This window comes from Segatella copri, assembly GCF_009495355.1.
In the GTDB taxonomy this organism is placed as follows: domain Bacteria; phylum Bacteroidota; class Bacteroidia; order Bacteroidales; family Bacteroidaceae; genus Prevotella.
In genome coordinates, this window is the sequence record NZ_VZAD01000076.1 from 57,672 (window position 1) to 115,342 (window position 57,671).

45 protein-coding genes and 2 tRNA genes (2 of these 47 cut by a window edge) are annotated in these 57,671 nt (G+C 47.1%); 23 read left to right on the top strand and 24 right to left on the bottom strand.

Translation table 11 applies throughout. The features are described 5' to 3' along the window. The 11 genes from F7D20_RS10215 to F7D20_RS10265 form a co-directional block, all read left to right on the top strand. Nucleotides 1-1,190 carry the 3' portion of a hypothetical protein gene (locus F7D20_RS10215; protein WP_158463950.1) on the top strand. Its footprint begins 10 nt before the window's first position, so 1,190 of the gene's 1,200 nt are visible here — the last part of the coding sequence; its start codon lies beyond the left edge, outside the window; its stop codon occupies nucleotides 1,188-1,190. A 179-nt stretch (nucleotides 1,191-1,369) separates the two neighbouring features. Then, nucleotides 1,370-4,981 carry an isoleucine--tRNA ligase gene (gene ileS / locus F7D20_RS10220; protein WP_158463951.1) on the top strand — a complete coding sequence of 1,204 codons (3,612 nt, stop codon included), beginning with the start codon at nucleotides 1,370-1,372 and terminating at the stop codon, nucleotides 4,979-4,981. A 34-nt stretch (nucleotides 4,982-5,015) separates the two neighbouring features. Further along, nucleotides 5,016-5,399 carry a TraR/DksA family transcriptional regulator gene (locus F7D20_RS10225; RefSeq protein ID WP_022251627.1) on the top strand — a complete coding sequence of 128 codons (384 nt, stop codon included), beginning with the start codon at nucleotides 5,016-5,018 and terminating at the stop codon, nucleotides 5,397-5,399. 172 nt (nucleotides 5,400-5,571) lie between these two features. After that, a complete protein-coding gene (locus tag F7D20_RS10230) occupies nucleotides 5,572-6,276 on the top strand; it encodes a lipoprotein signal peptidase (RefSeq protein ID WP_158463952.1) in 705 nt (234 codons plus the stop codon). After that, complete coding sequence (locus F7D20_RS10235; protein ID WP_158463953.1) at nucleotides 6,273-7,307, top strand: DUF4296 domain-containing protein; 1,035 nt, start codon at nucleotides 6,273-6,275, stop codon at nucleotides 7,305-7,307. The genes F7D20_RS10230 and F7D20_RS10235 overlap by 4 nt, the downstream gene beginning before the upstream one ends. A gap of 41 nt (nucleotides 7,308-7,348) precedes the next feature. Next, the gene (locus F7D20_RS10240; RefSeq protein WP_158463954.1) at nucleotides 7,349-7,564 is read left to right on the top strand and encodes a hypothetical protein; all 216 of its coding nucleotides are present in this window, start codon (nucleotides 7,349-7,351) and stop codon (nucleotides 7,562-7,564) included. Between the two features lie 79 nt (nucleotides 7,565-7,643). Continuing rightward, a complete protein-coding gene (gene nadC / locus F7D20_RS10245; RefSeq protein WP_022251630.1) occupies nucleotides 7,644-8,495 on the top strand; it encodes a carboxylating nicotinate-nucleotide diphosphorylase in 852 nt (283 codons plus the stop codon). 135 nt (nucleotides 8,496-8,630) lie between these two features. Then, nucleotides 8,631-10,283, top strand: a complete 1,653-nt coding sequence (locus tag F7D20_RS10250; protein WP_158463955.1) for a dipeptidase — start codon at nucleotides 8,631-8,633, stop codon at nucleotides 10,281-10,283. A gap of 154 nt (nucleotides 10,284-10,437) precedes the next feature. Then, nucleotides 10,438-11,727, top strand: coding sequence for a serpin family protein (locus F7D20_RS10255; protein ID WP_228114170.1), 1,290 nt, complete (start codon nucleotides 10,438-10,440; stop codon nucleotides 11,725-11,727). Between the two features lie 108 nt (nucleotides 11,728-11,835). Then, nucleotides 11,836-11,923: transfer RNA gene (locus F7D20_RS10260), tRNA-Ser, on the top strand. A gap of 27 nt (nucleotides 11,924-11,950) precedes the next feature. Continuing rightward, a tRNA-Glu gene (locus F7D20_RS10265) sits at nucleotides 11,951-12,022 on the top strand. Nucleotides 12,023-12,070: 48 nt separating this feature from the next. On the opposite strand, the gene F7D20_RS10270 is transcribed toward F7D20_RS10265, so the two are convergent. The 18 genes from F7D20_RS10270 to F7D20_RS10355 form a co-directional block, all read right to left on the bottom strand. Next, on the bottom strand, nucleotides 12,071-14,059 hold the full coding sequence (locus F7D20_RS10270; RefSeq protein WP_158463956.1) for a fructose-1,6-bisphosphatase: 1,989 nt from the start codon (nucleotides 14,057-14,059) through the stop codon (nucleotides 12,071-12,073). A gap of 228 nt (nucleotides 14,060-14,287) precedes the next feature. After that, entirely contained in the window at nucleotides 14,288-15,091 is an 804-nt protein-coding gene (locus F7D20_RS10275) for a hypothetical protein (RefSeq protein WP_158463957.1), read from the bottom strand. 18 nt (nucleotides 15,092-15,109) lie between these two features. Next, complete coding sequence (locus F7D20_RS10280) at nucleotides 15,110-15,889, bottom strand: porin family protein (RefSeq protein ID WP_158463958.1); 780 nt, start codon at nucleotides 15,887-15,889, stop codon at nucleotides 15,110-15,112. A gap of 4 nt (nucleotides 15,890-15,893) precedes the next feature. Continuing rightward, entirely contained in the window at nucleotides 15,894-17,051 is a 1,158-nt protein-coding gene (locus F7D20_RS10285) for a PCMD domain-containing protein (RefSeq protein ID WP_158463959.1), read from the bottom strand. 180 nt (nucleotides 17,052-17,231) lie between these two features. Then, entirely contained in the window at nucleotides 17,232-18,713 is a 1,482-nt protein-coding gene (locus F7D20_RS10290; RefSeq protein ID WP_158463960.1) for a hypothetical protein, read from the bottom strand. 615 nt (nucleotides 18,714-19,328) lie between these two features. Next, complete coding sequence (rpsA, locus tag F7D20_RS10295) at nucleotides 19,329-21,113, bottom strand: 30S ribosomal protein S1 (protein WP_022252750.1); 1,785 nt, start codon at nucleotides 21,111-21,113, stop codon at nucleotides 19,329-19,331. Nucleotides 21,114-21,329: 216 nt separating this feature from the next. Beyond that, nucleotides 21,330-22,898, bottom strand: a complete 1,569-nt coding sequence (locus tag F7D20_RS10300) for an endonuclease (RefSeq protein ID WP_158463961.1) — start codon at nucleotides 22,896-22,898, stop codon at nucleotides 21,330-21,332. 246 nt (nucleotides 22,899-23,144) lie between these two features. After that, a complete protein-coding gene (gene rpiB, locus F7D20_RS10305) occupies nucleotides 23,145-23,588 on the bottom strand; it encodes a ribose 5-phosphate isomerase B (protein ID WP_022252752.1) in 444 nt (147 codons plus the stop codon). 21 nt (nucleotides 23,589-23,609) lie between these two features. After that, nucleotides 23,610-25,628, bottom strand: a complete 2,019-nt coding sequence (locus F7D20_RS10310) for a transketolase family protein (protein WP_158463962.1) — start codon at nucleotides 25,626-25,628, stop codon at nucleotides 23,610-23,612. A gap of 301 nt (nucleotides 25,629-25,929) precedes the next feature. Then, complete coding sequence (locus F7D20_RS10315; protein WP_158463963.1) at nucleotides 25,930-26,631, bottom strand: L-ribulose-5-phosphate 4-epimerase; 702 nt, start codon at nucleotides 26,629-26,631, stop codon at nucleotides 25,930-25,932. 100 nt (nucleotides 26,632-26,731) lie between these two features. Beyond that, nucleotides 26,732-27,412, bottom strand: coding sequence for an NUDIX hydrolase (locus F7D20_RS10320; RefSeq protein WP_158463964.1), 681 nt, complete (start codon nucleotides 27,410-27,412; stop codon nucleotides 26,732-26,734). 316 nt (nucleotides 27,413-27,728) lie between these two features. Then, entirely contained in the window at nucleotides 27,729-28,889 is a 1,161-nt protein-coding gene (gene galK, locus F7D20_RS10325) for a galactokinase (RefSeq protein ID WP_022252757.1), read from the bottom strand. Nucleotides 28,890-28,986: 97 nt separating this feature from the next. Beyond that, entirely contained in the window at nucleotides 28,987-30,312 is a 1,326-nt protein-coding gene (locus tag F7D20_RS10330; protein ID WP_022252758.1) for an MFS transporter, read from the bottom strand. Nucleotides 30,313-30,519: 207 nt separating this feature from the next. Next, a complete protein-coding gene (locus F7D20_RS10335; protein ID WP_158463965.1) occupies nucleotides 30,520-31,605 on the bottom strand; it encodes an aldose epimerase family protein in 1,086 nt (361 codons plus the stop codon). Nucleotides 31,606-31,724: 119 nt separating this feature from the next. Continuing rightward, on the bottom strand, nucleotides 31,725-33,005 hold the full coding sequence (locus F7D20_RS10340; protein ID WP_158463966.1) for a bifunctional folylpolyglutamate synthase/dihydrofolate synthase: 1,281 nt from the start codon (nucleotides 33,003-33,005) through the stop codon (nucleotides 31,725-31,727). Between the two features lie 103 nt (nucleotides 33,006-33,108). After that, complete coding sequence (dnaJ, locus tag F7D20_RS10345; RefSeq protein WP_158463967.1) at nucleotides 33,109-34,257, bottom strand: molecular chaperone DnaJ; 1,149 nt, start codon at nucleotides 34,255-34,257, stop codon at nucleotides 33,109-33,111. Between the two features lie 39 nt (nucleotides 34,258-34,296). Continuing rightward, nucleotides 34,297-34,884 carry a nucleotide exchange factor GrpE gene (locus F7D20_RS10350; protein ID WP_158463968.1) on the bottom strand — a complete coding sequence of 196 codons (588 nt, stop codon included), beginning with the start codon at nucleotides 34,882-34,884 and terminating at the stop codon, nucleotides 34,297-34,299. 104 nt (nucleotides 34,885-34,988) lie between these two features. Next, entirely contained in the window at nucleotides 34,989-36,605 is a 1,617-nt protein-coding gene (locus F7D20_RS10355; protein ID WP_158463969.1) for an ABC-F family ATP-binding cassette domain-containing protein, read from the bottom strand. 177 nt (nucleotides 36,606-36,782) lie between these two features. Between F7D20_RS10355 and F7D20_RS10360 the strand changes: the two genes are divergently transcribed. Both F7D20_RS10360 and F7D20_RS10365 read left to right on the top strand, forming a co-directional pair. Next, the gene (locus F7D20_RS10360; protein ID WP_022252764.1) at nucleotides 36,783-37,715 is read left to right on the top strand and encodes an RluA family pseudouridine synthase; all 933 of its coding nucleotides are present in this window, start codon (nucleotides 36,783-36,785) and stop codon (nucleotides 37,713-37,715) included. Between the two features lie 16 nt (nucleotides 37,716-37,731). Beyond that, nucleotides 37,732-37,881: a sulfate transporter gene (locus tag F7D20_RS10365; protein ID WP_158463970.1), complete on the top strand. Its 150-nt coding sequence runs from the start codon at nucleotides 37,732-37,734 to the stop codon at nucleotides 37,879-37,881. Between the two features lie 104 nt (nucleotides 37,882-37,985). On the opposite strand, the gene F7D20_RS10370 is transcribed toward F7D20_RS10365, so the two are convergent. Both F7D20_RS10370 and truA read right to left on the bottom strand, forming a co-directional pair. After that, nucleotides 37,986-38,903: a DMT family transporter gene (locus F7D20_RS10370; protein ID WP_158463971.1), complete on the bottom strand. Its 918-nt coding sequence runs from the start codon at nucleotides 38,901-38,903 to the stop codon at nucleotides 37,986-37,988. A gap of 33 nt (nucleotides 38,904-38,936) precedes the next feature. After that, nucleotides 38,937-39,674, bottom strand: a complete 738-nt coding sequence (gene truA, locus F7D20_RS10375; RefSeq protein WP_158463972.1) for a tRNA pseudouridine(38-40) synthase TruA — start codon at nucleotides 39,672-39,674, stop codon at nucleotides 38,937-38,939. Between the two features lie 191 nt (nucleotides 39,675-39,865). Between truA and dapA the strand changes: the two genes are divergently transcribed. Both dapA and F7D20_RS10385 read left to right on the top strand, forming a co-directional pair. Next, nucleotides 39,866-40,753: a 4-hydroxy-tetrahydrodipicolinate synthase gene (gene dapA, locus F7D20_RS10380; RefSeq protein ID WP_158463973.1), complete on the top strand. Its 888-nt coding sequence runs from the start codon at nucleotides 39,866-39,868 to the stop codon at nucleotides 40,751-40,753. Between the two features lie 126 nt (nucleotides 40,754-40,879). Beyond that, a complete protein-coding gene (locus tag F7D20_RS10385; RefSeq protein ID WP_158463974.1) occupies nucleotides 40,880-41,767 on the top strand; it encodes an AraC family transcriptional regulator in 888 nt (295 codons plus the stop codon). A gap of 248 nt (nucleotides 41,768-42,015) precedes the next feature. Here the strand turns inward: F7D20_RS10385 and uxaC are convergent, their stop codons facing one another. Together uxaC and F7D20_RS10395 are read right to left on the bottom strand one after the other, a co-directional pair. Then, nucleotides 42,016-43,419: a glucuronate isomerase gene (gene uxaC, locus F7D20_RS10390; RefSeq protein ID WP_022252770.1), complete on the bottom strand. Its 1,404-nt coding sequence runs from the start codon at nucleotides 43,417-43,419 to the stop codon at nucleotides 42,016-42,018. Nucleotides 43,420-43,984: 565 nt separating this feature from the next. Then, on the bottom strand, nucleotides 43,985-45,097 hold the full coding sequence (locus tag F7D20_RS10395) for a DegT/DnrJ/EryC1/StrS family aminotransferase (protein WP_158463975.1): 1,113 nt from the start codon (nucleotides 45,095-45,097) through the stop codon (nucleotides 43,985-43,987). Between the two features lie 139 nt (nucleotides 45,098-45,236). Between F7D20_RS10395 and F7D20_RS10400 the strand changes: the two genes are divergently transcribed. Next, nucleotides 45,237-46,505 (top strand): DUF5103 domain-containing protein, encoded by a 1,269-nt coding sequence (locus F7D20_RS10400; RefSeq protein WP_158463976.1) that lies wholly within the window; start codon nucleotides 45,237-45,239, stop codon nucleotides 46,503-46,505. A gap of 66 nt (nucleotides 46,506-46,571) precedes the next feature. Here the strand turns inward: F7D20_RS10400 and F7D20_RS10405 are convergent, their stop codons facing one another. Both F7D20_RS10405 and F7D20_RS10410 read right to left on the bottom strand, forming a co-directional pair. Beyond that, nucleotides 46,572-47,936 (bottom strand): PFL family protein, encoded by a 1,365-nt coding sequence (locus tag F7D20_RS10405; RefSeq protein WP_158463977.1) that lies wholly within the window; start codon nucleotides 47,934-47,936, stop codon nucleotides 46,572-46,574. A 119-nt stretch (nucleotides 47,937-48,055) separates the two neighbouring features. After that, the gene (locus F7D20_RS10410; RefSeq protein WP_022252774.1) at nucleotides 48,056-48,328 is read right to left on the bottom strand and encodes an ACT domain-containing protein; all 273 of its coding nucleotides are present in this window, start codon (nucleotides 48,326-48,328) and stop codon (nucleotides 48,056-48,058) included. A 180-nt stretch (nucleotides 48,329-48,508) separates the two neighbouring features. Between F7D20_RS10410 and F7D20_RS10415 the strand changes: the two genes are divergently transcribed. From F7D20_RS10415 to F7D20_RS10445, 7 genes are all read left to right on the top strand, one after another. Then, entirely contained in the window at nucleotides 48,509-48,913 is a 405-nt protein-coding gene (locus F7D20_RS10415; protein WP_158463978.1) for a hypothetical protein, read from the top strand. A gap of 132 nt (nucleotides 48,914-49,045) precedes the next feature. Beyond that, nucleotides 49,046-50,233: an efflux RND transporter periplasmic adaptor subunit gene (locus F7D20_RS10420; RefSeq protein ID WP_158463979.1), complete on the top strand. Its 1,188-nt coding sequence runs from the start codon at nucleotides 49,046-49,048 to the stop codon at nucleotides 50,231-50,233. Between the two features lie 26 nt (nucleotides 50,234-50,259). Then, nucleotides 50,260-53,445, top strand: a complete 3,186-nt coding sequence (locus tag F7D20_RS10425) for an efflux RND transporter permease subunit (protein WP_158463980.1) — start codon at nucleotides 50,260-50,262, stop codon at nucleotides 53,443-53,445. A 48-nt stretch (nucleotides 53,446-53,493) separates the two neighbouring features. Then, the gene (locus tag F7D20_RS10430; protein ID WP_158463981.1) at nucleotides 53,494-54,735 is read left to right on the top strand and encodes a TolC family protein; all 1,242 of its coding nucleotides are present in this window, start codon (nucleotides 53,494-53,496) and stop codon (nucleotides 54,733-54,735) included. A gap of 188 nt (nucleotides 54,736-54,923) precedes the next feature. Continuing rightward, on the top strand, nucleotides 54,924-55,961 hold the full coding sequence (gene galE / locus F7D20_RS10435) for a UDP-glucose 4-epimerase GalE (RefSeq protein WP_158463982.1): 1,038 nt from the start codon (nucleotides 54,924-54,926) through the stop codon (nucleotides 55,959-55,961). Nucleotides 55,962-56,073: 112 nt separating this feature from the next. Next, nucleotides 56,074-56,388: a T9SS type A sorting domain-containing protein gene (locus F7D20_RS10440; protein WP_158463983.1), complete on the top strand. Its 315-nt coding sequence runs from the start codon at nucleotides 56,074-56,076 to the stop codon at nucleotides 56,386-56,388. Next, nucleotides 56,357-57,671: the 5' portion of a L,D-transpeptidase family protein gene (locus F7D20_RS10445; protein ID WP_228114171.1), read on the top strand. It continues 245 nt past the right edge of the window; the window shows 1,315 of its 1,560 coding nt (coding positions 1-1,315); it begins with the start codon at nucleotides 56,357-56,359; its stop codon lies beyond the right edge, outside the window. The genes F7D20_RS10440 and F7D20_RS10445 overlap by 32 nt, the downstream gene beginning before the upstream one ends.

The following is a 57,671-nucleotide window of genomic DNA, read 5'->3' on the forward strand; positions in this document are numbered from 1 at the left end:
TTATTGTTGCTGCTATGTTGGTACTAGGTGCCACATCAGCTTTTGCTGGCGACAGCGATGCTCTCAAGGCTGTGCTCAGTGCCAAGAAGTATTCTGAGGCCAAGGAATTGGTAAAGCAGAATCTTGCTTCTATGGCAAGCGACGCCGAGAGAGCCAAGGCTTACAACTACCTGGTAAAACTCAGTATGGATGCCTTCAACAAGGAGTCTGCCAAGGAATTGGAAGACCAGATTAAGAAGACAACTACAGCCGACAAGGAGTCGATGTACAAGAATGCCTACAATGCGCTTACCTCTGCCATTGAGTGCTACAAGTACGACCAGCTCCCTGATGCCAAGGGTAAGGTGAAGCCTAAGTATAATGGCAACAAGGATCTCGTTTGGTCAGCCCGTATCCAGCTCGTTAATGCTGGTCAGGATGCTGCCCAGAAGAATCAGCCAGAGAACGTGCTCAAGTACTGGGGTCAGTTCCTCGATACAGAGAATGCTCCTCTCTTCGATTCTAAGGTAAAGGAGAAAGAGGCAGAGAAGGATTACCTGGGTCAGGTGGCTCTCTTCGCCGCTCGTTATGCTTACCAGGCTAAGGACATCAAGCGCTGCGAGAAGTATTGCGACATCGCTATGAAGGATCCGGAGCAGGCTAAGGATGCTCTCAACCTGAAACTCTACGTGATGAAAGACGCCTTGAAGAATCATGCTGACTCTCTGGCTTACGTCGAGAAGTTGAAGGCTCTCTATGTCAACGACGAGAATAATGATGTGATTCTGGACGGTCTGAACAGCATGTACTCTTCATTGAAGATGGAGAAGGAGCAGGTCGAGTTGCTCGACGGTGCTATTGCCAAGAATCCAAACAACTTCGTAGCTTTGGCCGACAAAGGTATGTATTATATCAGCAAGAACGATGCCGACAAGGCTATCGAATGCCTGAACAAGGCGCTTGCTGTACAGCCTGACAACGTGGTTGTGATGACTTATCTCGGTGCCTGCCTCAATGTGAAGGCTTCTAACCTTAGCAAGGAAGAGGGTAAGGCTGTTTACGAGGAGTCTATCAAGCACCTCGATAAGGCTAAGGAACTCGATCCAAACAAGGAGAAGGCCAACTGGGGCTATAACCGCTTCCAGGCTTATTATGGTCTCTACGGTCCTAACGACGCCAAGACAAAGGCTGCCGAGGAGGAGAGCCACTAAAAAATGACGAAAAAGCGATAAAATCGCTCTGAAACCGTGATATTTACCTCGCGTTATATCTTTTTGGGATATGGCGCGAGGTTTTGTTTTGTAAAAAAATCATATTAGATTTGGGAGGAACATATTTTTTTTGTAACTTTGCGCGCAAAAGAAAATAAACAATATAATATAAAGGTAATATGGCTAAGAAATTTGCCGAACACAATGGTCTCAACTTGACAAAGACCAACAATGACGTACTTGCAGAGTGGGAGAAGAATGATATCTTCCACAAGTCTATTGACGAGCGTGAAGGCTGCCCTCAGTTTATCTTCTTCGAGGGACCTCCATCTGCTAATGGCCACCCTGGTATTCACCACGTGCTGGCGCGTAGTATCAAGGATACGTTCAACAGATACAAGACGATGAAGGGATTCCAGGTTCACCGCAAGGCTGGATGGGATACTCACGGACTTCCTGTTGAGCTTGGTGTCGAGAAGGAACTCGGCATCACCAAGAAGGATATCGACAACAAGGCTTCTGAGAAGTATATCTCTACAGAGGACTATAACCATAAGTGTCGTGAGAATGTGATGAAGTTTACTGCCGAATGGCGCGAGCTGACCGAGAAAATGGGTTACTTCGTGGATCTCGATCATCCTTACATCACTTACGATAACAAGTATATCGAGACACTCTGGTGGCTCCTCAAGCAGCTCTACAACAAGGGTCTGCTCTACAAGGGTTACACCATCCAGCCATACTCTCCAGGCGCAGGTACAGGTTTGAGTTCTCACGAGTTGAACCAGCCTGGTTGCTACCGCGATGTAAAGGACCTCACCACCACAGCCCAGTTCCTCATCAAGGATCCTAAGGCTGAGTGGACCAAGTGGGGCAAGCCATACTTCATCGCATGGACCACTACACCTTGGACTTTGCCATCAAACGTGGCTCTCTGTGTAGGTCCTAAGATCGACTATGTAGCTATCGAGACCTACAACCTCTACAATGGCGAGCCTATGACACTCGTGATGGCTGAGGCGCTGGTAGGTTCATATCTGAAGGCTGACCAGGAGTGCAAGGAGGGCGATCTCCTTCCATTCGACAAGGAGAAGAAGCAGTGCCCATGGCGTGTTATCGACCACATGAAGGGTACCGACCTCGAAGGCATGCACTATGAGCAGCTCCTGCCATGGGTAAAGCCATGCGAGAAGGTAGATGCTTTCGCTCCAGCTTTCGTTACAGAATATGCAGCAGCTCATCCTGAGAAGGTATTCGCTTCTGAGGATGGTCGCGATAAGTTCGTAGAGATGGATAGCGAGGCTTTCCGCGTGATCCTCGGCGACTATGTTACTATCGATGACGGTACTGGTATCGTTCACATCGCTCCTACATTTGGTGCTGATGATGCCAAGGTGGCTAAGGATGCCAACATCCCTGCGCTTTACCTTATTAATAAGAAGGGCGAGACTCGTCCAATGGTTGACCTGCAGGGTAAGTTCTATCTCATCGAGGACCTCGATGCCAACTTCGTGAATGCTTGCGTCAACAAGGAGGCATACGCTCATCACGCAGGCGACTACGTGAAGAATGCCTACGACCCACAGTTTAATGTGGATGGTGTCTGGGATAAGAAGGCTTCTGATAAGGCTGAAGACCTGAATATCGTACTCTGCTACGAGTTGAAACAGGAGGGCAAGGCATTCAAGAGCGAGAAGCACGTGCACAACTATCCTCACTGCTGGCGTACCGACAAGCCTATCCTCTACTACCCATTGGATAGCTGGTTTATCAAGGATACCGCCCGCAAGGAGCGCATGGTGGAACTCAACAAGACCATCAACTGGCAGCCAGAGAGCACCGGTACTGGCCGTTTCGGCAACTGGCTCGAGAATCTGAACGACTGGAACCTTTCACGTTCCCGCTTCTGGGGTACTCCATTGCCTATCTGGCGTGACGAGAACCGTGGCGAGAAGTGCATCGGCAGCCTTGAGGAGCTCTATGCTGAAATCGAGAAGTCTGTGGCTGCCGGCATCATGCAGAGCAACCCATTGAAGGAGAATGGTTTCGTGCCTGGCGACTACAGTCAGGAGAACTATGATAAGATTGACCTCCACCGTCCATACGTTGACAAGATTGTATTGGTTAACGAGGAGGGCAAGCCAATGTATCGTGAGAGCGACCTGATCGATGTTTGGTTCGATTCTGGTTCAATGCCTTACGCCCAGCTACACTACCCATTCGAGGGCGAAATGGCCCGTGGTACAGAGGCTGATCGCGATGCACTCATCCACAGCACCTACGAGGGATATGCTATTCCTCCTAAGTTCTATCCTGCCGACTTCATCAACGAGGGCGTGGATCAGACCCGTGGATGGTTCTTCACCCTGCATGCCATTGCTACCATGGTATTCGATAGTGTAGCCTTCAAGAACGTCATCTCTTCTGGTCTCGTTCTCGATGCCAAGGGCAACAAGATGAGTAAGCACGTGGGCAACGTGACCAACCCATTCGAGATGATCGACAAGTATGGTGCCGACCCTGTTCGTTTCTATATGATGACCAACAGCGAGCCTTGGGATAACCTCAAGTTCGATCCTAACGGTGTGGACGAGACCCGTCGCAAGTTCTTCGGTACCTTATATAATACCTACAGCTTCTTCGCCCTCTATGCTAATGTAGATGGTTTCGATGCTGAGGCTGCTCAGGTGCCATTCGAGAAGCGCCCAGAGATTGACCGCTGGATTCTCTCTTCACTCAATACCCTCATCAAGGGCGTTGACAGAGAGTTGGCTGGTTACGATCCAACCCGCGCAGGACGTCTTATCGATGCTTTCGTCAACGATGACCTCTCCAACTGGTACGTTCGTCTGAACCGTAAACGTTTCTGGGGTAAGGAGATGAGCGAGGATAAGCTCAGCGCTTACCAGACTCTCTATACCTGTCTGATGACAGTGGCTAAGCTCTTGGCACCATTCGCTCCATTCTATGCTGACGAGTTGTATCACGACTTGGGCGGCGAGTTGGAGAGTGTACATCTCGATAAGTACCCTGTAGCCGATGAGGCTGCTATCGATGCCGATCTGGAGGAGCGTATGGCCATCGCACAGAAGATTACTTCTATGGTATTAGCATTGCGCCGTAAGGTGAACATCAAGGTTCGTCAGCCACTGCAGCAGATCATGATTCCTGCCGTAGATGATGTACAGAAGGCACACATCGAGGCAGTAGCCGGACTGTTGAAGAACGAGGTGAACGTGAAGGAGGTTAACTTCATAGAGGGGCAGGGTATTCTCGTGAAGAAGGTGAAGTGTAACTTCAGAGTGATGGGTAAGAAGTTCGGCAAGCTGATGAAGGGTGTTGCTGCCCAGATGTCTGCGCTCGACCAGGACCAGATTGCAGCCTTCGAAAAGGCAGGCAACATCACACTGAACGTTGACGGACAGGAAGCCGTGGTAGAGGTAGCCGACGTGGAGATTATCTCAGAGGATATCCCAGGATGGCTCGTATCTAACGAGGGTAATCTGACCGTAGCGCTTGAGGTAGAGTTGACTCCTGAATTGAAGAAGGAGGGTATGGCCCGTGAGCTGATCAACCGTATCCAGAACCTCCGCAAGGAGACAGGTCTTGAGATTACCGACCGCATCAAGGTGACTGTGGCTCCTAACGAGGAGACCAATGCTGCCATAGAGGCTTTCGGCGACTACATCAAGACACAGGTGTTGGCTGACTCTATCCTGATAGCAGAAAACAATGGATCAGAAACTGAGTTCGACGAGTTCAAGCTCAATATTCTGGTAGAGAAAAATTAATCATACATTTTTATTAACTTAATACTTAATATCTATGGCAAGCGAAAAGAAAAGATACAGTGATGAGGAGCTCGAGGAGTTCCGCGACATCATAAACGAGAAACTGAAAGTGGCACGAGCCAATTATGAGGAAATGATGGCACAGCTCAATCATTCAAACAGTAATGACATCATTGATACATCACCCACCTACAAGGCTTTGGAGGAGGGTAGTGAGGCTCAGAGCAAAGAGGAGATTATCCAGATGGCACAGCGCCAGCAGAAATTCATCTTGGGGTTGGAGGCCGCTCTCATTCGCATCAAGAACAAAACTTACGGTATCGACCGTGAGACAGGAGAGTTGATTCCTAAAGAGCGTCTCCGGGCTGTTCCGCATGCTACGTTGAGTGTCGCTTCTAAGCAAGCCAGAAAGCATTAACTCAACTTTCGCAAACAGGGAAGTAAAAAAAGTTAAAGGAGTTAGACAAATGCTTTAGAGCACTTGAAATAAAACATCAAGGCTATTGGCTATAACTTCTAACGACTGAAGGGAGTGATAACTTCTTTAACTTTTATAACTTCTGAACTTGCCAAAGTTCAATTATTAATAAATGAAGCAATGTAAAATTCATACAGGATGGCTCGTCACGGCAATGGTGGTGATATTGCTGGTTATTGACCAGATAATCAAGCTATATATCAAAACCCACTTTTACCTTGGTGAGTCTGTTCGTGTTACAGACTGGTTCTTTATAGATTTCGTGGAGAACAATGGTATGGCATGGGGCATGTCGTTTATCAACAAGCTCACGCTGAGTTTGGTTCGTACTGTTGCCATCATTGTCCTGCTGTGCTATCTGCGCAACATCATCAAGGCCGGAACCCATCGCCTGCTGTATATCTATATGGTGGCGCTGGTTACCACGGGTGCCATTGGCAATATGATAGACTCTATGTTCTATGGTCTCATATTCACTTCTTCCGAACCTTTCTATGTAGCCAAATTTGTACCTTTTGGTCAAGGTTACTCAGCATTTATGATGGGTAAGGTGGTCGATATGTTCCGTTTTCCTTTCTTCACCTTTACATGGCCTTCGTGGTTCCCGTTTTGGGGAGGAAGCGAGTTTACGTTCTTCGATCCGGTATTCAACTTTGCCGACTCTTGTGTCACGGTAGGTATCATCTCTCTCTTGCTCTTCTGTCGTAAGGAGTTGGAGGCTTTAGGTAAGAAGGAGGAGGTTTTGGACAAGAAAGAAGAAACTTCGGATAAGAATAAGGAGAATTTAGACACGAAGAATGAGGAGGAAAAGGCATGATGAAAATGAAGCAGACTCTGTGGGTATTGGCTCTCTTGATGTCGGCATGCTGTATGTCGCTTACGGGGTGTAAGCCCAGCCTGCCCGATGACGTATTGTCGCAGGGCAAGATGGAGGATATTCTTTATGACTATCATCTCGCCTTGGCTATGGTTCAGAATGAGGGTGGCGATGAGACGCAGCGCTTTATCTACAAGGATGCCGTGCTGCGAAAGCATGATGTGACATCGGCAGAGTTCGACTCTTCTATGGTTTACTACATGCGCCATACCGACAAGATGTACACCATCTACAAGAACCTTAGTGACCGGCTCAACGATGAGGCTGTGTCGTTGGGTGCAGATGCCAGCGACCAGAGCCGCTTTGGCGATTTGGCTTCTTCGGGTGACACTACCAACATCTGGCGTGGTGCGCAATCATTGGTGTTCATGACAGCCAAGCCACTCAACTATTATAATTTCGAGGTGAAGGCAGACACGTCCTTCCATAAGGGTGACTGTATCATGCTCGATTTTGAGTCGCATTTCATTTATCAGGATGGTATACGCGACGGACTGGCTGTTTTGGCGGTTCAGTTCAGTAACGACAGTATCGCCTCGCAGGTAGTTCATGTACAGAGTTCTCAGCATTACTCCATGCAGGTGGAGGACCGTGATACGCTTGGTATCAAGAGTGTCAAGGGATTCTTCTTGCTCAACAGTGGTGACTTCTCCAACGACTTCAGTTCGGCAACAACGCTCAAACTGATGTTTCTGGATCATATCCGCATGATCAAGATGCACAAGAAGCCAGTACAGCCCGTTAATGTATCATCGGGTGATGCTGACAGGTTTGACAAGGACAGTATGGGTAAGCCCGGCGTCAATACACCGGCAGAAGTTGTGAAACCGGCTGATGAGTCGGTCTCTCCAAAGACAGTTTCCCGCAAGGCCGACATGCCTCTGAAGCCAACTCCTGCTGTCAACAGAAAGCTTATCGCTCCTCGAGAACTAAAGAAAATAGAGAAGGTGGATGTCAAGGCTATCAAATAGGTAGCCGTTCAAATGTCAGCCAATCAAACGGAAGTGAGAGAATGAAGAGATATGCAGCTCATCAGATCGTCCTGGAAGATGGAACGGCTATAGAACAAGGAATCGTTGAGTTGTCCGACGGGGGTGTTGTGACAAGGACTTTTCCCTTTTTGCACGAACAGCCCATGACTGAATGGCTTGGAGGCGTGATAGAAGTCAAGGCTGACGAAGCCGGACGCCTCAGAGCTTATCATCATGGACATCGGTTGGGAGTATAGAGATTTCACTCCTTCACTCCTCTTATCCGGTAGTTCAATTATAAACAAAGAGTAATCAATAAAACTAAAACGATAGATTATGTTAAGCGTAGATCAGTTAGAAGACAAATTGATAGACTTGGCTTTCGCTGAGGATATTGGTGACGGTGACCATACCACTCTCTGCTGTATTCCAGAGGATGCTATGGGTAAGAGCCATCTGCTCATCAAGGAAGATGGCATCTTGGCAGGTGTGGAAGTAGCCAAGAAAGTGTTTGCACGTTTCGACCCAACCATGAAGGTGGAGGTGCTCATGCAGGACGGTACTCCTGTCAAGAAGGGTGATATCGCCATGGTGGTAGAGGGAAAGATCCGTTCTTTGCTTCAGACAGAGCGACTGATGCTCAACATCATGCAGCGCATGAGTGGTATTGCTACTATGACAGCCAAGTATGTGAAGCGTCTGGAGGGAACAAAGACACATGTTCTCGATACCCGTAAGACCACACCAGGTTTGCGTATGCTTGAGAAGCAGGCTGTGAAGATAGGTGGAGGAATGAATCATCGTATCGGTCTCTTCGATATGATACTTCTCAAGGATAATCATATCGACTTCGCTGGTGGTATCGACAACGCCATCGACCGTTGTCATGCTTACCTGAAGGAGAAGGGACTCAACCTGAAGATAGAGATTGAGGTTCGCAGCTTCGACGAACTCGACCAGGTGTTGAAGCATGGTGGCGTCAACCGTATCATGCTCGACAACTTCTCTGTGCCTGATACCAAGAAGGCTGTGGACATCATCGCCGGCAAGTACGAGACGGAGTCATCTGGCGGCATTACTTACGACACCATCCGCGACTATGCCGAGCAGGGAGTTGACTTTATCTCTGTGGGTGCGCTTACCCATAGCGTGAAGGGATTGGACATGAGTTTCAAGGCCTGCGAGTAAGTAATTGAAGATTTAGAGTGAAGAAGAACGAAGAGGGAGGACTCTTTATGCTTTTCTTTTTGTTCTACAGTACAATATTCTTGAGGAGTTGGGAGTTTTTCCTAACTCCTTATATATATAATAAGGTGTAATTTTATGAATAAAATTTTTGCTTCGGCCTTGATGGCTGCAGCTTTGGTGGGCGGTGTCTCAGAGGCAGATGCCTGCACCAATTTCATTGTGGGCAAGAAGGCATCTGCAGATGGTTCTGTGCTCTGTTCTTACAGTGCTGACGATTATGGTATGTTCCAGAACCTTTGTCTTTATCCAGCTGCCAAGCATGCTAAGGGAACCATGCGTAAGGTGTTCGACTGGGATACCAACAAGTATCATGGCGAAATACCAGAGGCGCCAGAGACCTATAATGTAATAGGTAATATCAATGAGTGGCAGGTTACCATTGGCGAGACTACCTATGGCGGTCGCGAGGAGATGGTCGACTCTACAGGTGTTCTCGATTATGGATCGCTTATCTATATTGCCTTGCAGCGTTCCAAGACAGCCCGCGAGGCTATCAAGGTGATGACTACATTGGCCAATACCTATGGTTACAACTCAGAGGGTGAGACCTTCACTATCTGCGATCCCAACGAAGCTTGGATCATGGAGATGATGGGCAAGGGAGCCGGCAGTAAGGGAGTAGTATGGGTGGCTCAGCGTATTCCTGATGATGCCATCTGTGCTCATGCCAACCAGAGTCGTATCGATAAGTTCAACATGAAGGATAAGCACAATGTGATGTATGCCAAGGATGTGGTGGCTTTTGCACGCAGCAAGGGCTGGTATAAAGGCAAGGATGCCGACTTCTCTTGGAAGATGGCTTATGCCAAGCCCGATTTCTCGGGTCGTCGCTTCTGTGATGCGCGTGCCTGGGCTTTCTTCAATCATTTCAAGGACATGAGCCGTTACCTGCCTTGGGCGCTTGGCAAGGATCCTCAGGCAGAGGACATGCCTCTCTGGATAGTACCCGACCGCAAGGTGAGTGTACAGGATATGGAGGCTTGCATGCGCGATCATTATGAGGGCACTCCGCTTTCGGTAGCCGATGGTGACGACTTGGGTGGCGGTATCTGGCAGATGCCTTATCGTCCTACACCACTTTCATTCAAGGTGGATGGCAAGCAGTGCTTCAACGAGCGTCCTACAAGCACACAGCAGAGTGGCTTCGTCTATGTAAGTCAGATGCGCTCTTGGTTGCCTCGCGAGATTGGCGGTGTGCTCTGGTTTGGCAACGATGATGCCAACATGGTGGCTTTCACACCTGTTTACTGCAGCTCTACCATTCAGCCAGAGTGCTACAACACACCTGGTGCCGACGCTGTTACCTTCAGTGACAAGAACGCCTATTGGGTTTGCAATATGACAAGCAATATGGTTTATCCTCGTTACAGCCAGCTGTTCCCTTCATTGAAGGAGGTGCGCGACAGTCTCGACAATAGTTATTTTGCCGCCCAGAAAGAGGTGGAGGCAAAGGCACAGGAACTCTATGCGCAGAATCCTCAGCAGGCAGTCAAGTATCTCAACGATTATGGCATCGAGAAGGCTCAGCAGATGCTGACACGTTGGAAGCAGCTCTTCCAATTCATGGTGGTGAAATACAACGACATGATCATCAAGCCTACCGACAAGGATGGTAACTTCGTACGTACCAAGGAGGGGCTGGGTGCTCGTCCTGTACGCACAGGCTATCCTGAGAAATATGCCAAGGAGCTCATCAAGCAGACTGGAGATAAGTTTGTTGAAAGGTAAAAAGGTAAAAAGGTAAAAAAGTAAAAAAGAGTAGGAGGGTGGTGCTCATTCTTCTACTCTTTTTTGTTAATGTCGGTTAAAAGCCACAGGTGGCGTGCAATGATTGTGTCATAGTGGTGTTTAATCAGGTAAAAACAACAAATAAGAGATTATAATGATGAACAAGAAAATGACAACAGTGGCTCTCGCAGCTATGGCAATGGCGCTGACCACATCTTGCAGTACAAGCAAGAAAGCACAAAACCAGGTGCATGAAGGCACCACCAGTTTGGAAGTTTCTAAAGGTAACGCGGAGAATATGGATCCTGAATATCTCGTTCTTTCTGATGCTCAGGAGGCATTCGTCAAGAAGAACAATCAGTTTGCACTCAATTTCTTCTCGCAGGTGGCTGGTTTCGACTCCAAGGTCATCTCGCCGCTGAGTCTCACCTACCTCATGGGCATGCTTGCCAATGGTGCCGACGGACAGACACAGCAGGAGATACTGAAGGCTTTGGGATGTGAGGGTGATATGACTCTCGACGAGTTGAACGCTTTCAGTCGCAGCATGATGCAGTATGCTGCTAAGGCTGACCCTTCTACCACAGTCAATATTGCCAACTATATCGCGCTCAACAAGCATTATGCTTTGAAGAATGAGTTCGCCAAGGCGGTGTCTGCCAACTATCAGGCTGGCATAGAGTCGCTTGACTTCAGTAGTAGCAAGACTACAGCCCATATCAACGACTGGTGTAAGAAGCATACCGACGGCATGATTCCTACTATTATCGATCAGGTGGACGCCAATGCCATCTCGTACATCATGAACGCCATCTACTTTAATGGCAGCTGGGAGAAGAAGTTCAAGAAGAGCGAAACCAAGCTGGAGAACTTCAGGGGCTATACTCGCGACATCAAGCGCGTGAACATGATGCACCGTGCGGGCAAGTATTTCTTTGCCGACAATCAACTGTTCTCGGCCATCAACCTTCCTTATGGCAATGGTGCCTATGCGATGACCGTCTTGCTGCCACATGAGGGCAAGTCTGTCGACGAGATGATGAAATCGCTTGATGCAGAGAAACTGGCTGCTGTCAGCGGACAGATGGAAGAGTGTGTGGTAGACCTTAAGTTGCCACGTTTCACCACCGAACTGGAACTCCCGCTCAATGAGATCGTCAGCAACTTGGGTGCTCCAAGCATGTTTGATTCTGGTAAGGCCAACTTCAGTAAACTGGCAGAGGGCAATGTCTTTGTATCCAAGATGCTCCAGAAGGCAAAGATTGAGGTGAGCGAAGAGGGAACCAAAGCTGCAGCCGTAACTGCTGCCACCGTCATGATGACTTCCTTGCAGCCCGAACCACGTAGGGTAGTGTTCCATGCTGACCATCCTTTCGTCTATATGATAACCGATGTTCGCAGCGGCTCTATCTACTTCATAGGCCAGTTTACAGGCGAAAATTAGAATATTTGAAAAATAATTGCCGAAAAATTTGGTGGAATGAAATAAAAGCGTTACCTTTGCACTCGCATTTGAGAAATGATGCTTGAGTTCGGTTAACGAGTCCGACAAGGAAGGTTGGGTGAGTGGCTGAAACCACCAGTTTGCTAAACTGACGTGCGGGATTACCGTACCGGGGGTTCGAATCCCCCACCTTCCGCAAGCTGATTTTCGTGAGTGCAATTTTGGTCGATTCATCTAATGGTTAGGATACAAGATTCTCAATCTTGGCATAGGGGTTCGATTCCCCTATCGACTACATAACAACAATCCGCTGCAAATCATCGATTTGCAGCGGATTTCTTTATTATTTCTTTCTTTCCGATTCTTTCACGAAGCCATGTCTATAGGCATACAGCAGTTCTTCCAGGTCGGCAATTTGCTTGCGCAACTCCCTGCCTATGTCGGTATCTGCCACGAGCATGCGTCGGTTCGACATTTCCACAATCTGTGTGGTGCTCTTGATGTCGGTGCCTCGCAGGATGGCATCCTCTGTACTGGTGAAGGGTTCGTGCTGTACCAACTGGAAACCGCGGGAGTGATAAACCAAGGTGTAGCCGGCAATACCCGTCTCGTTGTGGTATGCTTTCGAGAAACCTCCGTCTATCACCATCAGCTTGCCATTGGCCTTGATGGGGTTCTCGCCCTTGGTGGTGCGTACGGGCACGTGTCCGTTGATGATATGGCGGTTAGGACCAGTCACTCCAAAGGCATCCATGATATGGTCGATGACTTGCTCGTCGTCACGCAAGAGGAAGTAATAGCCTTTTTCTTCCTTGTGGGTTTCTTTGTCGGTGATGAAGTATCGCTCAAAGGTAGCCATCTTGCTCTTGTCGAAGAGAGGACTGTCAGGACCGCACCATAGGTAGATGAAGTAGTCGATGGCGTATTCGCGCTCTTTAGGGTCGGAGTCAGACTGGAAGGCTGTGCGTATCTGCATGCCAGTCTGGTGCATGAGGTCGCGGCCTGCGAACTTCTTGCCAGGGAATATCTCAACCTCTTTCAGCGAACCGTCCTCATTGAGTGGGCACGATGCGTGGAAGAGCAGGTTGTTGTTGATGATGGTGTACATGCAGCCGTGCTGCAGCATTACCTTGATGTGCTTGTGCAGTTTTTCGCATACCATGAACGAATGGTGCAACTTTGCCATCAGCACCATTTCCTCTGGCGACAACTCGTAGGGTGAGGCGGGATTGATGGTAGGGAAGTGGCACGATGTCATGGGGTAGATCTTACCGTCTATCTCAATCTCCTTTTTCTCATAGTTGATGTGTTCGAAGAGTCGGCGCTTGTCCATCTTCCATTCGGGATGCTTGGCGATGAGTTGTCCCTCTATCTTAAACTGGATGATGGCAATGGCTTTGTGCATCTGGGATGTCAGGCGCTTGGTCTTTTCGTCTATGGCAGCTGCGCCACCACTCATCTTGGGAATAAATTCTGCACATTCATCATCCTTGTAGGCTTCCATGGCAAAAGTGGCCAGGGGGATAAGGTTGATGCCGTAGCCTTCTTCCAAGGTGGAGAGGTTGGCATAGCGCAGGCTCAGACGGATCACGTTGCAAATGCAGGCATTATTACCTGCGGCAGCACCCATCCAGAGTACATCGTGGTTGCCCCATTGTATATCCCAACTGTGGTAATGGCGCATCTTGTCGAGGATGATGTGTGCACCTGGTCCACGGTCGTAGATGTCGCCCAGGATGTGTAGCTGGTCTATGGCAAGCCGCTGTATCACATTGGCTATGGCGATGATGAAGTCGTCGGCACGTCCTGTCGATATGATGGTGTCGACGATGACGTTGACATAAGCTGTTTTGTCGTGGTCTTCGGTATGTTCGTGCAGGAGTTCCTGTATGATGTAAGAGAAGTCGCAGGGTAGCGACTTTCTCACCTTCGAGCGGGTGTATTTGCTCGACACATCACGGCATACTGCCACGAGCTGGTGCAGTGTGATGTGGTACCAGTCGTTGATGTCGGGTTCGTTTTGCTTTACCAGTTCCAGTTTCTGCTCAGGATAGTATATGAGCGTACATAACTCACGTTTTTCAGCTTCGCGCAAGGTGTTGCCGAAGAGCTCGTTCACCTTTCGCTTGATGTTTCCTGATGCGTTTTTCAGCACATGCAGGAAAGCCTCGTATTCGCCGTGGATATCAGCCAGGAAGTGTTCAGTGCCTTTTGGAAGGTTGAGAATGGCTTGCAAGTTGATGATTTCGGTACTGGCTTCTGCTATTGTCGGGAACGACTGTGCCAATAGTTGCAGATAACGCATATCTTTGTTTATCTCGTAATGTTTCATTCGCTGATAAAGTTTAGTTCTACATATCTTTTGCAAAGTTAGCTTAAAATTCAGACTTTACAAAGTTTTTACTGAAAAAAGTGTTTCAGATAATAGTTCTGTAACTGAATTTTCGCAAGTTCTAAACTTGCAAAAGTTCAAATCAGATTGAGATATACAACAAACGGGAGACAAACGAAACCTGTTCGTTTGTCTCCCGCTATATTGATTTGAGAGTAGGGGATGTGATTACTGCATCAGTTCCAAGCCTGCCTCAAATTTTGTAGTCTTGTTCATAACGTCCTTTGCTGAATTTACAATAGCCTTGATCATTATGACAGTACTATTTGTTTCAGCATCAGTGTTGCCGAGGCGATCCAACATAGCCTTGAGCGTCTGGTTGTCCAACAAAGAAGTGGCGAATGCCTTATCAATGTAGAAGTATGCCTTGGTGTTGTTGGCACTCCAACGAATGTTGACAGGAATACCATCCTTGAATATTTTGATTACTTCGGTGAGGGCTGCTTTCTCGTCAGCTTCCATACCTTCTGTTACCTTGGCTGTATTGAGAAAAACAAGAATTTGGTTGTTGTTTACCTTTTTGTAGGTAGCATAGTCTGAAGCAGTCTTCCAACCATCGTTAGCAATAGAAGTGGTTGCTGCATCCTTGTACACTGCTACAATCTGACCATTAGACTTGAATTCTACGCTCTTGAGAACTGATGGCAGGCTTGCGTTGCCCATATTCTCGACAAGTTGCTTAATGGCGGCAACAGGAAGTTGCATTTTATTTTCGCCTTCACCCCACTCGAGGCTTGTTCCTTCAGGGCAATCCCATGTTACCTGGACAGAGCCTGTGTATTTTGCGGCATCGTCAGGGTTAGTGGTTACATTGCCTGACGCGTCATACATTACTGTAGGCTCAAGGCTCCATACGTGTTCCAACTCGGTGAAGCCACCATTTTCGCCATCACCATTGTCATCACTGCCACACGCTGTGAAACTTATTGTGCAGAGTGCTGCCAATAAGAAATAGAATAGATTTTTCTTCATTTTCTTCTAAGTTTAAAATTATTTTAATTGATAAATAATGCCTATAGTTCCGTAGATGGGGTAGAGAGGTTGTTCGATAACATCAAAGTCTTTTTTGAATATCTCCGAGAGACCCCATGTCAGTCCTACAGAAGCTCCCCATCGTTTGGTGATATACCAGTCGGCACCTGCATCGATACCAAACTGCCAGTTACGCATGTCTGTAGAGAAATCATAGTCTCCACGCGAACCGTCGCCATTGCCAAGTTCTACTTTCTGTCCTGTTGGGTCGTCTTTAGAATGTCCATCCTCTCTTACACGGATGTAACCATTGTAGGCGTAACCGCTGAACTTGTGTGAGGTGACATACGAGAAGTAAGGACCTAACTTGACACGTACCTTTTTGCTGATATCGTAGGTGGCTTGTACGGGGATCGTAGCAAGACTTTGGTCTACTTTGGTTACTACACTTCCGGTAAACATACCTTCCAACTCCTCGTTGCCACGTGTTATCTTCATGTGGTAGTTCTTGACGGTAGCATCTGTTTTCATGCCTTTGTTCTCGAAATGAAGTCCAAACATGATTCCCCATTTGTCGGTAAAGGGATGATGGGCGTCTACACCAAGCGTGAAGTTGGGACGGATGCTGTAGCTGTCGAGTGAACGGATAGAAGCGGGCATGCCAACTGGTGCTGTTCCGCCCAGATTATAACCAAATCTGGCATAATAGTTATAGTTGTGCAACAGTTTGATAGCATTCCATGCATGGCTGTTTATGACAACCAGCAGGAAAAGAAATGATAATGTATATTTTTTCATTTGATTAGTTGGCATCTTCACATTTTACAATAATTTTGTCTACCCATAGTGTGCTGCCTATTGCTCCTTGGAAAATGGCTCCGTCCACACTTGATGAGCATACAACGGCCAGACTGTAACCGCCATTGGTAAGCTTCTCGGCATCTATATTTTTCTTATAGTTGAATGGGATATTGAAGTATGTCCATTCTTCTGTCTTTCCGATGTTTGGCAAGATGGCAATGGCTACAATTTGTGGACTCGTCTGCACGTCATCACCATGCAGGACGACTGCCTTTCCATTCTTATCGTGATTGTCGTATAAAACAGCATAGATGGTTCCTTCATCAATACGGTCTTTTATTTCCTTCATGCTGCGGTTGGTGAACTTTTCTCCAGGAAGATATTTGTAATAACCGCTAAAGTAGACAGGTTTGGTCTTGAAACTGAATGGCAGACCAAAGTGTGTGGCCTTCATTGCGTCCTTGAGTGCATTGGAGGCATCAAATGTTCCTATGAAAAGGTTGCCTGCTGCTATTGGCATTTTTACCATGTCGGCAAGTGAACTGGTGCGACGGGTTGTCAACTTGACACAGTTCTTATGTTCTTCACCGTCTGAGGTAGGTACTGTTGGGTACTCGTCCCAATTAGCGCTGCCGTTGCTTATCTTAAAACCAGGATTTCCTGTTGCCCAGTTGCGGAGTTCCTTTCCGTCTACCTTATCGTACCAAACGAAGTATTTGCTGTCATTGCTCAACTTGTAGTTGGAGAAATCGCATACTTTTGCTCCTTCTATTTCTTGCAACACGTCAAAATATATCTTGTAAGTACGGCTCCATTTTCCGTTTTCAGAAGTTACCGTGTACTCTACAGGATTGGAAGGGTCTGAAAAATCGTGTACACTGCCATTCTCTGGAGAGATGGTAGCTCCTTCTGTTAATTTGAAATGAGGAGCTATTGCTGTCAGGTCGGCACTGGAGCGCACGGTAAAGTGAATCTCTTTGTCGTCTGATGGTACATCTACTTGTGCATCAGAGGCATAGAAAAACATGGTTTTATAATCATCTGTGGTGATGTAAGCCTGTTCTATATCGCACTCAGCATTCTCGGGCTCATCTTTGAAACAAGAAGTAAGCGATATGCTGAGTAGCATGGAGGCTACTGCTAATTTGATTAATCTCATATAAATTAAACTTGTAATATATCGTCTGCAAAGTTACGATAAAAAAAGCTACTAACCAAATGTTTTCTAAAAATTTCTCAAAAATGAGGACTATAGATGAAAGTAAGTTAATTTATGCCTATATCGAACAAGGGATGCAAAGCTAATTGCATCCCTTGCTTCTCAAACGTATATGGTGTCTTATTTGTTGATGTACTTCTTACCATTCTTAATGATAATGCCCTTGTAGCTGTTGGAAACTTGCTGTCCTGCAAGATTGTACAGGGTAGATGATGTAGCGTTGCTGTCGCTTTTGATGTTGAAGATACCTGTAGCAGTCTTATCTGTGATGGCAACCTCGAAACAGTTGGATTTCTGCAAATCGTTAGAGGTAATGGTTATATACAGGGTTGACTTTCCTGTTTCGCTTTCGTTGGTTTTCAGAACCTTGCTGATGTATGCTCCCTCACCGTCTGAGGCGATGCTGAAGTCTGCTTCGTTTGCCTTACCCTCAATCTCGATAGCAGTTTTGTTGTTTGCAAACGAGAGGTTGGTATTCTTATACTGGGCTGATTTCAGACCTGAGTTGTATATCATTGCGATATCGTCTACATAGATAACATCCAGATTTTTCTTATCAGAACTTGCCTTACCTGCTTCTGCGTTGGTAGAAATCGTTACGAGCACACCCTTAGGGGTATTTTTGTTTGCGTATTCAAATGGGATGTTGAGTTCCTGCCATGCAAAATTATTGCTCTTAATCTGCGCGTTTGCTGCTCGTGCAATGACATTTTTCTTGTAATCATCTTTTTCTGGATCTTGTACTTTGTCATTTGCAAGAATTGCCTTCACAGTGGCGTTAGGGTAGTCTTTGACATTGCCTTTGAACTTCACCCATACCGTCATGGCATCTGGCTTGGTGGTGAAAATGGGGTAGAAGGGATCTCCATTGCCATCTTTGTCTGTTGCAGCAAAGTCCATCGTTGAGTTGTTGGCAGTATTGTTGGCTGTGGTGCTACCTGCATATAGGCGACCTGTCGTCATGGTTCCGTTGGCTGGTTGTTTGATAAAACCTAAAACACTTAATATGTCTGATTGTACCTTCACGCAATTAGTACCAGAATGCTTTTCTTTAGACTCTATAAAGGTATTGTTAGCTTTGCCAGCAGTACCACTTAGACTGCCTGTACAAGTCTTGAAGGAGTGCCATCCGTTAGGTTCTTTTGTACCTGACGCATCATGAAAGTTCTCGAACCCAGCATTTGGCAACTGTCCTAACTCGTCTGCTTTATCACCAATCATGGCGATATAGTTGTTGCCATTGATTGTCAAATTGAGAATGCCGCGGAATTTGCTGTTGCGTACCTCACCACGGAAGTTGGCAGCAACCTTTTCTCCTCCAATAGTGATATATTGTGGCTCTGAGGTGGCATAGACCATGGTGCCATCGCTATAGCCATTAATAACCTGAAGATTGGTAAGTTCTACATTGCCGAGGTCAGTGTTGTCGTATTTCAAACCATTGATAGAAAATGTATTTCCATTAATAAAGACAGTAGTATTACTCTTCTCAATGTTAGTACTGATGTTGGATTTGATGGCCATAGAACAATCTTTAAAATCTGTGGCCATGATGCTAAGAGATGATAGCATCAGTGAAACTATTGTATATAACTTTTTCATATTCTAAAATTGTATTTCTCTCAAATTTATGTTCCAAATTTTTCGCCTGCAAAGTTACGACAAAAACTGAGATTGTGCAAATGTTTTTAAAGAAAAAGATGCATTTAGCGTAAAAACGTTCATAAAATAGGAGTTTATTATATGTTTGATAATCAAAAGGATAACAAGATTCTTGTTTAAAGGAAAAAGGATGTTTAAAGGAAAAAGGTAACTACTCTGCACACCCTATAGCCACAAAGTAGTAATTTTAATACTATTCAACTAAAATCGTTAAACCACATTGAAATCTCTGTTCAAAGCCTTTGAACGGACATTCAAAGCCTCTGAACGGACATTCAAAGGCTCTGAACGGAGATTCAAAGTCTTTGAACAGAGATTTTATAGGCAAAAGAAAACATTTATATAGTATCTATTGAACTTTAGCAAGTTCAGAAATTATAGTAGTTGGAGAAATTTATCACTCTCTTCGGCATTGAAAGTGATGGTCAATAGCCTTAAAGGAATGAATATATGATTGGGATAAAAAAAAGGACCAGTTCTCGGAAGAGAACCGGTCCTTGGTATTTATAAGTGATATCTATTATGATTCAACTTATGCAGAAGACAGGCTGATGATTAAGCCTTGCCCTCCATCTGAGCCTTGAGCTTAGCAAGAGCATCGATGTCACCGAGAGAAGTACCAGCTGCTACGTTGTTGATAGCTGCTGCCTCGTTCTTGCGTGCACCACCGTTGTTGTGCTTGCGTGGAGCTGTTGTCTTAACATCGTCCTTGCCCTCCTCGAATGTACGAGAGTGAGAGAGGATGATACGCTTAGTCTCCTTAACGAATTCGATTACCTTGAAGTCGAGCTCCTCGCCCTTCTTAGCCTGGCTGCCGTCTTCCTTAACGAGGTGCTTTGGAGTAGCGAAGCCTTCACCACCCTCAGCGAGTGTGATAACGGCACCCTTGTCCATCAACTCTGTGATAGTACCCTTGTGTACAGAACCTGGAGTGTAGATTGCCTCATACTCATCCCATGGGTTCTTCTCCAACTGCTTGTGGCCGAGGCTCAAACGACGGTTCTCCTTGTCGATTTCGAGAACTACTACGTCGATAGGAGCACCTACTGTTGTGAACTCAGATGGGTGTTTAACCTTCTTGGTCCAAGAGAGGTCAGAGATGTGGATCAAACCATCAACACCTTCCTCGAGCTCTACGAAGATACCGAAGTTAGTGAAGTTGCGTACCTTAGCTGTGTGCTTGCTGCCTACAGGATACTTCACCTCGATTGTCTCCCATGGGTCTTCCTTCAGCTGCTTGATACCCAAGCTCATCTTACGCTCAGCGCGGTCGAGAGTCAAGATAACTGCCTCTACCTCGTCGCCAACCTTCATGAAGTCCTGAGCTGAACGCAAGTGCTGGCTCCAAGACATCTCAGATACGTGGATAAGACCCTCTACACCAGGAGCGATCTCTACGAATGCACCGTAGTCAGCCATAACGACTACCTTACCCTTCACGTGGTCGCCCACCTTCAGGTTAGCATCGAGAGCATCCCATGGATGTGGAGTGAGCTGCTTCAGACCAAGAGCGATACGCTTCTTCTCCTCATCGAAGTCGAGGATAACAACGTTGATCTTCTGGTCGAGAGCTACAACCTCGTGTGGATCGCTTACGCGGCCCCAAGAGAGGTCTGTGATGTGGATCAATCCGTCTACGCCACCGAGGTCAACGAATACACCGTAAGAAGTGATGTTCTTAACGGTACCTTCGAGGATCTGACCCTTCTCGAGCTTGCTGATGATCTCTTTACGCTGTGCCTCCAACTCCTGCTCGATAAGAGCCTTGTGAGAAACAACAACGTTGCGGAACTCCTGGTTGATCTTTACAACCTTGAACTCCATTGTCTTGCCTACGAATACGTCGTAGTCGCGTATAGGGTGAACGTCGATCTGGCTTCCTGGCAAGAAAGCTTCGATACCGAAAACGTCAACAATCATACCACCCTTAGTGCGGCACTTGATGTAACCCTGGATAACCTCCTCGTTGTCGAGAGCTGCGTTAACACGCTCCCAAGACTTGCTCAAGCGAGCCTTCTTGTGAGAAAGTACCAACTGACCCTTAGCGTCCTCCTGGTTCTCTACGTAAACCTCAACCTTGTCGCCTACCTTGAGGTCTGGGTTGTAACGGAACTCAGAAGCTGGGATGATACCGTCGCTCTTGTAACCGATGTTTACGATAACTTCCTTCTTGTCGGCAGCGATAACTGTACCTTCTACTACCTGGTGCTCGCTTACCTTGTTAAGGGTTTCGTCATAGGCCTTCTCGAGGTCCTCTTTGCTGACGTTTGCGTTGCCGCCATTCTCGAACTCGTCCCAATTGAAGTCGTCCAATGGCTTTACGTTCTTTAAATCTGACATAAAAATAATAATTAAATTTTAAATTAATAAAGTTAGACTTTATGTGAATATATATAAATCGGGCGCAAAATTACTCATTTTCTGTGAATTAGAGTAATCTTGCGCCCGATATTGTTGTCGCTTTATGTTTTTTTAACTTCTTGTATGGAGCCTTGTGGTTCTTTTAGCCTTTATACCTTAATATATAATAAGGTGTAGCTGTCCTTAGCATCGAGTTTATCTGATTCTCATCTTTATCACCTTGCTGTTTTGGCGTATGATGACGATGCTGTTGGCATTGGTCTGCGAAGGAGTCAACTTTCTTCCGTCGATGCTGTAAACATCGTAAGGCTTAGAGAAGTCGATGAAGTCTTTTGGCTCTGTTGTCGTTTCCTTAATGCCTGTCGAATTCTTGGTTCCTGTGATGGTGGCCTTCTTGATTTCCCAGGTGCAGCACATATTCGTATCGCTCTTGTAACGGAACGATATTGTTGCCTTGGTTCCTACAAAGTGTGACAGGTCGAGGGTGTAATCATAGTAAGTCCAGCTGTCTTCAGAAGGAACAGCAAAGTCGGTCAATGGGGTCTCTTCCACAGTTCCGTCTGAAGTATCTACAGATTTTAATTCTACTTTGAGATATTCCAGAGCCTTACCTTTGGCAAAGTTGATAGCCTGATTGATGGTAAGTTTGGCGTCGTCATAGCCTGTCAGGTCAACCTCTGGCAATGTGAGTGTTGCTTCTGCAGCATGGTTGCTCTTATTGTCTGAGTTGTAGGCTGTTGCTTTCCAGCCATATTTAGCGTTGCGTGTCCATATATTGTCATAAGGACTGTCATTGCTGATGATGCTCTCCTTGCATCCGCCATCATTTGAGGTGAAGGTGGCTTGATAGACATTCACCTCGGTAGCGTCAGGGTTGGGGTCTGGGTCGACAGAACCTCCACCTCCGCCATCTCCATTCACGTAACTTGAAGATTTGACGGTAGTCTCAGGATTGAAGGCTATGTTGGTGCTGTCGCCCCATACATATTCCATCAAGTTAGGGAAGTCAACGTAAGGATTTCGGTTTCCCTGAATCTTAGCTACATCATTGTTGCGCTTAATTTCTACAGCGTTAGGCTTGTCGGCTTTAGCCCACTGGATATAGAGCTTGTATGCCCATTCTTTAAGAGTGGGGTAGGTGTTGTTGTATAGAGAGTTTGATCCTTCAGACTGCCACTTGTTGGCGTAGTCTTCATAAGCCGTTACGATGTACATATAACCACGGGCAAAGTCTCCTTTCCATTCGTCGGCAGGCTCCCACAAACTTAATCCGTTGGCGCCACTTCCTACTTTCGTAGCGCCATTCGTGTTTGTTACTTTAGTAACGATGCCCATGCCTCTATTGCCTTTGCTGGAGTTTATCTTTGACTCGCAAGGCATGATATTGAATAAGTCTTTTTTAAGATTACAATTTGTTTTTCCCCACCAGCTTTGAGCAAAAGAGTGTTCTATATTCATACCACTGATACTGGAACCGCGTCTGCCGTATTTCTGCCAACTATTTCTGGGTGAATATCGGTCTATGCAATAGCCGTCATCAGTAACATCAGTAACATAGAATCCCCACCACGTACATTGGTCGCCAGAACCATACTCAAGTACTTTGGCATTTTTGATGATCTTCCATATAGCCGTCTTCAGTTCAGCGCCTTTTTTGCCTTTGAGTGAACTGTAATAGCCTTCGGGAATCTGTGCCAGCATAGGGAGTGCCGGCATTACACTTACCAAGAAAGCAAGTGACAAACGTAGTAATTTTTTTCTCATATAATTAATCGTTATTATATTGTTTTGGCGCAAAGTTACAAAATCTTTTTATAAGTTCCAACTTTTTGCACAAGATTTTGATGGCGTATATGCTGTTGTCATGATAATGTTATGGGTTGATAGTAAACTTGTAAAAAAGTCTGGCAACAGGAGCTGTTCCTCGAAGGGATGATAAACAAAAAAATGATGCATAAGCCACCATGTGACTCATACATCATTTTCTAAATTCATTTCTCTGTTCAGAGGTTATTTCTGCAGAGGTATCTTCTTGACGCGACGCTCGTGACGGCCACCCTCAAAGGTAGCTTTGAAGAACTCGTCGAGGATAGCCTCGGCAGTCTTGTTGTCAATGAAACGTCCAGGAAGCACGATGACATTGGCATCATTGTGCTGGCGGATAAGTTGGGCGATATCCTTGTTCCAAGCCAAGCCCGCACGTACACCTTGGTGTTTGTTAAGAGTCATAGCCATACCTTCACCGCTGCCGCAGATACCGATACCAGGATAGACATCTCCATTCTCAATGCCTTCTGCCAGAGCATGGGCAAAATCAGGATAGTCTACGCTTTCGTCGCTATATGTGCCATAATCCTTAACAGGATAACCCTTCTTTTCTAAATACTGCAAAACGAATTGCTTCATTGGAAAACCTGCGTGGTCGCTGGCCAATCCTACTGTCTTTACTTCCATAATCATTACGTTTTAAGTTATTTACTCTGCCAAGAATGCCTTCACTTGCTTGTAAACATTCTCGCCTGTATATCCCAATTTCTCATCGAGCACCTTGTATGGGGCAGAGAAGCCAAAGCTCTCCAAGCCGAATACCTTGCCGTTGGCACCTACCAGTCCCTCGAGTGTGACGGGCAAACCTGCTGTCATACCGAAGATTTTGGCGTTCTTAGGCAATACGCTCTCCTGATATTCCTTGCTCTGGCTGCGGAACAAGCCCTCTGAAGGAGCACTTACCACGCGTACCTTGATACCGTCCTTGCGCAAAGCCTCGGTACCAGCCTCCAATGTAGAAACCTCAGAACCGCTTGCTACGAGGATAACATCTGGATTCTCGTCGCTGCCAGCCACGATATAGGCACCCTTGGCTGCCTGCTCGTAGTCGTTGCCCTCTGGCAGTTTGGCTATGCCCTGGCGAGAGAAGATGAGCGCTGTAGGAGTATCGATGTTCTCCATAGCGAGCTTCCAGCAAACAGTTGTCTCGTCGGCATCAGCTGGGCGGAATACGCGTACACTGTCCTTGCCGGCATGGTTCTTCAACTTTTCCATCAAGCGAATCTGTGCTTCCTGCTCTACAGGCTCGTGGGTAGGTCCGTCCTCACCCACACGGAATGCATCGTGAGTCCAGATGAACTTGACAGGAACCTGCATCAAGGCTGCGATACGAATAGCTGGTTTCATATAGTCGGAGAATACAAAGAATGTACCCATTGCTGCTATCACGCCACCGTGAAGCATCATACCGATACACATATCTGCCATGGTAAGCTCGGCTACACCAGCCTGGAAGAATGCTCCAGAGAAGTCACCACGTACCATGCTCTTGGTCTTCTTGAGGAAGCCGTCGGTCTTGTCGGAGTTAGAGAGGTCGGCAGAAGCGCAGATCATGTTAGGAACCTGTTCTGCCAAAACACCCAAACAAGCAGCAGATGCTGCACGGGTGGCAGAACCTGCCTTCTGTTCTATCTTGCTCCAGTCTACCTTTGGAGCCTTGCCAGAGAACCACTCATCCATCTGGGCGCTCTTCTCAGGGTTGGCCTTGCGCCATTCTGCCTCGGCAGCCTTACGCTCGGCAACAATCTTCTTCAACTCCTCGGCACGCTTGGCGTAGAGTTCTTTTACATCGTCGAAGATAACGAATGGATTCTCTGGGTCTCCACCGAGGTGCTTGATAGTATTGGTATAGGCATCTCCACCGAGAGGAGCGCCATGAGTATTGATGCAAGCCTCATAGCTTGTACCATCGGCACGCAAGGCTCCCTTGCCCATCACGGTTTTACCAATGATAAGGGTAGGACGCTCCTGCTCCTGCTGAGCTGCTGTGAGGGCTTCACGAATCTGAGCTACGTCGTTGCCATTAATCTTGATGACATTCCATCCCCATGCCTGATACTTCATCTCGGTGTTTTCGGTCATCACAACGCCACACTCTGTAGAGAGCTGGATATCGTTGGAGTCGTAGAACATGATGAGGTTGTTCAAACCCAGGTTGCCTGCAATACGGCCAACACCCTGAGAGATTTCCTCCTCTACGGCACCATCAGAGATGTATGCATAGATTTTGTGCTGCATCATGGTAGAGCCCAAACGTGCCTCAAGGAACTTCTCGGCTACGGCAGCACCAGCTGCAATGGCATGTCCCTGACCCAATGGACCGCTTGAGTTCTCAATGCCACGAGCTACATCGAGCTCTGGATGTCCTGGAGTTACAGAACCCCACTGACGGAACTGCTGGAGGTCGTCCAAGGTAAAGAAGCCACGCATGGCCAAACCTGCATAGAGCATAGGGCTCATGTGACCAGGATCGAGGAAGAAACGGTCGCGGCCTGTCCATGTTGGGTCTGATGGGTCGTATACCAAGAACTCAGAGAAGAGTACGTTGATGAAGTCTGCACCACCCATAGCACCACCTGGGTGACCAGAGTTAGCTTTTTCTACCATAGAAGCAGCCAGAATACGGATATTATCGGCTGCATGATTCATAACTTTAATGTCGTTCATAAACACAAATTGTATTAAATATTTTGTATGGTCTTACTTGTGATTTTGAATTTTTCCACAAATATACTATTTTATTTTTAAAACAACAATAGATTTTGCCGGAATTTTCACTTTTAGCGCTTTTTTACTTATTTTGGCATCCTTGAATACTGTAGGCTTGACGTTTTGAGGGTGTTGTTTAGTTTATTAGGTCTTTGATACGAATTCAGGATTATGGTTTCTTGTTGGCTACTGCTGCCTGCTCGATAGCCAGTCCTGCCTTATAGGTCTCGATGTATTTGTCGAAGCCCGCCACGTCTAATTAATGCTTCTTTTTCTGTCCGTAGTATGCATTGGGACCATGTTTGCGGCTGAAGTGCTTCTCTACGAGCAGAGGGTTCATGGTGGTATTCTTGTTTATCGTGAAAGAGATGAACGCCATCTTGGCAACCTGTTCTGCCACTACTGCATGATAAACAGCCTCGTCGGCATCCTTGCCCCAAGTGAAAGGACCATGGTTCTTTACCAATACGCCTGGGGTATGAACAGGATTGATGTTTCCCTTCTTGAAGCGGTCTACAATAACCACTCCTGTATTGTGTTCGTATTCTGCCATCTGGTCGGCAGTCATATCGTCGGTGCAAGGTATGCAGTCGTGAAAATAGTCGGCATGAGTGGTGCCGATATTAGGGAGGTCCAAACCTGCCTGAGCCCAGGCTGTGGCATAGGTGGAGTGGGTGTGTACGACACCTCCCAATTCAGGGAAAGCACGATATAATACCAGGTGGGTAGGAGTATCGGATGAAGGGTTGAGATCGCCTTCCACTACCTTTCCTGTGGCTAAGTCAACTACCACCATGTCGCTTGCCTTCATTGTTTCGTAACTCACTCCTGATGGTTTGATGACAACAAGACCTTTCTCGCGGTCGATTGCGCTCACATTGCCCCAGGTGAAGAGAACGAGGTGATGCTTCACAAGGTCAAGATTGGCCTTGAATACTTTTTCTTTTAATTCTTCTAACATCGTTTCTTATGTTTTTTTATTGAAATATCGTAAATTGTTGAGTTAGGGAGTTGGGTTAAGGAGTTTAGACACTTCTCTTTTTATCCAAGCAAATAAAGGTTTACTTGAGTTTAAACGAAGGATTCTGTGCGTAAGCTTTCTTGTTGAAGCGATAGAGAGCAGCTCCGCGTCGTGAGCCAGCTTTGTCTATCAGTTCGGTCTTTTCTATGAAGTCGATATCCTTGATACGTTTACGGAAGTTGCGCTTGTCAATCTCTTCGTCCATCACCGCCTCGAAAACATGTTGCAGTTGGGTGAGGGTAAACAGATTGGGCAGAAGTTTGAAACTCAAAGGTTCTGTGTTGATGCGTCGGCGTATCTGGCTGATGGCATCTTGTATCATCTGGTTGTGGTCGGAGTAGAGCTGGGGCAAGTCTTTAAGGCTTACCCATTCCAAACCATGTTGTTCTCTGAGCTTGTCGTCATAGTCTACCACATTGATGAGGGTACAATAGGCAACCGATATAACTCGTTCGCCCGGGTCACGGTCTATATTGCCGAATGCTCCAACCTGTCTGATGTATAGGTTTTTCATACCTGTCAGGTCGAGAATGACACGATTGGCAGCTTCTTCGAGGCTTTCGTGTTGTCCTACGAATCCACCATAGAGGGACCATTCGTCTCTTCCTGGGTCCATCTTGCGTTTACCTATCAATACTTGAATGTTCTTTCCGTCAAAACCGAAGATGATGCAGTCAACAGCGACGAAGATTTTAGTATATTCTTTATAAAATTGAGTCATGTTTATAATAATATGTTATGATTCTATGGAATTCTTGTCTGGCACACTGAGTGATACTACACGACATTTTAAGGTACTGTATTAGTTGTCATTTTGTCTTGGGTGTAAAATTACATTAATTATTTTAAAGTTGTAGCATTTTTGCTAAAGTATTTTTCAGGTAAAGTGTGTCTTTAACACTATTTGTATAAAATAAAAGAGCAAGTCCTTGTCTTATTAAAGAACTTGCTCTTATTTGAGTGATATAATCGTTAATTATAAAATCTTGATATAGTCGCTATATATAATAATGTATTTATTTGAAAAGTAGTTGTTGTTAGCATACCTTGTGTGATCCTTCAGAGATGATGACAGGATAAACTTCAGGTTCATGACCATATTTGGCTGCAAATTTAGCTTTTGTATCTGCAATGAACTTATCGTAGATGTCATCCTTTACAAGGTTGATGGTACAGCCTCCGAAGCCACCACCCATAATACGGCAGCCTGTTACACCATTCTCTTTGGCTACGTCATTCAGGAAGTCAAGTTCCTCACAACTAACCTCGTATTCCTTGCTCAGACCATAGTGTGTCTCGTACATCTTCTGACCAACAGTTTCGTAGTCACCTTTCTCAAGAGCATCGCATACTGCCAGTACGCGGTCTTTCTCGCCCAATACGAAATGAGCACGGCTGTAGTCTTCTTCGCCCACTTCTGCACGGACCTCTTCAAGTTGTTCCCATGTGCAGTCGCGCAAGGTCTCAAACTTGGCTTCAGGATGTTTGGCAGCAATATGCTTTACCACGTTCTCGCAAGAGTTACGACGATCGTTGTATGGTGACCCCGCCAACTCGTGTTTTACCTTAGAGTTGACCAGACAGAGTTTGTAGCCCTTTGGTTCGAATGGGAAGTACTCAAATTCGCGGCTATTGCAGTCGAGACGCATGAGTTTGCCTTCCTTTCCGAATACGCTGGCAAACTGGTCCATGATACCGCAGTTGACACCTACATATTTATGTTCTGTAGCCTGACCTGCCAAGACTAGATCCCACTTAGAAATCTTGTTGTCACCAAACAAGTCGTTCAAGGCAAAGGCGAAACAACTCTCAAGAGCAGCAGAAGAAGACATACCAGCACCGAGAGGCACATCACCATAGAAGGCCGCATTGAAGCCTTTCACATCTACGCCCAAAGCCTTCATTTCCTGACATACACCATAGATATAGCGTGCCCATGAAGCACGTGGACCCTCAGGGTCGTCTACCTTGAACTCCACACGGTCCTTCAAGTCGATAGAGTAGAGCATGACAGTGTTAGTTCCGTTAGGACGGATTTCAGCCATGATACCTTTGTCTACTGCACCGGGGAAAACGAATCCTCCATTATAATCAGTATGCTCACCAATCAGGTTGATACGACCTGGTGACATATAAATGTTTCCAGTTTTGCCGTCGAAATGCTTAATGAAGCGGCTTCTTACTTTTTCAATATCCATAATCAGTTAAGTTTTTTTAGTTGTTCATTAAAGATTTGTCGGTTATATAAAAGCCCTAAGGCATTAAAAACCTCAGGGCTATCATATTTCGTAGTTTTTATTCTACAGGAATATCCTTGTTGACATTCTTGCAGCCAGCTACAGCATAGAACAGCATGTATGCCATACAGATGAGAGGCACAATATAACTTGTCATATAGCCTCCATTATCAGCGATGAAGTTCTGTACCAATGGAATTAATCCACCACCTACTACCATCATCATGAAGATACCAGAAGCCTGGGCGGTATATTTGCCAAGACCCTCGGTAGCAAGATTGAAGATAGATGCCCACATGATGGATGTGCAGAGACCGCAGAGAACCAGGAACATGGCAGCAATAGGTACGGTTACCATCTGGAAGGAAGTACCAGTGAATACAGGCATTTCTACCGTGGTAGACTTACCCAAAAGAACTGCGAGAAGGATGAAAATGATGCCAGCACCATTGGCAAAAATCATCATCTGGCGACTTGATACTTTATCAGCGATAAAGCTTGAGCAGAGACGGCCTACCAACATCAAGAGCCAGTAGGTACCTGCTACGAATCCACCGATAGCGGCAGCATTAGCCAATACGACTCCGTTGATCAAACCACCGCCATTGGCTGTAGTGTCAGAGATGTAGAAATTCAATGTACCAGGAATACCTACTTCAACGCCTACATATACGAAGATGGCGAGAACACCAAGGTTGAAGTGACGGAATGCCCAAGGTGAGTGCTCGAATACAGTCTTGTCTGTAGTCTTGCCCATCTCTGGATCCTGAATAGGAATGAAGATCAAGATGAAGAAGGCTGCTGCGAATACAGCAAGGGCGATGTAAAGTACCAGATTTACGTCTACTATCTTTGTGTTAGCTGTTACGGTTCCGATAAGTGCACCTACGAGCATAGGAGTTAAAGTACCAGACAAGCTGTTGAGCGTACCTCCTATGAGGTTCAACTGGTTACCACGATTGCCACCGCCACCGAGAAGGTTCAGCATAGGATTTACTACTGTATTCAGAATACATACAGCGAAACCAGAGATGAACGCTCCGAAGAGGTAAACGGCGAAACCAGAGATATCGGCACCGAACTTACCAGAAATGAACTGGATGAATACGCCTACAAAACCAGTAGCAATACCGGTGAGGGCAGTCTTCTTGTAACCAATCTTGGTGAGCAACTTGCCTGCGGGTATACCCATGAAGAGATAAGCTAAGAAGTTCATGGCATTACCCAACATACCTATCATGTTGGCACTACCGCTGTCGGCGAATACATTTTTCCAGATGACTCCGATAGGAGCTGCCAGGTTCGTTACAAACGAAATCATAGCGTAAAGAAACATCATCGTGATGATGGCGATGATATTACCATTTTTGTTTTGGCTTTCCATTTTTAATTGTTTGATAGTTGATATTGTTATTATTTAATTATTCCGGGTTTGTTCTCATCGTAAAAAAGAATACAGCTCTCTATTATAATCTATATTAAGAATGTTATTCAAGAATATGATTTTCTTTAGGAAATGTGGTTGCTTTTTTCAAACGAGAAAATGGAGCAGGCGCTTTTCGAGTACCTGCTCCATATATATAATAAGGTGTTATTTCTCTACCCCAAACTTATAAATAGTTTTCTGTGTGTAGGTGTCGCCTGGTTTCAAGCGGCAACTTGGGAAGTATGGATGGTTAGGTGTGTCAGGGAACTTCTGTGCCTCGAAGCAAACAGCGCTGCGGCGTGGGAATGTGGCGCCATGCTGACCAGAGATACCTGCCAGGAAGTTGCCTGTATACATCTGCAAGCCTGGTTCGGTGGTGTAAACCTCCATTGTGCGGCAACTGACAGGATCCTTGATCTTTGCTGCGAAACTCAACTCGCCTTCCTCTTTCTTATTGAGAACGAAGTTGTGGTCGTAGCCCTGTCCGTTCTTTATCTGTTCGTTGTCGGCATCGATGTCCTGACCTATGGTCTTTGGAGTACGGAAATCGAAAGGAGTACCCTCTACCTTGAGAATTTCGCCGGTAGGGATAGAAACCTTGTCTATAGGGAGATAATAGTCTGCGTTTACCTGACAGATAATGTTGTCGATAGTAGGTGTTGGGTTGGCAATTCCCTGAATAGAGAAGAATGCGTGGTGTGTCAGGTTGACTATTGTCAACTTGTTGGTTGTTGCCTGATACTTGATGACAAGCTCATCGTCATCAGTCAAAGTATAAGCCACCCATACGTTCAACTCACCGGTAAAACCTTCTTCGCCATAAGGACTTGCATATTTGAGAACTACAGCATTGCTGCTTACCTGCATGGCATCCCATACGTGTGCATGAAATCCTGTAGGACCGCCATGAAGATGGTTAGGACCGTCATTGCGAGCCAACTGGTATTCTTTGCCATGGAGTGTGAACTTGCCATCCTTGATGCGGTTTCCGTAGCGGCCAATAAGTACGCTCAGGAAAGGCTCAGGAGAATTGATGACATCCTGTATGTTGTCATGTCCTTGAATAAGATTGGCGTAATTTCCGTCCTTGTCGGGCATCATGATGGCTACAATGGCGCCTCCATAATTGGTTACGGCAACCTCATTACCGTTACTGTTTTTCAGTACGAACAAGTCTGTCTGCTTGCCATTGACTGTGGTCTGAAAATCTTCTCTTTTCAGACCGCACTTATTTGCTGGTTCTGTATTCATAATATCCCAATTGTTTAGTTATTCGAATGTTTTAAAGTTACATACTGCAAAGTAAATAAAAAAAAATGATTACAACAAATTTTTTTGCAACTTATTTGATTTAAAAAAACTAAAATATATTATGCCAGCAAATCGGCTACCACATAGCTCGAACCTCCCACGAAGATGAAGTCGGTATTCTTCGCTTCTCTTTTTGCTGCTTCAAATGCTTCTTTTACAGACAGATATGTGTTGCCAGCAAGATCATGTTCCTGTGCCATCTTGCATAGCTTTTCCACGGGTATAGCCCTCTTTGTTGAGGCTTGTGTCCAGTAGTAGGTTGTGTCTGTTTTAGGAAGCAACTCCAGTACACTTGACACATCTTTGTCGTCCACCATTCCGAAGACGATATGTCGGTGTGTGCATGGTTGTTTTTCGATCTGTTGGCTTAGAAATTTCCATCCAGCCACGTTGTGTCCTGTATCGCAGATGACAAGAGGTTTGTCGTTCAGTTTTTCCCAACGTCCGCGCAGTCCTGTCGTCTCGCATACGTTGGCAAATCCTTTTAGGATGGCTTCTTTGCCGACGATGCCTTTGTCGAGCAGGATAGATATGGCGCAAAGTATGGTTCTTGCATTTTCTTCCTGATAGATTCCCCGGAGTTCCATCTCTATAGGTCCGAAAGTATGGGTGCCTAACACGTGACGACCTTCCGCTGTTGTTGCAACGGTGTCGTTGCTGAAGGCAGATTCCTCTGAGAAGATGACGGGCGCCTTTCTTTCCTTTCCTATGGTTTCGAACACAGGACGGGTTTCTGTGGTGGTGGTTCCTATCACTACGGGCACATCTTCCTTGATGATGCCAGCCTTCTCGAAAGCTATTTTCTCAAGGGTGTCGCCAAGTAGCTGGGTGTGGTCGTAGCTGATGTTTGTGATGATAGACAGGATGGGGGTGATGATGTTTGTACAGTCGAGGCGTCCTCCCAATCCCACTTCTATGACGGCATAGTCTACCTGTTGTTCTTTGAAATACTTGAAAGCCAGGGCTGTGGTTAGTTCAAAGAAGGATGGATGCAAGGGCTCGAAGAAGGAACGTTCCTCTTCTACAAAGTCTACCACATATTGTTCGGGAATGCATTCGCCGTTGATGCGTATTCTCTCGCGAAAATCTACCAGGTGTGGCGAGGTGTAGAGTCCTACTTTGTATCCTTGTGCCTGAAGGATGGCAGCAATGGTGTGTGAGCAGGAGCCTTTGCCGTTGGTTCCTGCCACATGGATGGTTTTGAAATACTGATGGGGATGACCGAAGTGCTCATCCAGGGCATGTGTGGTTTGCAGTCCGGGTTTGTATGCTGTGGCGCCTACCTTTTCGAAAACGGGAGTTCTCGTAAACAGATATTCTGTCGTTTCTTTGTAGTTCATATATGTGTATATATAATAGGTGTGTGTCTTCATTAATGATAAAGAGCAATCCTGTTCTTCTTGTTTTGGAGAAGAGGATTGCTCTTAGTTTTATTTTGAAAAATTACTTGAACAGATTTTTCAAACTGTCGAAGAGCGTCTTCTTCGTAGCATTGTCTGCCTTGAAGTTCTCGCTGTCCTTCAGTTTCTTAATCAGTTCTTTCTCTTCCTTGGTAAGTGTCTTTGGGACATAGACGGTTACGTTGCAGATGATGTCTCCCTTGCCATATCCGTAGCCTTTTACGGCTGGCAGCCCTTTTCCGCGCAGGCGAATCTGCTTGCCAGGCTGTGTGCCAGGCTCAATCTTGACAGTGGTCTTGCCCTCTATGGTAGGAACATCTACCTCGCCTCCCAAAGTAGCAGTGGCAAAATCGAGAACCAGGTTGTAGTAGAGGTTCTGTCCGTCGCGCTCAAAGGTGTCGTTGCTTTCCTCGCTGATGAGGACCTGTATATCTCCGGGGTATCCGTTGCGCTTTCCGGCATTTCCCTTTCCTGCTACGGTGAGTACCATTCCGTCCTGAACTCCGGCAGGAATGTTGATTTCCACTACCTCGTCGCCTTTTACAACACCATCGCCGCCACAGGTCTTACACTTGTTTTTGATAACAGTGCCTTCTCCGTGACAGGTAGGGCAGGCGGCTTGAGTCTGCATCATGCCAAAGATGGAGCGAACGCTCTTGATGGTATAGCCTGTTCCATGACAAGTGTTGCAAGTTTCGGGCTTGGCTCCACCTTCACTTCCTGTACCCTGGCAGTCGGGGCACTTCAGGTCTTTATGAACTTTGAACTTTTTTGTGACACCGTTGGCAACTTCCTTCAAATTGAGTTTTACCTTGATTCTCAGGTCGCTTCCCTGGTGCATTTGTGGCTGTGCGCTGCCTCCGAAGCCGAAGCCACCACCTCCATGTCCGCCAAAGATATCGCCGAACATAGAGAAGATGTCGTCCATGTTCATGCCTGCGCCGCCTCCGAATCCTCCGAATCCACCTTGTGGACCATTGAATCCAAACTGGTCATACTGCTGTCTCTTTTGAGGGTCGCGCAGTACGTCGTAAGCCTCGGCGGCTTCCTTGAACTTTTCCTCTGCCTCCTTATTGTTAGGATTGCGGTCAGGGTGATATTTGATGGCTATCTTTCGGTAAGCCTTCTTGATTTCATCGTCGGATGCCGACTTGTCGACGCCAAGCACCTCGTAATAGTCTCTCTTAGCCATTTGCTAATGTTGAATTCTTTATGTTTATTTATTCTTGTTCTATTGTCCTACGGCAACTTTAGCGTGGCGTATTACTTTGTCGTTGAGTGTGTAGCCGGTCTGGATGCAGTCTATAACCTTTCCTTTCTTGTCATCGCCCATACCGGGCACCATGGCAACAGCCTCGTGATAGTCTACATCGAAATCTTTGTCTTGTGTCTCGATCTTCTTGACACCAAGGCTTTCGAGGGCTTTGCTGAATTTATTGAAAATCATCTGCACACCTTCCTTGATGACTTTAGGATCCTCGCTCTTGTCGGCGATGGCACGTTCAAAGTCGTCCAGAATAGGCAGGATGGCAGCGATTGTCTTCTCACCGCCATTGAGGATGAGGTCTGCTTTCTCCTTCAGGGTGCGCTTGCGGTAGTTCTCAAATTCGGCAGTCTTGTAGAGCAACTGTTTTTTGAGTGATTCTACTTCCTGTTCTGCCTTGGCGAGAGGATCAAGTTCTTCGGTCTCTTTCTCTTTACCGTCTTCGGCTGACAGGTTGTCAGTCTGAGCTTGTTCTGCCTGCTTTTCTGTCTGCTGCTCGTCAACCTTCTCGTTGGCGTTGGCATCATCTATCTTGATTTCTTTTTCTTTAGACATAATGAATGTTGTTTTTTTTGTTTAACACGTTTTGTGGCGTGTGTTGCAAAAAACATGCCAACCTACTTGTTCCTTTCGAAATGGTGGGGTTGGCATGTTGTTTCTTATACGTTGTACATCTTGGCTTTCTGCTCCTTGATAGCCTCGTCGTAGATGTACTCATCGTACGACATGAGCTTGTCGATGGTGCCCGATGGGGTCAGCTCGATGATGCGGTTGGCTACCGTGTTGATGAACTCGTGGTCGTGGCTGGCGAATAGCACATTTCCCTTGAAGCCTATCAGGTTGTTGTTGAAAGCCTGAATGCTTTCCAGGTCCAGATGGTTGGTAGGTGTGTCGAGAATCAGACAGTTGGCGTTCTGCAGCTGCATACGAGCTATCATACATCTCATCTTCTCGCCTCCCGAGAGCACGTTTACCTTCTTCAAAACCTCCTCGCCGCTGAAGAGCATACGACCTAAGTAACCCTTCATGGCCACCTCGTTGCCCGGACCGTACTGGCTGAGCCAGTCTACCAGGTTCATGTCGCTCTGGAAGAATTCGGTGTTGTCGAGTGGGAGATAGGCTGTTGTGATGGTTACGCCCCACTTGTATTCTCCTGCGTCAGCCTTTCTGTTGCCATTGATGATTTCGAAGAGGGCGGTCATGGCCTTGGGGTTATGAGAGAGGAATACCACCTTCTCGTCTTTCTCGATGTTGAAGTTTACGTTGTCGAAGAGAACTGTTCCATCCTCATCGACAGCTTTCAAGCCTTCCACCTCAAGAATCTGGTTGCCAGGCTCGCGGTCCATCTGGAAGATGATGCCTGGGTACTTACGGCTTGAAGGACGAATCTCCTCGACGTTGAGCTTCTCGAGCATCTTCTTGCGGGATGTGGTCTGCTTACTCTTAGCCACGTTGGCAGAGAATCGGCGGATGAACTCTTCCAACTGCTTTTTCTTTTCCTCAGCCTTCATCTTCTGGTTCTGAGCCTGGCGCAGAGCCAACTGTGAACTCTCGTACCAGAAAGAGTAGTTTCCGGCAAACATGGTTATCTTGCCGAAGTCGATATCTACGGTCTGGGTGCTCACAGCATCGAGGAAGTGACGGTCGTGAGAAACCACCAATACGGTTTGCTCCACGTTGCTCAGATATTCCTCCAACCATTCCACGGTGTCGAGGTCAAGGTCATTGGTAGGCTCATCGAGCAACAGGTTGTCTGGGTTTCCGAAGAGGGCTTTTGCCAGCATGACACGTACCTTCTCTGTATTTGAAAGCTCGCCTACGAGCTTGTTGTGCTTGTCTTCCTGTACACCAAGGTTCTGAAGCAGCTGGGCAGCATTGCTCTCAGCCTCCCATCCGTTCATCTCGGCAAACTTCAACTCCAAGTCGGCTGCACGGTTGCCGTCTTCCTCGGTCATCTCTTCCTTAGAGTAGAGGCGCTCGCGCTCCTTCATGTTTTCCCAAAGAGGCTGGTGACCCATCAGAACGGTGTCCATGACGCGGAACTCATCATATTTGAAGTGGTCCTGCTCCAATACCGAGAGGCGCTCGCCTGGTCCTAATTCCACGCTTCCCTTGTTGGGCTCCAGATCTCCGCTGATGGCGCGAAGGAAGGTAGACTTACCGGCACCGTTGGCACCAATAATACCATAAATGTTGCCGTGAGTGAACTTGAGGTTTACGTCCTTATAGAGGACTCTCTTTCCAAATTGTATCGCTAAATTGGTTACAGTTATCATTAACTTAAAAGTTTATTGTATGTTATTTTCAAATTTGGATGCAAAGGTACAAAAAATATTTGTAAATCAGAAATTTAGTGATGAAAAGGACTTAATATTTAGTTAAAAACATAGATATTTTTTGTCAATCGAACAAAAAGGCATAAATTTGTAGACCAAAAACGATTTACAACTGATATGCGACAAGAAAACAATAAGTGGCAGAAGCGCGCTGACAGGGGAGGGTTTGGAGTCCCCAATGAGTATGACCATTATGTGGTCAGCAAGCCTGCGCCTCTGTTGGAATGGCTGTTGGAAAACGTCAAGAGTTCGAGCAAGACCAAAATCAAGCAGATACTGCAAGGCCGTGGCATCCGTGTGGACGGCAAGACGATCACCAAGTTCGACTATCCTCTGAGACCCGGCATGAAGATTGCCGTCAGCAAGTCGAAGAAGAACCAGGAAACCTTCAAGAGCAAGTATCTCAAGATTGTTTACGAAGACCGGTATTTGGTGGTGGTGGAAAAGCAGATCGGCATACTGAGTATGGCGGCAGGACATTCATCGCTCAATGTGAAGACCGTGCTCGACGACTACTTCCACAAAACCCGTCAGAACTGTCAGGCTCATGTGGTGCATCGACTCGACCGTGATACCAGCGGATTGATGATTTATGCCAAGGACAAGCAGACCGAACTTGCCTTGGAGGATGACTGGCATCACAACGTATACGACCGCCGTTATGTGGCTTTGGTGTCGGGCGAGATGGAGGAAGATGAAGGAACTGTAGCCAACTGGCTGAAGGACAATAAGGCATATATTACTTATAGCAGTGATACGGACAATGGCGGCAAATATGCTGTCACTCACTATCATACGCTTCAGCGCTCAACTGATTATTCTCTTGTAGAATTTAAATTGGAGACGGGGCGTAAGAACCAGATACGTGTTCATACTGCCGATATGGGACATCCTGTATGTGGCGATATCAAATATGGAAATGGAGATGATCCTTGCCATCGCTTGTGCCTTCATGCCTATGTGCTTTGCTTCTATCATCCCGTTACGCATCAGCCCATGGAGTTTGAAACTCCTATCCCACCAGAATTTCGCCGAGCTTTGAAATCATAACATCTAAAGAAAAGACATGAATCATTTTGAATATTACGTTTTGGCCCTCATCGTGCTGATTGTGGGCTTTCTGATAGTGAAGAAAGTTGCTACCTGCTTGTTCAAGACAGTAGTAACTGTCATCGTGCTTGCCATCTTGGCCGGCATTTATTTCCTGGCAAGCTGAAAAAACAAAGCCGGCTTCGTTCGCCAACGAAGTAGCTTGCGATAGTCAACGAAGCTGCTTGCGATGGTCAACGAAGCCGGCTTCGTTTTTTCCTTTTACTACAACTACTTACTTCCGAAGTATAAGAAGAGCATACCGATGAGCACCAACAACAGGTCGACAAACTTGGCCTTGAGGTTTTTCTCGTGGAAGAGGGCAGCTCCGAAGAGGAAGCTTACGATGACGCTTCCTCGTCTCACCATGCTCACGATGCTGATCATGGCTCCCGGCAGACTCAGCGCATAGAAGTACACGAAGTCGGCAGCACTCAGGAAGATGCTGATAAAGATGATGGACCAGTGCCAGCGGAAAGGGGTTGTCTTGTGGCGTGCCGGCCACCATAGAATCATCATCATGAATCCCATCATGACTAACTGGTAGATGTTGTACCAGCTCTGCACAATCATGCGGTCAAGTCCCACACCTCCGTTCTCGGGCGGAGCCATGAGGTATTTGTCATACAGTCCGCTGATGGCTCCCAATACGGCAGCCAGGACGATAAAGTATATCCATTTGTCGTGCTTGAAGTCGATACCTTCCTTTTTCCCGCTTTTCGACAGCATGAGGAATGAAATTACTGCTAAGATGACACCTATCCATTGGTACAGGTTGAGTACCTCGCCATATACAAGCATGGCTCCCACGAGTGTCATCACAGGACGTGTGGCGTTGATAGGTCCCACAATGGTAAGGGGCAGATGCTTCATACCGAAGTAGCCGAAAGTCCAGCTGCTCAGCACGATAAAGCTTTTCAGAATGATGTATTTGTGTACTTCCCATCCGCCAGAGGCGACATGGAAGATTGTTCCGTCGAGTGCATTCGTCGTATAGCTCGTCACGATAAAAGGAACGAAGATGAGCGACGAGAAGAGCGTGTTGAGAAACAGTACCGGAATAACTGCGTTACCTGAAAGAGCCTTTTTCTTGAAGGCGTCATAAAATCCCAGCAAGGTGGCTGAGAGAAATGCTAAAATTAACCACATATTATATCATGAATTCTTTTTACCCTTTTGTCTTTACAAGTCGTATCTCACCTCCTCCAAAAAGAGGGCGTGTCCTGGCATACTCTCGCCTGCATCGCTGCGGGTTCCGTTGTGCAGGATGTCGAGAAACTGACTTTCGCTTATTTTCCCTCTTCCCACATCAATCAGCGTACCCACTACTGCACGCACCATGTTGCGGAGAAAGCGGTTGGCGGTTATCTCAAAATACCAGGTAGAGGGTGAGGTCTGTACCCATTGGGCTTGTGTCACCTCGCAGAGGGTTGTCTTGTTGTCGCCACCCGCCTTGCAGAAGGCAGCATAGTCTTTGTGGTGCAGAAAGTGGCGTGCCGCCTGATTCATCCTGTCGAAGTCGAGCGGAAAGTTCATCTGCAACGAGTAGTGGCGCTCGAAGGGATCCTTGCACGTATGTATATAATAATGATAGGTACGCGAGGAGGCAGAGAAGCGCGCATGCATGTCGTCGGCTACCCGTTTGATGTCTTTTACGGCAATATCTCTTGGCAGAATGCGGTTCAGACGATAGGTGAGCTGTGGGGCGTCAAGCTCTTCGCCTTCCCAGTCGAAGTGGGCAGCCATTTTTCTGGCGTGTACTCCCGTGTCTGTTCGTCCTGCACCCACAACCTCCATGTCGCGTCGTAAAAGAGTAGACAGAGCTTTTTGCAACTCCTGCTGTACAGAGTTGGCGTTGGGTTGGATCTGCCAACCATGATAATTGGTTCCGTCGTAACCGAAGAAAATAAAGTATCTCATTTTACTGCCCTTGAATTCTCACATGCATTTTTTGCTTCAATCGGCTGCAAAATTAATAAAAAACTACGAAATATGCGAAAATAGTACCGATTATTTTGTAAAATGATATAATCTTGAAAGAAAAACACAAATTTGTTTTGCAAATTGACAATTAAATTGTATTTTTGCCAACGATTTTGTATTAATAGATTATGGCACAGAATATATTCAAAGGCTTAGGTATAGCCCTGATTACCCCATTCAAGACCGACGGAACAGTTGACTATCAGTCGCTGAAGAAACTGGTTGAGTTTCAAATAGACAATGGTGCAGACTTCCTCTGTATCCTTGCAACTACAGGTGAGGCTCCTTGTCTCACCCAGGATGAGAAAAATAAGATTACCGAGTTGGTGAAAGAGGTGAACCATGGACGAGTTAAGATATTGAAATATTGCGGTGGCAACAATACTGCAGCCGTGGTGGAAGAAATCAAGTCTACTGACTGGAGTGGTATTGATGGTATCTTGAGCATTTGTCCTTATTACAACAAGCCTTCTCAGGAAGGACTCTATCAGCACTTCAAGGCTATTGCGCAGGTTAGTCCGTTGCCTATCGTTCTTTATAATGTGCCTGGTCGCACAGGCATCAATATGAAGCCGGAGACAACCTGTCGCATCGCCCGTGACTTCCCCAACGTAGTAGCCGTCAAGGAGGCCAGTGGAAGTTTGGAGCAGGTGGATGAGATTATCAAGAACAAGCCTGATAACTTTGATGTCATCAGTGGCGATGATGCACTTACCTTCTCTATGGTGGCAAGCGGTGCTGCAGGTGTTATCTCGGTTATCGGTAATGCGCTGCCCAAGGCCTTCAGCCGTATGATACGGCTCGAGTTCCGTGGCGAGTATGAGCCAGCGCGCAAGATTCATCATGCCTTTACCGAGTTGTACAGTCTGCTCTTTGTGGATGGCAACCCTGCCGGTGTAAAGGCGCTGCTCAATGATATGGGCTTTATCGAGAACGAACTGCGCCTGCCGTTGGTTCCTACCCGTATTGCTACCAAGCAGAAGATGAGTGACATATTGAAAGACCTTCGCATTTAAGCGATGAGATATTCTCAAAACGCGGGTCTGATGTTGTGAATGGCCGCATGATGGAGCTTCTCACAACATCAGACTCGTACTTTTTCCTACTTTACCGCACTTAAATCCAAATCTATTATTTAAAATATGCCAGAAGAAAGAAGAATCATTCATGAAATCACGCCTTTGATGGGTAAGGATGTCCTCTACATTGCCGACAGGCACAAGATGGAGTTTACTTATCCCATTCATAATCATTCAGTTTTTGAGCTCAACTTTGTGGAGAATGCTCAGGGAGTGCGCCGTATCGTAGGCGACTCGCAGGAGGTAATAGGCGAGTACGACCTTTGTCTTATCACCTCTGCCGAACTGGAACATGTATGGGAGCAGAATGAATGCAAGAGTGAGGATATTCGCGAGATAACCATACAGTTCGATTTCAGTATGGGCGATGAGACCCTCTTTGGACGCAATCCTTACTCCAGCATTACCCGTATGATGCAGGAGGCACGCAAGGGTTTGGTGTTCCCCATGAAGGCTATTATGAAGGTTTACAGTCTTCTCGACACTCTCAGCAGCATTAAGGATGGATTTTATGCCGTGCAGCAGTTTCTTACCATTCTCTATGAACTGTCACGTTGTGACAATGCACGTACGTTGGCTTCCAGCAGCTATGCCAAGGTCAAGGTAGAGGACGACAGCCGTCGCATCCTGAAGGTAAAGAACTATATATCCAAGAACTATATGGACGACCTGCGCTTGCCGATGCTCGCCGATTTGGCTGGTATGAGTCCAAGTGCTTTCAGCCGGTTCTTCAAGCTGCATACAGGGCGTAACATCAGCGAGTATATCATCGACCTTCGTCTGGGCTATGCTGCCCGTATGCTGGTTGATACTGCCAAGTCGATCAGTGAGATTGGTTTCGATTGCGGTTTCAACAATCTCAGCAATTTCAACCGTATTTTCAAGAAGAAGAAAGGCTGCTCGCCTACTGAGTTCCGCGAAAACTATCACAAGACCAGAATTATTGTTTAGGTAGAGAAGTTAGAGAAGTTAGAGAAGTTATCACTCCCTTTGGTCGTTAGAAGTTAAAGCCAACAGCCTTTAAGGGATGTATATTTAGCTGTAAAGCATATGGCTTTAACTTCTTTAACTTCTATAACTTCTCTAATTTCTTTAACACCTCCATTTGCGGTACCCTGTTATCATAAGAGGATAAAAAAATGATGCCTGTCTCGACAAACGAGGCAGGCATCATGCTTTTTTAGTAGGGTTACTACTTATTAATAGAACTTGAAGTAGTTGCGTGCGTTGTTGTAAGAGATATCCTCTACCATGCGTGAGAGGCTCTCCATATCGTTAGGCAGCAAGCCCTTCTCTACATCGTTGCCAAGCAGGTTGCAGAGCAAACGACGGAAGTACTCGTGACGTGGATAGCTCAGGAAAGAGCGAGAGTCGGTCAGCATACCTACGAATCGGCTCAACAGACCGAGAACAGAGAGGGCGTTCATCTGGCGTGTCATACCATCGAGCTGATCGTTGAACCACCAACCTGAACCAAACTGAATCTTGCCTGGGCAAGAACCGTCCTGGAAGTTGCCAAGCATTGTGGCAATCACCTCGTTGGCACATGGGTTCAGTGTATAGAGGATAGTACGTGTGAGCTTGCCTTCCATGTTCAACTCGTTGAGGAAGTGGCTCATAGCCTTGGCTGTAGTGAACTCACCGATAGAGTCGAAACCGGTATCAGCACCCAGCTTGTTGTACATCAATGTATTGTTGTCGCGGATAGCACCATAGTGGTACTGCTGTGTCCAGTCGGCAGCATAGTCCATCTCGGCACATACCTTCAGGAAGGCGTGCTTGTACTGGCGAATCTCGATAGCAGAAAGCTGCTGACCGCGCATAGCCTTGGCGAAGATGGTCTCAATCTGAGAGTCTGTATATGGCTCATCGTAGAACTCCTCGATACCATGGTCGCTCAACTTGCAGCCATTCTCGGTGAAGAAGTCGTGACGCTTCTGCAGGGCATCAACCATATCCTGGAAGGTAGTAACGGTAACACCTGCTACCTCGCCCAACTTGTTCATGTACTCAGCGTAGTCTGGCTTCTCGATGTTCATGGCCTTGTCTGGACGCCATGCAGGAATCATCTTGATCTCGAAACCGCTCTCGCGAGTCTGCTTGTGATAACGCAAGTCATCAATTGGATCGTCTGTAGTACAAACGCACTCTACATGGTAGCGGCGCATAAATCCACGTGCTGTATACTCTGGCTGCTGTAACTTCTCGTTACACTCGTCGTAGATTTCGCGTGCTGTCTTAGGGCTCAACTGCTTGTCGATACCGAAAGCTGTCTTGAGCTCAAGGTGTGTCCAGTGGTACAAAGGATTACGGAATGTATAAGGTACTGTCTCTGCCCACTTCTCAAACTTCTCCCAGTCGCTTGTATCAGTACCTGTGCAGAAACGCTCATCTACACCATTGGTACGCATGGCACGCCACTTGTAGTGGTCGCCGCCCAACCAAAGCTCTGTGATGCTCTTGAACTGATGATCATTGGCAACCATCTCAGGGATGAGGTGACAGTGATAGTCGATGATAGGCATTTTAGCCGCATGATTGTGATACAAATCCTGCGCAGTTTTGGTGTCGAGCAGGAAGTTTTCATCCATAAATTGTTTCATAATTGTAATTTAGTTTTTTAAGATTTGCTTATTCGACTTGCAAATATACATTATTTTTTTGCAATCCACCAAAAAAATACGTAATTATTAGGTTTATTTTACTAAAACGATTACGTAATGTACGTGAGTGGGGTGAGAAGAGGAGTCTTTCAATCACACAGGTCTGCGTAGTTTTTGTTTCTATTTTCTATCATTCCGTGTTTCTCTATGCTTGTAAGCCAAAAAATATAGTCAGAATCCTTCTGTATAATTTTTCATCTATAGGCGTTACTTAACTGTGAAAAAAATATTTCCCAGTTAGGAAATTTTTTTTTTCAGTTGGGTAGATTCTTTTTTCCAGTTAGTCCATGGTTTTGGGGCAATTATTGAATAAATATGCTGTATAATTATTCTTTTGTTTGCTTGGTTACTTAACATACTTACGATAGTTAAGTAATGAGCCCACTTTAAAAAGTCATTTTTACGAAAATCAGCTATTGATTCTCAAAAAGTTACAAAGACATAAAATGCGATTTTCGACTTTTTCAAGTGGGCTCAGTTCGGTAATAATAAAAAAGAGGTAGCTTTATTGAAAGCTGTTGATAGTTTCCGCTATATACTTAGTTTCTTCCGAAGTCATCATCTGATGGCAGGGCAGACTGAGTTCCTGTTGGTGGATGCGTTCGGTGATGGGCAGGGAAAGCCTGTTCCATGATTTGTAGCAGGCTTGCTGATGGGGTGGGATGGGGTAATGAATCATCGTACCTATGCCATGCTGGCTTAGGTAAGTCTGCAGTTCGTCGCGCTTCTCGCAGAAGACGGGGAAGATGTGAACCACGTTTCGGCTCCAGTCGTCATACATCTGATGGGGAACCATGACCTTGGGATTGTTGATAAGTGAGAGATACTCTTTGGCACGTTGGCGGCGAGCCTCGTTGAGTAAGTCGAGGTGGCGAAGCTTTGCCGTAAGGACGGCAGCCTGCATCTCGTCCATGCGCGAGTTGGTGCCCACGTATGGAAAGACATATTTACGGCTGCTGCCATAGTTGCCCAAGGCTCTCACAACCTCAGCCAACTCATGGTCGTTGGTAGTCACAGCTCCTGCATCGCCCAAGGCACCAAGGTTCTTGCCAGGATAGAAACTGTGGGCTGCCGCATTGCCTAAAGAACCTGTCTTTCTGTTGCCATACATGCATCCATGCGCCTGTGCGTTGTCCTCGAAGAGCAACAGGTTATGCTGCTGACAGAAACGCTCTATCGCCTCGGTCATGGCACATCTGCCGTACAGATGGACTGTCATTACCGCCTTGGTGCGAGGTGTAAGAACCTGATGGAGCAGACGGTCGTCAATCTGTAAGGTCTCCCATCTCGGTTCTACGAGTATGGGTTTCAACCGGCATTCTGTGATGGCAAGAATGGTGGCGATATAGGTGTTGGCAGGTACGATGATCTCGTCGCCCTCATGCAGTCGGCCCAGTTCCATTTCGCCTTTGAGCATCAGTTTTAGGGCATCCAGTCCGTTTCCGCACGGTATGCAGTACTGCGTGCCGATGTACTGGGCGTAAGCCTCAGCAAACTGCTGGTTGGCTTTGCCCTGCAGATACCATCCGCTCTCCACCACCTGATGGATGGCATCAAGGATGTCTTGTTGTAAAGGACTGTTGATGTCCTTGAGGTTGAGATAATCGATGTGTTGCATAGATATTTTTGTTGACTTTGCAAAGATATTGCAAAGATACATATTTTCTTTGAGTTGCGGGCATTGTTTGCCATAAAAAATCAGATGTTTTTATGGCTTGTGTATGGCTGGTTGAAAACTTTTGCTTATCTTTGCGCCTATGAAGCATAAAAATCTTTTCAGCCTCTTGTGCCGTATGGTGTGGCTATGGGTGGCAGGTGTGATAGCCTTGCCAGTCGAGGCACAGCGTCATGTGATTTATAACCAGCGTATTGCCAGTCTGCAGGTAGTGGCAGGACAGCGATGGCAGGAAATGCCCGTTGCCCAGCTTGGTGAGCCTGTGCACATCGATTTCGATGACATGACCCACGACTATGAGCGTTATTCCTACAAGATAGAACATTGTGAAGCCGACTGGTCGGAGTCGCGTGAGATCTTTACCAGCGATTTCCTACAGGGATTCAATGGCGAACTAACCATCGACAACTACGAACAGTCGCTCAACACCAATCATCTCTATACGCACTACAGTCTTACCATTCCCAACGAGCATTGCCGGCTGACGATGAGCGGCAACTACAAGCTGTCGGTCTTTGCCGATGATGATGACAGCCATCCTGTCTTCACCGCCTGCTTTATGTTGGTGGACCCACAGATGAAGGTTTCCATGTCGGTGACGGGAAACACAGATATTGATATTTATCACAGTCATCAGCAGGTGGCGATGGCGATAGACTATGGTGAGGTGAGAGTGACCGATCCTGCCCGACAGCTGAAGACCATCGTACTGCAGAACGGCAGATGGGATAATGCAGTGACAGCACCGCGTGCGGAGTATGTGAATACCGAAGGGCAGAGTTGGAAGCATTGCCGACAGTTGATATTCGACGGTGGCAACGAGTATCACAAGTTCGAGATGCTGGACCTCAGTCATACCACCATGGGGCTCGACAGCATCTTCTGGGACGGAAGCGAGGCACATGCCTATGTGATGGCAGACCTGCCGCGTCCCAACTATGTATACGACGAATCGGCGAACGGAGCTTTCTATATTCGCAACAGCGACAACATTGACAACACCTTTACTTCGGATTACGCCTGGGTGCACTTCTTGTTGCAGGCGCCTCGTCAGCAGGGTGATGTGTATCTGAACGGAGCTTGGACTCAGGACAGTTTTCTGCCTCCTTACCGAATGGAATACAACGAAGCAGCTAAGGCATACGAGGGTGCCGTCCTGTTGAAGCAGGGCTACTACAGTTATCGCTATGTGGTGGTGAATGCCGATGGTACTACAAAACCCGTAACCACTGAGGGCAGTTTCTATCAAACGAGAAACAAGTATCAGGTGTTAGTATATTATAAAGGTGTAGGCGACCGTACCGACCGCTTGTTAGGATACGGCGAAGTAATGGTAAAAGTAGAAAGTTAAAGGAGATTTCTTAGAAGTCAAAGGAGTTAAGGAGTTAACTCCTTTGACTTCTATTACTCCTTGTCTTTAGTTCTTGAAACTGTGGATAGGTGCAGGAATGCGTCCGACACGATTGACGAATGCAGAACAGCTGAACGAGTTGACAGGCATGATAGGTGCATGACCTAACAAACCACCAAAGTCAACACCGTCGCCCACCTTCATTCCTATGACTGGAATGACACGTACGGCAGTAGTCTTCTGGTTGATCATACCGATGGCAGCCTCGTCGGCGATAATTCCTGAAATCGTTGTAGCAGGCGTGTCGCCAGGAATAGCTATCATGTCAAGACCCACAGAGCAGACACAAGTCATCGCCTCCAGTTTCTCGATGGTAAGGGCACCAGCCTCTACAGCATCGATCATACCCTGATCCTCGCTGACAGGGATAAAGGCACCGCTCAGACCGCCTACGTACGAAGATGCCATGATGCCGCCCTTCTTCACCTGGTCGTTGAGCAGGGCAAGAGCAGCAGTAGTGCCAGGAGCACCAGGATGCTCAAGACCAATCTCCTTCAGAATATCTGCCACGCTGTCGCCAATGGCAGGAGTAGGAGCCAATGAGAGGTCGATGATGCCGAAAGGAACCCCCAGTCGATGAGAAGCCTCTTTGGCTACTAATTGTCCTACACGTGTAATCTTGAAGGCAGTGCGCTTGATGGTTTCGCAAAGCACCTCGAAACTCTCACCACGAACACTCTCCAAGGCATATTTCACTACACCAGGTCCGCTGACTCCCACGCTTACTACAGCATCAGCCTCGCTCACGCCGTGGAAGGCACCAGCCATAAAGGGGTTGTCGTCTGGAGCATTGCAGAGTACAACGAGTTTGGCACAACCCAAAGAACCCTTTTCCTTGGTATTCTCGGCAGTATCCTTTACGATTTCACCCATCAGGCGAACCGCATCCATATTAATACCGGTCTTGGTAGAGCCCACATTGATAGAACTGCATACAAAATCGGTCTGCGCCAAAGCCTGAGGAATAGAGCGTATCAAGAGTTCATCGCTCTTGCTCATTCCCTTGGAAACGATGGCAGAGTAACCACCCAGGAAGTTGACACCCAACTCTTTGGCACACTTGTCCAAAGTCTTGGCAATCTTCACGTAGTCGTCTGTTGTCTTGCAGGCAGAGCCACCCACCAGGGCAATAGGAGTAACAGAGATGCGCTTGTTGACGATAGGCACACCAAACTCCTTGGAAATATCCTCGCCCGTCTTCACCAAGTTTTTGGCCAGTCGGGTAATCTTCTTGTATATGTTGTCGCAGAGTACGTCCACCTCAGTCGCAGCACAGTCCAACAGGTTGATACCCATTGTGATGGTGCGCACGTCGAGATTTTCCTTCTCTATCATCTTGTTGGTTTCAATAACCTCAGAAATATTGATCATCTTAATTTATAGTCTTATTTCACTTAGATACATTAAATTTTCCTTTGACGAAGAAAAGTCCTTTCTTCACAGAATAGTCTGTCGTCTTACCGCTTAGCATCGGCAGACTTAGATAGCAATTAGATTCTGTGCATCATGTCGAAGATTTCCTCGCGCTGGCATTTCACCTGAACGCCCATGTCTTCGCCAATCTTTTTGAGTTCGTCGGCAATGTCTTCGAAAGATTTCTTCATTTTAGCCATATCGACAATCATCATCATGTTGAAATAATCCTGCACGATGGTCTGTGAGATGTCGAGAATGTTGATGTCGTTTTCTGCAAGATAAGTACACACTTTGGCAATGATACCTACTGTATCCTTACCTACCACTGTAATAATCGTTCTGTTCATGAATGAATTCCTTTTTAAAAATGGGTTTAAATTGTCTGGCAAAAGTACAATATTCTTGCCAAATAACCAAATAAATGGTAGAAAATCAATAAAAACGAGCTCGTTTTGCCATAAAAAATGTTTTTATCTTCGTCAAATCGGATATTTCATTTATCTTTGCAGAATCTATGCATTAAGATTATGAAACGACGACTATACATATTCTCCATTTGGATTGCCACAATGGGTATGCTTCTCTCGACGGTGATGCTTCATCATCATCATTATGAGCGTATCTGTATGGTTGTGGAGGTGTGTAGTCAGGACGGAAGTCTGAATGATGAGCATACAGAGCATCATGATACTGAGCACGAAGGCTGCCAGGTGAAGCAGATGCATCATTTCATAGTCAAGAACCGGGTGGTGAAGTCTGCCGTCAAAAAGCTTTTTGATGCCCATCATCTGCTGGTCTTTGTTCTTCCTGCAGAAGCGTGTTTCTTCTGTCTTTCTGCCTGTGTGGCAACAGAGTGGCAGGCTCTCACCTTGCCTTTGTCCGAAGAATCGTGTTCTGCTTTCAGCAGGCGCGGACCTCCCTTGTTCTCTTAATTGTTTTTCATATACAGACCCATGTTGCCCTTTGCTGTTTGAAGTAAAGGTATGATAGGGGGCTTGCGTTGATGTCTTTGCTGCATGCAAGGGCATATTAAAGTTCAATAATTAACAAGCAATTCAAGAGAAATGATAAAAAGAATTTTGATAGTAGTGGCAGCAACCGCTGTCGCCATCTTGTGCTTCACCCTATGGCAGAAGTCGCAAGTAGAGAATCCACATGCCGACGAGCATGAACATGAGGAACATGTGGATGTGGAAAATATCCTGTTGAACGAGAAACAGATCAAGGCCGTCGACCTGAAGTGGGGGAATGTGGAAACACGAGAGCTTGATGCCACGATACAGGTCAATGGAGCCCTGGTGCTTCGTGCTCAAAACATCGGAATGGTTACCTCACTGATGGGTGGCGTGGTGAAGAATGTTTACGTGAAGGAAGGACAGCAAGTTGCTAAAGGCCAGATTGTTGCTGCGATAGAGAATACTGATGTTCTTTCTTTGCAGCGGGAATACTTTACCACTTATCAGGAGTGTGAGTCTGCCCGACAGGAGATGGAACGCCAGAAGTTGTTGGCTTCCAATGGCGCTGGGGTGAAGAAGAATATGCAGATGGCACGGAAAGATTATCAAGTGGCTCGTGCCAGTATGGTGGGTATTGCCCGTCAGTTGCAGCAGATTGGCATTTCTGCACCATCGGTAGCCAAGGGCCATTTCACTTCTGTCTTCCCCTTGCGTGCTCCGGTGAGCGGTACGGTGAGTGAGCTGACAGCCTCGTTGGGAAGTTATGCCGACATGCAGACTCCTCTGATGAAGATCAGCAACAACAAGGCTGTGGAATGCGACCTCAACGTATTTGAAAAAGACCTGGGCAAGATAAAGAATGGCAACCGCGTGTTCCTTTCCCTTACCAATCAGCCAGGAGTGAAGTTGACAGGCAAGGTATACGGCATGAACGAAAGCTTCAACAAGGGCACGAAGAGTGTGGCGGTGCATGTAAAACTCGATGCGGCACCAGGCGCCAAACTCTTTGACGGCATGTATGTGTCGGGACAGATAGCCACCGGGCGACAGATGTGTTTTGCCCTGCCCAATAAAGCTATCGTGAGTGCAGAAGGCAAGCAGTATGTTTTTGCCCTCAATCATGAACCTAAGAACGGAGAGTACAGTTTCTCGCGCCATGAGGTGACGACAGGTGTCAGCACGGATGGATATACAGAGGTAGCCCTCTGCAAGCATATCAAGGAAGGACTGAAGATAGTTACCGACAATGCTTTCTATCTGGCTTCGATGACGGGTGAGCATGGTGATGAACACTAAGTATGATAGAATAAACACACATCACTATGTTTCAGAAACTTATCACATATTCGATACACCATAAGATGGTGGTCGGAATCCTGACTGTGGCTTTGGCAGTATGGGGCATCTGGTCGTTGGTGCATCTGCCTTTCGACTCTACCCCCGATATTACCAATAATCAGGTGCAGGTCATCACGCAGGCCCCTTCGCTTGGAGCCCAGGAGGTGGAACAGTATATTACCAGTCCGATAGAGATGGCGCTTGCCAACATTCCCCGTCAGGAAGAACGCAGAAGTATTTCGCGCAGCGGCTTGTCGGTAGTGACACTTGTCTTTGATGATGGTGCCGATATCTATTGGGCGCGTTCGCAAATCAGTCAGGTGCTCGAGGCTGTTGCCAAGGAGTTGCCTGCCAATGCCGATACCGAATTAGGGCCTATAGCTACAGGTTTGGGCGAGATATTCCACTATACTGTACGACCCGAGAAAGGTTATGAGGACCGCTATTCTCTCACCCAGTTGCGCACCATTCAGGACTGGATAGTACGCAAGCAGTTGGCAGGAACGCCAGGTGTGGCAGAGGTCAGCGGATGGGGAGGCTACGTCAAGCAGTATGAGGTGGCTGTAGACACAGACCAGTTGAATGCCAACGGCCTTACCATCAGCGACCTGTTTGATGCCTTGCAGCGCAACAATGCCAATACCGGCGGAAGTTATATCGAGCAGAACTCCAATCAGTATTACATCCGTGGACTGGGTGTGGTAAAATCGTTCGACGATATTGCCAACGTCACCGTCAAGACAATAGAAGGAACTCCTGTCAGAATCAAGGATGTGGCAAAAGTGCAGGAAGGACACGCCACCCGTTTCGGAGCCGTGACAAGAAACGGCGAGGGTGAAGTGGTGGCAGGTATCGCCATCATGCTGAAGGGTGAGAACTTCCAGCAGGTCATCAAGAACGTGAAGGAGCGTATCAATCAGATACAGAAGTCTCTGCCCGAAGGTGTGGTGATAGAACCCTTTATCGACCGCACTAACTTGGTGGAGCGAGTGGAGGGAACCATTGCCCACAACCTGATAGCAGGCGGACTTATCGTCATCTTCGTATTGGTTCTCTTCTTGGGCAACTGGCGTGCCGGTCTGGTAGTGGCGAGTGTCATTCCGCTGAGTATGCTCTTTGCCTTTGCTCTGATGAAAGCCTTTGGTGTGGATGGCAACCTGATGAGTCTGGGAGCCATCGACTTCGGAATGATAGTCGATTCGGCGGTTATCATCGTCGAGGCTGTGGTGACACATATCAACAGGGGCGATTTCTCGCAGCCTGGTGTGCGTGCAGCCTATATAGCCCGACATACGGCAGGAGGTGGTTTCGCCCTTACCCAGGCAGAGATGGATGCAGAGGTGCATTATTCCGCCTCGCGTATCAGACAGAGTGCAGCTTTTGGTGAGATTATCATCATGATCGTGTACATTCCGCTGATGACGCTTGTCGGTATCGAGGGAAAGATGTTCCGTCCCATGGCGTTCACCGTGTTCTTTGCCATCTTGGGTGCTTTCATCCTTTCGCTTACCTATGTGCCCATGGCGAGCAGTCTGTTCCTGAGTCGTAAGGTACACACGAAGGCTACTTTCTCCGACCGGATGATCAGTCGGCTTCAGACCTGGTATCGTCCTGTGTTGGAATGGGTGTTGCGCCGTCGTAAGGATGTGATTACCGCTGCCGTGGCACTTTGTTGTGTGAGTGTGGTGGGACTCAAGTTCCTGGGAGGTGAGTTTATTCCAAGTCTCGACGAGGGTGACTTTGCTGTGGAGATGAGTATGGCGCAGGGTACGTCGCTCTCTCAGATGGTGGAAACCTGCACCAAGGCAGAGAAACTCCTGAAGTCTGAATATCCCGAGGTGAAGCAGGTGGTGAGTCGAATCGGTAGTGCGGAGATTCCTACCGACCCGATGCCAGTGGAGCGTGCCGACATCATGGTGGCTCTGAAGCCCAAGGCAGAATGGACTTCGGCAACGACCACCAGCGACCTGATGGAGAAGATGGAGGCTACGCTGAAGAATATTCCCGGTATGGAGGCTGAGTTCTCACAACCCATACAGATGCGTAACAATGAGCTGCTTACGGGTATCAAGCAAGATGTGGCCATCAAGATTTTCGGCGACGACCTCAACACGCTTATCCAGCAGGCAGAGAAGGTGGGCAAGATGATCAGTAATGTGAGAGGTGTGAGCGGAGTCATGGTGGAACAGGTGGCAGGTTTGCCTCAGATACAGGTGAGGTGCAACCATGAGCGCATGGCGGAGTATGGTGTCAGCGTGGACGATGTGAACCAGGTGCTTGAGACTGCTTTTGCCGGAGGAATAGCAGGAGTTGTGTTTGAGGGCGAGAGAAAGTTTGACATCGTGTTGCGACTCGACAAGGATGTGCGCACCATAGAGGCATTGCAGACGCTTGCCATCCCCGTGAGTGCAGGTCAACAGGAAGGCCCGGCTGCTGTGACTGTTCCTTTGAACCAGTTGGCTGATATCGTCTACGAAACGGCCCCAGCCCAGGTGTCGCATGAGGACGGTGCCCGTCGCATCTATGTGGGATTCAATGTGAAGGGACGCGATGTTCAGAGTACAGTCGATGAGATTCAGCACTTGCTCGACAGCAAGTTGCAGTTGCCCGACGGTTATTATTACACCTATGGCGGAGAGTTCAAGAACCTGCAGAGTGCCGTCAACCGTCTGATGATAGTTGTACCTTTGGCGCTTGTCATCATTCTCTTGCTGCTCTATGCCACGGTGAAGAGTGTCCGCGAGTCGCTCTTTGTTTTCTCTGCCATTCCTTTTGCAGCCATTGGTGGTGTGTGGGCGCTGTGGTTGCGCGACATGCCTTTCTCTATCTCGGCAGGAGTAGGCTTTATAGCGCTCTTTGGCGTGTCGGTGCTCAACGGCATCGTACTTATCGGACAGATGAATCAGATGCAACGGGAGGGCGTGACCGATGTTCAGAAGCGCATCATAGACAGTTGTATGATCCGTCTTCGTCCTGTACTCATGACGGCGCTGGTGGCTTCCATGGGTTTCCTGCCTATGGCGCTCTCGCATGGTGATGGAGCTGAGGTGCAGAGACCTTTGGCTACTGTGGTCATAGGTGGACTTATCACCTCCACTTTGCTCACTCTCCTTGTCCTGCCTGCCATCTATAAGACGTTTACGAAGGGAAGTGAAGAATTAATGAAATGAAGAGTGAAAACTTCTAAACTCAGCGAAACTTGAGTAAAAATAAAAAATATGAAACGAATGAATATGATGATAATAGGACTCTGTGGTTTGGCTTTGCTGCCACAGACAGTCCTTTCGCAGACCCGAAAGGTGAGTCTGCAGGAATGTATTAATATGGCTCTGGAGAAGAATCCGCAGATGCAGGTTTCCAATAAATCAGTAGAACGTGCCAAGGCTCTGCAGGGGACGGCATGGGAGATAGACAAGACCGAACTCTCGCTGTCGCAAGATCCCACATCGGGCGGCAGTCCTGACAATGCTCTTTCCCTGTCGCAGAGTATCGAGTTTCCTACTTATTATATAGCACGCCACAAACAGTTGAAGGCCGAGACGCAAGCAGAGAGAAGTAAGGCTGCTGTGGTTCGCCTGTCGCTCGAGAATGATGTGAAGGCAGCTTATTATCAGGCTGTCTATCAGGCAGAAAAACTTCGCGTGTTGGAGAGTCAGGACAGTTTGCTGGCACAGTATCGCACGTTGGCAGAGAAGCGATACAAGGCAGGAGAGACCCGACAGTTGGAACTGCTTTCGGCAGAACGCCTGCAGCGCGAGAACAAGATGGAAGTGTTGGCGGCTCACAACGAGTTGGAGACAGTCCAGCTCTTGCTCTCACGTCTTGTGGGAAGCGTCGAGACGGTGGAGCCAAAGGAAGATTCGTTGCTTCCGCTCGACTGGAAGCAGGCCTCCTATAACTATAGTCAGACCCCCGACGGACAATATTCAGCCGACCGTCTGAAAGTTTCCGAACAGGCTGTACGTGTGGCAAAGAATGGTTTTGCCCCATCGCTCAGTCTTTCATTGCGCAACCAGCTCGTCATCAGTTCCTGGAATCCCTATGACCAGGACAGAAGCCGCTTTGACGGAGGCAACTTCATGGGCTTTGAGGTGGGAGTGGGCATCCCGCTCTTCTATGGTGCCACCCGTGCCAAGGTGAAGGCAGCCAGGAAGGAGCGCGAGATGATAGCCTTGGAGATAAAAGAACAGGAACAACTTCGCCAGCAGGAATATCTCTCAGCTTTGAGCCGAATGAATGCAGCCTATGTGAGATACACCTATTATAATGAGGAAGGCAGAGAGAGGTCGGACAAGATGGCAGAGCAGGGACTCTTGGAATACAGCCAGGGTGAGATTTCCTATCTGGAATACATGAATGTCCTGCAGGAAAGCATCGACCTGCGGCTCAAGCGTGCCTCAGCCCTCAACGATTACAACCAGTGTGTCCTGGTCATGGAGAAACTCTGTGGCAGACAGTGACACGCTTTGTGCCAAAATAGTGCAGCAAAACGTACTTCGTGGGGTTGTTTATCGTTCAATCGTGTGACGCTTATCGTGTAATATGATGAAAAATCCATTGAAATGCGATAAAAATTTGGTTGTTACGAAATCTTTTATTACTTTTGCCCTCAGAAATGTTTTGAAAAAATCAGCAAAAAACAATAGCGATGAAACAAACAATTTTGGTGACTGGTGGTACAGGCTTTATCGGAAGCCACACCACAGTGGAGTTGCAGCAGGCAGGCTACAACGTAGTGATAGTAGACAATCTGTCCAATTCTAAGATAGAAGTACTGGACGGTATTGAGAAGATAACAGGTGTGCGTCCTGCTTTCGAGCAGGTAGACTTGCGCGACAAGGCTGCCACAGAGGCTGTGTTCCAGAAATATCCCGATATACAAGGCATCATCCACTTTGCTGCCAGCAAGGCAGTAGGAGAGAGTGTGCAGAAACCATTGCTCTATTATCGCAACAATGTGGTTTCGCTCGTCAATCTGCTTGAGCTTATGCCTCAGTATCATGTCAAGGGCATCATCTTCTCGTCTTCCTGCACGGTATATGGACAACCCAAGCCAGAGAACCTGCCTGTCACCGAGGATGCTCCTCACCAGAAGGCTACTTCTCCTTATGGCAACACCAAGGAAATCAACGAGCAGATTATTGCCGACTATATCCACAGTGGAGCCAATGTGAAGAGTATCGTGCTGAGATATTTCAACCCTATAGGTGCACACCCCAGTGCAGAGATTGGCGAACTTCCTAACGGAGTGCCCAACAATCTCATTCCTTACGTCACACAGACAGCCATGGGCATCCGCAAGGAGTTGACCATCTTCGGTAATGACTATGATACTCCCGATGGTACATGTATACGCGACTATATTTATGTAGTCGACCTTGCCAAGGCTCATGTGGCAGCCATGGCCCGTGTGCTCGATCAGGAGACTGAACCAATAGAGTATTTCAACATCGGCACAGGCAAGGGTAACTCTACACTCGAAATCGTAGAGACCTTTGAGCGTGCCACAGGTGTGAAGCTCAACTGGAAGTATGGTCCTCGCCGTGAGGGCGATATCGAGAAGATATGGGGCGACTGTACCAAGGCCAATAAGGTGTTGGGATGGAAGGCTGAGGCCAATCTCGATGAGGTGCTTGCCTCTGCGTGGAAATGGCAGCAAAAACTGAGAGCTGACGGCATCATGTAATGCATAAGCGTTAAATATTCTGAAAAGTGAGAACTTTGGTCGGTGATAAAGGCCATAGTTCTCACTTTTTTATTAATTTTGCAAAAAGGAATATTTAAACACGTATACGTATATGAGAAGAATCTTACTTACTTTTTTGTTTGCACTAAGCTTGATGGCTGTCTTGCCACAGCGTATGAGCGCAGCTGCAAATATTGAAATTATAGATAATGACTTCCAGCAGATTACCGTAACGGTAACCAGCGCAGGGGCGTTGCATGTCACAGGAGCCAACGGTTATGTGCTGCAGGTTTATAATGTGCTTGGCGTAAGGGTTGCTTCTATCAAGGTGGAAGGCAACGACAAGCGTATAGACTTGCCGCTGAAGTCGGGCTGTTACATTGTCAAGGTAGGCAATGTGGTACGCAAGATTTCTATCAACCGATAGGTCTTTCTTCCTGGCATTGCTGTGGGCTATTGCCGTTTTTGCCCTTACTGGATGCCAGGAACATGAGCCTAATTCCAACAGGTGGGTGACTGTTGAGTCGTTCAGAGAGTTCTCTGAACCAGGACAGACCATCAATTCGCACCGTATACGTAATTTTATCGACAGCCTGATGAGGGCAGACAAGGATGCTACGACGGCAGATCATCGTACCCGCAGCTATTATATGAATGAAGGAAAGTTCTTGTGGATTGACCGCAAGGGCGTGGATGGTCGTGCCGATACCTTGCTCCACTGGCTTAGGGGAGTAGGCGATATGGGATTCTCTACTCGCCGTTTCTGTGTGGGGAGTCTGGAACAAGACCTTCGTTCTGTCCGCACGCTTCAGCTCGACAGTACGCAGCAGGGTAATGTCAATGCCGTATTGGCACGACTGGAATATCGGCTCACCAAGGCTTACTTCCGTTATGTGGCTGGTCAGCGTTTCGGTTTTACCAATCCCTCTTATCTCTTGAATCGGCTTGACACGATAGAGCCAAGTCGTTACGACTCTGTGAAACGTCCGGTTCGCTATCGTGGTCTCTTCGATATTCCTGTGGATCGTGTAGGTCGCGACTTCTTTCTCATGGCAGTACGCAAGGTGGAAGTCGACTCTTTGGGCGTTTTCCTCTCTGAGGTGCAGCCTCGCAGTGAGTTCTATCGAGCCCTGCAGAAACGGCTGACGGAGGTGCGGGGTGACAAGAACCTGCGTGCCAAGATACTCTGCAACATGGAACGTTGCCGGTGGAGGGAGAAAGATCCCATGCAGAACCATAGCAAGTATGTAGTGGTCAATATTCCTTCGATGCACCTCATGGCCATCGATCATCACGACACACTCTCCATGCGCATTGGTTTTGGCAGTCTGAAGACTAAGACTCCGCTGCTTACCAGCCGTATCAAGTATATGGAGGTGAACCCGCAATGGGTGATTCCACGGAGCATCATTGACAAGGATGTGGCGCATCATGCGGGCGACTGGCATTATTTCCACAGCCGCAACTACTATGTGGTGGACCGCAAGACGGGTAAGCCTGTTGACTTCTCACAGGTCAGCTTCTCTATGTTGCGCAATCATAACTACAGCGTAGTACAGCGAGGAGGCAAGGGCAACAGCTTGGGCCGGCTCATTTTCCGGTTTGACAATAATTTCTCAGTCTTCCTTCACGATACCTCAAGTAAGGGAGTCTTCAGCCGTGAAGACCGCAGCGTGTCGCATGGTTGTGTGAGGGTAGAGAAACCCTACG

Excerpts from the sequence above, each read along its gene's own strand:
- rpsA (WP_022252750.1), bottom strand. The coding sequence starts at position 21,113 with ATGTCAGATTTAAAGAACGTAAAGCCATTGGACGACTTCAATTGGGAC.
- F7D20_RS10440 (WP_158463983.1), top strand. The coding sequence starts at position 56,074 with ATGAGAAGAATCTTACTTACTTTTTTGTTTGCACTAAGCTTGATGGCT.
- F7D20_RS10320 (WP_158463964.1), bottom strand. The coding sequence starts at position 27,412 with ATGACTCAATTTTATAAAGAATATACTAAAATCTTCGTCGCTGTTGAC.
- F7D20_RS10355 (WP_158463969.1), bottom strand. The coding sequence starts at position 36,605 with ATGATAACTGTAACCAATTTAGCGATACAATTTGGAAAGAGAGTCCTC.
- F7D20_RS10310 (WP_158463962.1), bottom strand. The coding sequence starts at position 25,628 with ATGAACGACATTAAAGTTATGAATCATGCAGCCGATAATATCCGTATT.
- F7D20_RS10240 (WP_158463954.1), top strand. The coding sequence starts at position 7,349 with ATGAAGAGATATGCAGCTCATCAGATCGTCCTGGAAGATGGAACGGCT.
- F7D20_RS10300 (WP_158463961.1), bottom strand. The coding sequence starts at position 22,898 with ATGAGAAAAAAATTACTACGTTTGTCACTTGCTTTCTTGGTAAGTGTA.
- F7D20_RS10410 (WP_022252774.1), bottom strand. The coding sequence starts at position 48,328 with ATGAACAGAACGATTATTACAGTGGTAGGTAAGGATACAGTAGGTATC.
- F7D20_RS10340 (WP_158463966.1), bottom strand. The coding sequence starts at position 33,005 with ATGAACTACAAAGAAACGACAGAATATCTGTTTACGAGAACTCCCGTT.
- F7D20_RS10365 (WP_158463970.1), top strand. The coding sequence starts at position 37,732 with ATGAATCATTTTGAATATTACGTTTTGGCCCTCATCGTGCTGATTGTG.
- F7D20_RS10370 (WP_158463971.1), bottom strand. The coding sequence starts at position 38,903 with ATGTGGTTAATTTTAGCATTTCTCTCAGCCACCTTGCTGGGATTTTAT.
- F7D20_RS10420 (WP_158463979.1), top strand. The coding sequence starts at position 49,046 with ATGATAAAAAGAATTTTGATAGTAGTGGCAGCAACCGCTGTCGCCATC.
- ileS (WP_158463951.1), top strand. The coding sequence starts at position 1,370 with ATGGCTAAGAAATTTGCCGAACACAATGGTCTCAACTTGACAAAGACC.
- F7D20_RS10280 (WP_158463958.1), bottom strand. The coding sequence starts at position 15,889 with ATGAAAAAATATACATTATCATTTCTTTTCCTGCTGGTTGTCATAAAC.
- F7D20_RS10430 (WP_158463981.1), top strand. The coding sequence starts at position 53,494 with ATGAAACGAATGAATATGATGATAATAGGACTCTGTGGTTTGGCTTTG.
- F7D20_RS10255 (WP_228114170.1), top strand. The coding sequence starts at position 10,438 with ATGATGAACAAGAAAATGACAACAGTGGCTCTCGCAGCTATGGCAATG.
- F7D20_RS10290 (WP_158463960.1), bottom strand. The coding sequence starts at position 18,713 with ATGAAAAAGTTATATACAATAGTTTCACTGATGCTATCATCTCTTAGC.
- dnaJ (WP_158463967.1), bottom strand. The coding sequence starts at position 34,257 with ATGGCTAAGAGAGACTATTACGAGGTGCTTGGCGTCGACAAGTCGGCA.
- galE (WP_158463982.1), top strand. The coding sequence starts at position 54,924 with ATGAAACAAACAATTTTGGTGACTGGTGGTACAGGCTTTATCGGAAGC.
- truA (WP_158463972.1), bottom strand. The coding sequence starts at position 39,674 with ATGAGATACTTTATTTTCTTCGGTTACGACGGAACCAATTATCATGGT.
- F7D20_RS10395 (WP_158463975.1), bottom strand. The coding sequence starts at position 45,097 with ATGCAACACATCGATTATCTCAACCTCAAGGACATCAACAGTCCTTTA.
- F7D20_RS10350 (WP_158463968.1), bottom strand. The coding sequence starts at position 34,884 with ATGTCTAAAGAAAAAGAAATCAAGATAGATGATGCCAACGCCAACGAG.
- F7D20_RS10385 (WP_158463974.1), top strand. The coding sequence starts at position 40,880 with ATGCCAGAAGAAAGAAGAATCATTCATGAAATCACGCCTTTGATGGGT.
- dapA (WP_158463973.1), top strand. The coding sequence starts at position 39,866 with ATGGCACAGAATATATTCAAAGGCTTAGGTATAGCCCTGATTACCCCA.
- F7D20_RS10285 (WP_158463959.1), bottom strand. The coding sequence starts at position 17,051 with ATGAGATTAATCAAATTAGCAGTAGCCTCCATGCTACTCAGCATATCG.
- F7D20_RS10360 (WP_022252764.1), top strand. The coding sequence starts at position 36,783 with ATGCGACAAGAAAACAATAAGTGGCAGAAGCGCGCTGACAGGGGAGGG.
- uxaC (WP_022252770.1), bottom strand. The coding sequence starts at position 43,419 with ATGAAACAATTTATGGATGAAAACTTCCTGCTCGACACCAAAACTGCG.
- F7D20_RS10415 (WP_158463978.1), top strand. The coding sequence starts at position 48,509 with ATGAAACGACGACTATACATATTCTCCATTTGGATTGCCACAATGGGT.
- nadC (WP_022251630.1), top strand. The coding sequence starts at position 7,644 with ATGTTAAGCGTAGATCAGTTAGAAGACAAATTGATAGACTTGGCTTTC.
- F7D20_RS10405 (WP_158463977.1), bottom strand. The coding sequence starts at position 47,936 with ATGATCAATATTTCTGAGGTTATTGAAACCAACAAGATGATAGAGAAG.
- F7D20_RS10250 (WP_158463955.1), top strand. The coding sequence starts at position 8,631 with ATGAATAAAATTTTTGCTTCGGCCTTGATGGCTGCAGCTTTGGTGGGC.
- F7D20_RS10235 (WP_158463953.1), top strand. The coding sequence starts at position 6,273 with ATGATGAAAATGAAGCAGACTCTGTGGGTATTGGCTCTCTTGATGTCG.
- F7D20_RS10275 (WP_158463957.1), bottom strand. The coding sequence starts at position 15,091 with ATGAAGAAAAATCTATTCTATTTCTTATTGGCAGCACTCTGCACAATA.
- F7D20_RS10335 (WP_158463965.1), bottom strand. The coding sequence starts at position 31,605 with ATGAATACAGAACCAGCAAATAAGTGCGGTCTGAAAAGAGAAGATTTT.
- F7D20_RS10400 (WP_158463976.1), top strand. The coding sequence starts at position 45,237 with ATGAAGCATAAAAATCTTTTCAGCCTCTTGTGCCGTATGGTGTGGCTA.
- F7D20_RS10230 (WP_158463952.1), top strand. The coding sequence starts at position 5,572 with ATGAAGCAATGTAAAATTCATACAGGATGGCTCGTCACGGCAATGGTG.
- rpiB (WP_022252752.1), bottom strand. The coding sequence starts at position 23,588 with ATGGAAGTAAAGACAGTAGGATTGGCCAGCGACCACGCAGGTTTTCCA.
- galK (WP_022252757.1), bottom strand. The coding sequence starts at position 28,889 with ATGGATATTGAAAAAGTAAGAAGCCGCTTCATTAAGCATTTCGACGGC.
- F7D20_RS10270 (WP_158463956.1), bottom strand. The coding sequence starts at position 14,059 with ATGAAACATTACGAGATAAACAAAGATATGCGTTATCTGCAACTATTG.
- F7D20_RS10315 (WP_158463963.1), bottom strand. The coding sequence starts at position 26,631 with ATGTTAGAAGAATTAAAAGAAAAAGTATTCAAGGCCAATCTTGACCTT.
- F7D20_RS10225 (WP_022251627.1), top strand. The coding sequence starts at position 5,016 with ATGGCAAGCGAAAAGAAAAGATACAGTGATGAGGAGCTCGAGGAGTTC.
- F7D20_RS10330 (WP_022252758.1), bottom strand. The coding sequence starts at position 30,312 with ATGGAAAGCCAAAACAAAAATGGTAATATCATCGCCATCATCACGATG.
- F7D20_RS10425 (WP_158463980.1), top strand. The coding sequence starts at position 50,260 with ATGTTTCAGAAACTTATCACATATTCGATACACCATAAGATGGTGGTC.